Origin of the sequence: Pseudomonas asplenii (assembly GCF_001293465.1) — a bacterium.
GTDB classification, from domain to species: domain Bacteria; phylum Pseudomonadota; class Gammaproteobacteria; order Pseudomonadales; family Pseudomonadaceae; genus Aquipseudomonas; species Aquipseudomonas fuscovaginae_B.
This window is the reverse complement of sequence record NZ_JSYZ01000009.1, coordinates 245,764-301,326: the sequence shown is the minus strand read 5'-3', so window position 1 is coordinate 301,326 and position 55,563 is coordinate 245,764. Positions and strand designations below refer to the sequence as shown.

Annotated in this window: 55 protein-coding genes and 2 pseudogenes (2 of these 57 cut by a window edge); 37 read left to right on the top strand and 20 right to left on the bottom strand. The window is 61.7% G+C overall.

Annotated elements, in window-relative coordinates:
- Nucleotides 1-1,311, top strand: the 3' portion of a protein-coding gene (locus tag PF66_RS13085; RefSeq protein ID WP_054062925.1) for a DUF935 domain-containing protein. It extends 246 nt beyond the left edge of the window; 1,311 of the gene's 1,557 nt are visible here — the last part of the coding sequence; its start codon lies off the left edge, out of view; it ends in the stop codon at nt 1,309-1,311.
- On the opposite strand, the gene PF66_RS32710 is transcribed toward PF66_RS13085, so the two are convergent.
- Nucleotides 1,276-1,515, bottom strand: coding sequence for a hypothetical protein (locus tag PF66_RS32710; RefSeq protein WP_152973011.1), 240 nt, complete (start codon nt 1,513-1,515; stop codon nt 1,276-1,278). The two genes, PF66_RS13085 and PF66_RS32710, sit on opposite strands and share 36 nt — an antisense overlap.
- A 67-nt stretch (nt 1,516-1,582) precedes the next feature.
- On the opposite strand from PF66_RS32710, the gene PF66_RS13080 reads away from it, so the two are divergent.
- The 19 genes from PF66_RS13080 (at nt 1,583) to PF66_RS33435 (ending at nt 18,054) form a co-directional block, all read left to right on the top strand.
- On the top strand, nt 1,583-2,869 hold the full coding sequence (locus PF66_RS13080; protein ID WP_054062924.1) for a PBECR2 nuclease fold domain-containing protein: 1,287 nt from the start codon (nt 1,583-1,585) through the stop codon (nt 2,867-2,869).
- Nucleotides 2,870-2,980: 111 nt separating this feature from the next.
- Complete coding sequence (locus PF66_RS13075; RefSeq protein ID WP_241494345.1) at nt 2,981-3,529, top strand: phage virion morphogenesis protein; 549 nt, start codon at nt 2,981-2,983, stop codon at nt 3,527-3,529.
- A gap of 250 nt (nt 3,530-3,779) precedes the next feature.
- Complete coding sequence (locus tag PF66_RS13070; RefSeq protein WP_054062922.1) at nt 3,780-4,751, top strand: phage protease; 972 nt, start codon at nt 3,780-3,782, stop codon at nt 4,749-4,751.
- A gap of 30 nt (nt 4,752-4,781) precedes the next feature.
- Nucleotides 4,782-5,675 carry a Mu-like prophage major head subunit gpT family protein gene (locus tag PF66_RS13065; RefSeq protein ID WP_054062921.1) on the top strand — a complete coding sequence of 298 codons (894 nt, stop codon included), beginning with the start codon at nt 4,782-4,784 and terminating at the stop codon, nt 5,673-5,675.
- A gap of 10 nt (nt 5,676-5,685) precedes the next feature.
- Nucleotides 5,686-6,177 carry an HI1506-related protein gene (locus PF66_RS13060; RefSeq protein ID WP_054062920.1) on the top strand — a complete coding sequence of 164 codons (492 nt, stop codon included), beginning with the start codon at nt 5,686-5,688 and terminating at the stop codon, nt 6,175-6,177.
- Nucleotides 6,174-6,665 carry a phage protein Gp36 family protein gene (locus PF66_RS13055; protein ID WP_054062919.1) on the top strand — a complete coding sequence of 164 codons (492 nt, stop codon included), beginning with the start codon at nt 6,174-6,176 and terminating at the stop codon, nt 6,663-6,665. Before PF66_RS13060 ends, PF66_RS13055 begins: the two co-directional genes overlap by 4 nt.
- Nucleotides 6,665-7,231 carry a phage protein Gp37 gene (locus PF66_RS13050; protein ID WP_054062918.1) on the top strand — a complete coding sequence of 189 codons (567 nt, stop codon included), beginning with the start codon at nt 6,665-6,667 and terminating at the stop codon, nt 7,229-7,231. Before PF66_RS13055 ends, PF66_RS13050 begins: the two co-directional genes overlap by 1 nt.
- On the top strand, nt 7,231-7,413 hold the full coding sequence (locus PF66_RS13045; protein WP_054062917.1) for a DUF2635 domain-containing protein: 183 nt from the start codon (nt 7,231-7,233) through the stop codon (nt 7,411-7,413). Before PF66_RS13050 ends, PF66_RS13045 begins: the two co-directional genes overlap by 1 nt.
- Nucleotides 7,410-8,507: a phage tail sheath C-terminal domain-containing protein gene (locus tag PF66_RS13040; RefSeq protein WP_054062916.1), complete on the top strand. Its 1,098-nt coding sequence runs from the start codon at nt 7,410-7,412 to the stop codon at nt 8,505-8,507. Before PF66_RS13045 ends, PF66_RS13040 begins: the two co-directional genes overlap by 4 nt.
- Nucleotides 8,508-8,521: 14 nt before the next feature.
- Entirely contained in the window at nt 8,522-8,893 is a 372-nt protein-coding gene (locus PF66_RS13035) for a hypothetical protein (RefSeq protein WP_054062915.1), read from the top strand.
- 4 nt (nt 8,894-8,897) lie between these two features.
- The gene (locus PF66_RS13030; protein WP_054062914.1) at nt 8,898-9,263 is read left to right on the top strand and encodes a hypothetical protein; all 366 of its coding nucleotides are present in this window, start codon (nt 8,898-8,900) and stop codon (nt 9,261-9,263) included.
- A 201-nt stretch (nt 9,264-9,464) separates the two neighbouring features.
- Nucleotides 9,465-11,687, top strand: a complete 2,223-nt coding sequence (locus tag PF66_RS13025; RefSeq protein ID WP_054062913.1) for a phage tail tape measure protein — start codon at nt 9,465-9,467, stop codon at nt 11,685-11,687.
- Nucleotides 11,684-13,009: a DNA circularization protein gene (locus PF66_RS13020; protein ID WP_054062912.1), complete on the top strand. Its 1,326-nt coding sequence runs from the start codon at nt 11,684-11,686 to the stop codon at nt 13,007-13,009. Before PF66_RS13025 ends, PF66_RS13020 begins: the two co-directional genes overlap by 4 nt.
- Nucleotides 12,999-14,120: a phage baseplate assembly protein gene (locus PF66_RS13015; protein ID WP_054062911.1), complete on the top strand. Its 1,122-nt coding sequence runs from the start codon at nt 12,999-13,001 to the stop codon at nt 14,118-14,120. The genes PF66_RS13020 and PF66_RS13015 overlap by 11 nt, the downstream gene beginning before the upstream one ends.
- On the top strand, nt 14,120-14,683 hold the full coding sequence (locus PF66_RS13010) for a phage baseplate assembly protein domain-containing protein (protein WP_054062910.1): 564 nt from the start codon (nt 14,120-14,122) through the stop codon (nt 14,681-14,683). The genes PF66_RS13015 and PF66_RS13010 overlap by 1 nt, the downstream gene beginning before the upstream one ends.
- A 387-nt stretch (nt 14,684-15,070) precedes the next feature.
- On the top strand, nt 15,071-15,421 hold the full coding sequence (locus PF66_RS32010) for a phage GP46 family protein (protein WP_081009842.1): 351 nt from the start codon (nt 15,071-15,073) through the stop codon (nt 15,419-15,421).
- Between the two features lies 1 nt (nt 15,422).
- A complete protein-coding gene (locus PF66_RS13005; RefSeq protein WP_054062909.1) occupies nt 15,423-16,493 on the top strand; it encodes a baseplate J/gp47 family protein in 1,071 nt (356 codons plus the stop codon).
- The gene (locus PF66_RS13000; protein WP_054062908.1) at nt 16,490-17,065 is read left to right on the top strand and encodes a YmfQ family protein; all 576 of its coding nucleotides are present in this window, start codon (nt 16,490-16,492) and stop codon (nt 17,063-17,065) included. Before PF66_RS13005 ends, PF66_RS13000 begins: the two co-directional genes overlap by 4 nt.
- Nucleotides 17,065-18,054, top strand: coding sequence for a hypothetical protein (locus PF66_RS33435; RefSeq protein ID WP_054062907.1), 990 nt, complete (start codon nt 17,065-17,067; stop codon nt 18,052-18,054). Before PF66_RS13000 ends, PF66_RS33435 begins: the two co-directional genes overlap by 1 nt.
- A 304-nt stretch (nt 18,055-18,358) precedes the next feature.
- Here the strand turns inward: PF66_RS33435 and PF66_RS12985 are convergent.
- A pseudogene (locus PF66_RS12985) lies at nt 18,359-18,748 on the bottom strand (LysR family transcriptional regulator); the annotation flags it as partial.
- A gap of 95 nt (nt 18,749-18,843) precedes the next feature.
- Here PF66_RS12985 and PF66_RS12980 point away from each other — a divergent pair.
- Entirely contained in the window at nt 18,844-19,074 is a 231-nt protein-coding gene (locus PF66_RS12980) for a DUF1127 domain-containing protein (protein WP_081009841.1), read from the top strand.
- Between the two features lie 70 nt (nt 19,075-19,144).
- Nucleotides 19,145-20,356 carry a winged helix-turn-helix domain-containing protein gene (locus PF66_RS12975; RefSeq protein ID WP_054062905.1) on the top strand — a complete coding sequence of 404 codons (1,212 nt, stop codon included), beginning with the start codon at nt 19,145-19,147 and terminating at the stop codon, nt 20,354-20,356.
- Nucleotides 20,357-20,426: 70 nt separating this feature from the next.
- Here PF66_RS12975 and PF66_RS12970 read toward each other — a convergent pair whose 3' ends face one another.
- Nucleotides 20,427-21,773, bottom strand: coding sequence for a class II 3-deoxy-7-phosphoheptulonate synthase (locus PF66_RS12970; protein ID WP_054060770.1), 1,347 nt, complete (start codon nt 21,771-21,773; stop codon nt 20,427-20,429).
- A gap of 155 nt (nt 21,774-21,928) precedes the next feature.
- Between PF66_RS12970 and PF66_RS12965 the strand changes: the two genes are divergently transcribed.
- Both PF66_RS12965 and PF66_RS12960 read left to right on the top strand, forming a co-directional pair.
- A complete protein-coding gene (locus tag PF66_RS12965) occupies nt 21,929-22,684 on the top strand; it encodes a spermidine synthase (protein ID WP_054062904.1) in 756 nt (251 codons plus the stop codon).
- Nucleotides 22,685-23,027: 343 nt separating this feature from the next.
- Nucleotides 23,028-24,726: pseudogene (locus PF66_RS12960) on the top strand (DEAD/DEAH box helicase).
- 184 nt (nt 24,727-24,910) lie between these two features.
- On the opposite strand, the gene PF66_RS12955 reads toward PF66_RS12960, so the two are convergent.
- Complete coding sequence (locus PF66_RS12955; protein WP_054062903.1) at nt 24,911-25,678, bottom strand: DODA-type extradiol aromatic ring-opening family dioxygenase; 768 nt, start codon at nt 25,676-25,678, stop codon at nt 24,911-24,913.
- Between the two features lie 103 nt (nt 25,679-25,781).
- Between PF66_RS12955 and PF66_RS12950 the strand changes: the two genes are divergently transcribed.
- Nucleotides 25,782-26,447 carry a thiopurine S-methyltransferase gene (locus PF66_RS12950; protein WP_054058829.1) on the top strand — a complete coding sequence of 222 codons (666 nt, stop codon included), beginning with the start codon at nt 25,782-25,784 and terminating at the stop codon, nt 26,445-26,447.
- Between the two features lie 49 nt (nt 26,448-26,496).
- On the opposite strand, the gene htpX is transcribed toward PF66_RS12950, so the two are convergent.
- Both htpX and PF66_RS12940 read right to left on the bottom strand, forming a co-directional pair.
- The gene (htpX, locus tag PF66_RS12945; protein WP_054058828.1) at nt 26,497-27,384 is read right to left on the bottom strand and encodes a protease HtpX; all 888 of its coding nucleotides are present in this window, start codon (nt 27,382-27,384) and stop codon (nt 26,497-26,499) included.
- A gap of 318 nt (nt 27,385-27,702) precedes the next feature.
- Nucleotides 27,703-28,914 (bottom strand): pyridoxal phosphate-dependent aminotransferase, encoded by a 1,212-nt coding sequence (locus PF66_RS12940; RefSeq protein WP_017905666.1) that lies wholly within the window; start codon nt 28,912-28,914, stop codon nt 27,703-27,705.
- Between the two features lie 227 nt (nt 28,915-29,141).
- On the opposite strand from PF66_RS12940, the gene msrB reads away from it, so the two are divergent.
- The 3 genes from msrB (at nt 29,142) to PF66_RS12925 (ending at nt 30,628) form a co-directional block, all read left to right on the top strand.
- A complete protein-coding gene (gene msrB, locus PF66_RS12935; protein ID WP_054058831.1) occupies nt 29,142-29,543 on the top strand; it encodes a peptide-methionine (R)-S-oxide reductase MsrB in 402 nt (133 codons plus the stop codon).
- Between the two features lie 148 nt (nt 29,544-29,691).
- Nucleotides 29,692-30,183, top strand: a complete 492-nt coding sequence (locus PF66_RS12930) for a glutathione peroxidase (protein WP_054062902.1) — start codon at nt 29,692-29,694, stop codon at nt 30,181-30,183.
- Nucleotides 30,176-30,628, top strand: a complete 453-nt coding sequence (locus PF66_RS12925) for a MarR family winged helix-turn-helix transcriptional regulator (RefSeq protein WP_054058826.1) — start codon at nt 30,176-30,178, stop codon at nt 30,626-30,628. Before PF66_RS12930 ends, PF66_RS12925 begins: the two co-directional genes overlap by 8 nt.
- Here the strand turns inward: PF66_RS12925 and PF66_RS12920 are convergent.
- A complete protein-coding gene (locus tag PF66_RS12920) occupies nt 30,621-32,939 on the bottom strand; it encodes a response regulator (protein ID WP_054058825.1) in 2,319 nt (772 codons plus the stop codon). The genes PF66_RS12925 and PF66_RS12920 overlap by 8 nt on opposite strands.
- Before the next feature lie 178 nt (nt 32,940-33,117).
- Between PF66_RS12920 and PF66_RS12915 the strand changes: the two genes are divergently transcribed.
- Both PF66_RS12915 and PF66_RS12910 read left to right on the top strand, forming a co-directional pair.
- Entirely contained in the window at nt 33,118-34,008 is an 891-nt protein-coding gene (locus tag PF66_RS12915; protein ID WP_054058824.1) for an ATP-binding protein, read from the top strand.
- Nucleotides 34,005-34,487, top strand: coding sequence for a GAF domain-containing protein (locus tag PF66_RS12910; protein ID WP_054058823.1), 483 nt, complete (start codon nt 34,005-34,007; stop codon nt 34,485-34,487). Before PF66_RS12915 ends, PF66_RS12910 begins: the two co-directional genes overlap by 4 nt.
- 7 nt (nt 34,488-34,494) lie before the next feature.
- On the opposite strand, the gene PF66_RS12905 is transcribed toward PF66_RS12910, so the two are convergent.
- From PF66_RS12905 to PF66_RS12865, 9 genes are all read right to left on the bottom strand, one after another.
- On the bottom strand, nt 34,495-37,446 hold the full coding sequence (locus tag PF66_RS12905; protein ID WP_054058822.1) for an HD domain-containing phosphohydrolase: 2,952 nt from the start codon (nt 37,444-37,446) through the stop codon (nt 34,495-34,497).
- Between the two features lie 142 nt (nt 37,447-37,588).
- Nucleotides 37,589-41,272, bottom strand: coding sequence for a transporter substrate-binding domain-containing protein (locus tag PF66_RS12900; protein ID WP_054062901.1), 3,684 nt, complete (start codon nt 41,270-41,272; stop codon nt 37,589-37,591).
- A gap of 8 nt (nt 41,273-41,280) precedes the next feature.
- Nucleotides 41,281-41,910 carry a response regulator transcription factor gene (locus PF66_RS12895; RefSeq protein WP_054058820.1) on the bottom strand — a complete coding sequence of 210 codons (630 nt, stop codon included), beginning with the start codon at nt 41,908-41,910 and terminating at the stop codon, nt 41,281-41,283.
- A gap of 327 nt (nt 41,911-42,237) precedes the next feature.
- Nucleotides 42,238-42,633, bottom strand: a complete 396-nt coding sequence (locus PF66_RS12890; RefSeq protein WP_054062900.1) for a response regulator — start codon at nt 42,631-42,633, stop codon at nt 42,238-42,240.
- 256 nt (nt 42,634-42,889) lie between these two features.
- Complete coding sequence (locus PF66_RS12885; RefSeq protein ID WP_054058818.1) at nt 42,890-44,221, bottom strand: deoxyguanosinetriphosphate triphosphohydrolase; 1,332 nt, start codon at nt 44,219-44,221, stop codon at nt 42,890-42,892.
- Between the two features lie 144 nt (nt 44,222-44,365).
- Entirely contained in the window at nt 44,366-45,529 is a 1,164-nt protein-coding gene (locus PF66_RS12880) for an EAL domain-containing protein (RefSeq protein ID WP_054062899.1), read from the bottom strand.
- A 129-nt stretch (nt 45,530-45,658) separates the two neighbouring features.
- Complete coding sequence (locus tag PF66_RS12875; RefSeq protein ID WP_054062898.1) at nt 45,659-46,000, bottom strand: hypothetical protein; 342 nt, start codon at nt 45,998-46,000, stop codon at nt 45,659-45,661.
- On the bottom strand, nt 45,997-46,374 hold the full coding sequence (locus tag PF66_RS12870; protein WP_054058815.1) for a phage holin family protein: 378 nt from the start codon (nt 46,372-46,374) through the stop codon (nt 45,997-45,999). Before PF66_RS12870 ends, PF66_RS12875 begins: the two co-directional genes overlap by 4 nt.
- 2 nt (nt 46,375-46,376) lie before the next feature.
- On the bottom strand, nt 46,377-46,691 hold the full coding sequence (locus PF66_RS12865; RefSeq protein ID WP_054058814.1) for a DUF883 family protein: 315 nt from the start codon (nt 46,689-46,691) through the stop codon (nt 46,377-46,379).
- Between the two features lie 328 nt (nt 46,692-47,019).
- On the opposite strand from PF66_RS12865, the gene PF66_RS12860 reads away from it, so the two are divergent.
- Nucleotides 47,020-48,228 (top strand): ammonium transporter, encoded by a 1,209-nt coding sequence (locus tag PF66_RS12860; protein ID WP_054062897.1) that lies wholly within the window; start codon nt 47,020-47,022, stop codon nt 48,226-48,228.
- Nucleotides 48,229-48,231: 3 nt separating this feature from the next.
- Here the strand turns inward: PF66_RS12860 and PF66_RS12855 are convergent, their stop codons facing one another.
- On the bottom strand, nt 48,232-50,187 hold the full coding sequence (locus tag PF66_RS12855) for a monovalent cation:proton antiporter family protein (protein ID WP_054058812.1): 1,956 nt from the start codon (nt 50,185-50,187) through the stop codon (nt 48,232-48,234).
- 189 nt (nt 50,188-50,376) lie between these two features.
- Between PF66_RS12855 and PF66_RS12850 the strand changes: the two genes are divergently transcribed.
- From PF66_RS12850 to PF66_RS12825, 6 genes are all read left to right on the top strand, one after another.
- On the top strand, nt 50,377-51,483 hold the full coding sequence (locus PF66_RS12850) for an acyltransferase family protein (protein WP_054062896.1): 1,107 nt from the start codon (nt 50,377-50,379) through the stop codon (nt 51,481-51,483).
- A gap of 6 nt (nt 51,484-51,489) precedes the next feature.
- The gene (locus PF66_RS12845; RefSeq protein WP_054062895.1) at nt 51,490-52,461 is read left to right on the top strand and encodes an acyltransferase family protein; all 972 of its coding nucleotides are present in this window, start codon (nt 51,490-51,492) and stop codon (nt 52,459-52,461) included.
- Between the two features lie 67 nt (nt 52,462-52,528).
- A complete protein-coding gene (locus tag PF66_RS12840) occupies nt 52,529-52,765 on the top strand; it encodes a glutaredoxin family protein (RefSeq protein WP_054058810.1) in 237 nt (78 codons plus the stop codon).
- A gap of 135 nt (nt 52,766-52,900) precedes the next feature.
- Nucleotides 52,901-53,101 (top strand): hypothetical protein, encoded by a 201-nt coding sequence (locus tag PF66_RS12835; protein ID WP_026145429.1) that lies wholly within the window; start codon nt 52,901-52,903, stop codon nt 53,099-53,101.
- Nucleotides 53,102-53,247: 146 nt separating this feature from the next.
- Complete coding sequence (locus PF66_RS12830) at nt 53,248-53,583, top strand: hypothetical protein (protein WP_054058809.1); 336 nt, start codon at nt 53,248-53,250, stop codon at nt 53,581-53,583.
- Nucleotides 53,584-53,664: 81 nt separating this feature from the next.
- The gene (locus tag PF66_RS12825) at nt 53,665-54,555 is read left to right on the top strand and encodes a pseudouridine synthase (protein ID WP_054062894.1); all 891 of its coding nucleotides are present in this window, start codon (nt 53,665-53,667) and stop codon (nt 54,553-54,555) included.
- On the opposite strand, the gene PF66_RS12820 is transcribed toward PF66_RS12825, so the two are convergent.
- The 3 genes from PF66_RS12820 to mobA form a co-directional block, all read right to left on the bottom strand.
- On the bottom strand, nt 54,539-55,012 hold the full coding sequence (locus tag PF66_RS12820) for a type II 3-dehydroquinate dehydratase (protein ID WP_054058807.1): 474 nt from the start codon (nt 55,010-55,012) through the stop codon (nt 54,539-54,541). The genes PF66_RS12825 and PF66_RS12820 overlap by 17 nt on opposite strands.
- A 149-nt stretch (nt 55,013-55,161) precedes the next feature.
- On the bottom strand, nt 55,162-55,383 hold the full coding sequence (locus tag PF66_RS12815) for a YgdI/YgdR family lipoprotein (RefSeq protein ID WP_054058806.1): 222 nt from the start codon (nt 55,381-55,383) through the stop codon (nt 55,162-55,164).
- Nucleotides 55,384-55,429: 46 nt separating this feature from the next.
- A protein-coding gene (mobA, locus tag PF66_RS12810; protein WP_054062893.1) for a molybdenum cofactor guanylyltransferase MobA crosses the window boundary here: on the bottom strand, nt 55,430-55,563 show its 3' portion. The gene runs 484 nt beyond the window's last position; only the last 134 of its 618 coding nucleotides appear in the window; its start codon lies beyond the right edge, outside the window — the gene reads right to left on this strand; it ends in the stop codon at nt 55,430-55,432.

Here is a 55,563-nt window from a genome sequence, read left to right as displayed (position 1 = left end):
ACTCGCAAGCTGACGATAGCTGGCCTGAACGTCAGGGTTGAAGCGGCCAGCGATGACGCTGAAGACGTGCGCCGTGCTGATCAGCTCAAGGAGCTTGTCGATTCGCCGGAGTTCGGTGAGCTTCAAGCCGACCTGACCGATGCTATGGGCAAGGGCTATGCCGTCTCCGAAATCATTTGGGACCGGAGCGGTAAGACCTGGAATCCTTCACGCTATGAGGCTCGCGACCAGCGCTTCTTCCAGTTCGACCGTGAAACCGGCCGGGAGCTACGACTGCTCGATGAGTCGGATGTGGTCAACGGTGTGGCTCTGGCTCCTTACAAATTCATTGTGCACCTGCCGCGTATCCGTTCTGGCCTGCCGATCCGAGGTGGTCTGGCCCGCCTGGCCGCTGTGGGCTACATGTGCAAGTCGTGGGCGTGGAAAGACTGGATGGCCCTGGCAGATATCTACGGCCTGCCAATGCGGGTCGGTCGGTATGGCCCTGGTGCGAGCAAAGAGGATATCAGCACACTGATGTCGGCGGTCGCCAACCTGGGCAGTGATGCTGCTGCTGTGATCCCCGATAGCATGCGCATCGACTTTACTGCCGCTGCGAATGTGGCGGGGGCCGGGGAGTTCTTCAAAGGCTTGGCCGAGTGGTGGGACAAACAAATCAGCAAGGGCGTAGTGGGCCAGACCATGTCGGCCGATGACGGCAGCAGCCAGGCGCAGGCAACCATTCACAACGAGGTGCGCCTCGATCTGCTTCAGGCTGACGCCAAAGCCCTGTCTAACACGCTGAATCGCTCTTTTGTGCGCCCCTGGTGCGATCTTAACTTCGCACCAGGTCGTGGTTATCCACGGCTGATCCTGGATGTGCCGCAGCCAGAAGATACAAAACTACTGATTCAAGCGATGAAAGACCTGGTGCCGCTGGGCCTGAAGGTCGAACAGTCGGTTATTCGTGACAGGCTCAATCTGCCAACCCCTAGCGTGGGTGCTGATTTATTGGGAGCCCCGGCGCCTACGCCAGATCAGCAACTTGCGCGTGCTGTGAACCGTGAGCAGGCGCCCGGCCTGCCAGCATCTATTCCAGATATCGTCGATAACCAGGTCAAGACACTGGAGGTGGCGGCAGCCTCTTACATGGACGATATGGTCGATGACATCAAAGGGTTGCTTGATGAAGTCAGTAGCCTGGAAGAGTTCCGGGATCGACTAATTGAGGTCTATCCAGCCATGAGCATCAGTCAGTTTTCTGATGCTATGGCTGATGCTCTTGTTGCTGCGAGTTTAGCTGGGAGAAACGATATCTTGAGGGGACTCTAACACCGATCTGAGTATTTCATCGGTCACGTTTCGGTCAGTGCCTATATCAGCTAGGTCAATCAGCCGCTGGATATCACGGTCGAATGATTCAATATCAAAGCCGGGTTGCTTCTTCAGGACGAGGATGATTGCAATAAATGCAGTTGCCAACTGGCCACTGATGATTCCTTGCGCGGCTGTAACTTCAGTAAGTTTATCTTTCATACCTATACATTCCCTTCAGGCATTGGTAGAGAAACTACTGTTTATCATACTTATAAGGTGAATGTTAATGGCGGTATCCCACGGCTCTCTCCCGTTCCAGGAGCAGATTGACTATTTCCGGGGCAAAACAGACCTCCCGACCCGTGCCTGGACCGATATCTACAACGTCGAGCATGACCAGGCGTTTGTCGTGGCGGGGACGACCAAGCGGGAATTGCTGGCTGATATGCGTGGGGCCGTAGAAAAGGCTATCAGCCAGGGGCTGACCCTGGAGCAGTTCCGAAAGGACTTCGACCAGGTCGTGGGTAAACATGGGTGGCAGTACAACGGCGGCCGTGGCTGGCGTTCCCGTGTGATCTACGAAACCAACCTGCGGCAGTCCTACAACGCAGGGCGGGAGGTCCAGATGGCCGACCCGGAACTACGCAAGCGCCGGCCGTTTGGGGTCTATCGCCACGGCGATAGCGCACATCCAAGGCCCGAACACCTGGCGTGGGACGGGACGGTGCTGCCGCTGGATGACCCATGGTGGGCAACGCACAGTCCGCAAAACGGGTGGGGCTGCAAGTGCAAAAAGTTCATGCTCAGTCAGCGAGATGTTGACCGGCAGGGACTGAGTGTCGGTCCTGCGCCTGTTATTGAGCACGAGAGGCAGACCATTGGCGTGAACAGCCCCAACGGCCCGCGTGTCGTTCAAGTGCCGAAAGGCATCGATCCGGGGTTTGAGTACGCACCAGGTCAATCCCGCCTCAATGCAGCAGTACCGCCATTGCGGGCATATGACCCATTGCCAGAGCCAGGCGCGCGGGCTAGCAGTGTTCAGGGGGCGGGGCTACCTAACCGTCGTGCACCTGGTGCTTTGCCGCCCGCTCGCGAGCTGCCAGCCAGCCGCCTGCTGCCGTCCGGCCTGACCGATGAAGAGTACGTCGGTCGATTCCTGGCCGAGTTCGGTGCGACCGAAGCAGCGCCGGTAGTGTTCAAGGATGTTACGGGCGATGCCGTGGTGATCGGCCGGGATCTGTTCACTAGTGCCAAAACTGGTGCTTTGAAAATCAGAAAGCGGGGGCACGCTCGCGAGCTGCCATTGTTGGCTGACGCGATCAAGGACCCGGATGAAGTGTGGGTACGCCTGGAGTGGCTGTATTCCAAGAACAAGGCTGTGGTGCGTCGGCGATATATCTCGCGGTTCATGGTCGACGGCGAGCCGGTGCCTGCGCTGTCTGTCTTCGAAGTGGGGGATGATGGGTGGGATGGGGTAACGACGTTCTCGCCTGATGCGAGCGATTCGGACTACCTGGAGCAACTGAGGATCGGCGTCCGCCTTTACCGGCGACCGCAGATCGAGAAGAAGTGAAACCGCGCGCCGCCACACGCGATTACCCCTGGATGTAGGCCTGGAGGTCCTGGCGGGGACTGCTCATCCAATGGGGAATCTAGATAGTAGGAGGTGAGAGTGGCAGGAGCAATGATTAATGTTGAGCTGGACGACAGCCGGCTGGGCGCTGCGCTGGGCGAGTTGGCTGATCGGATTGGTGATCTGCGGGTTCCGCTCCTGGACATCGCTGAATACCTGCACCAGTCGACTGACAACAGGTTCAGCCAGCAAGTAGCCCCGGACGGCTCGCCCTGGGCGCCGCTGGCAGCATCAACGCTCGCGAGGAAGCGCACGAACAGGATCTTGCGGGAAGATGGGAATCTGCAAGACACCATCCGCCACCGGGTTACAGGCAACGAGCTGGAGTTTGGATCTGACCGCCCGTATGCAGCGATCCATCAGCTTGGGGGTAAGATCGAGCACGCCGCCCGGTCGCAACAGGTCTACTTCCGTGAAAAGAATGGAGTGGTGGGTAATCGCTTTGTGAGTCGCAGCAGATCGAACTTCGCGCAGTGGGCAACTCGCGGTGCGCACTCGGCGGATATTGTTGCTCGCCCTTATCTGGGCCTGTCGTCTGATGATGACGCTGAGATCATCGCTATCATCTCTGACTACCTGTCGAGCCCGCTCCAGGGCTGATTTAAAAAAAACGCGCTGGAGGCGTTTTAGGGGGCTTGGCGGTACAACGATGGCGGGTAGTGTCTGAACACGGCGTTAGACCAGCGTTAGATTTTGCCGTAGGGCTACGACTGCATGATAGTCGCGCCGGAATTCATTCTATACGTATAGAATGACCGTCTTCCGTACCTAAGCCTCATCCCTTCCAGCGGTTGAAACCTTAAACCGCGCTGAAACTTCCCGCCTCACTCATGCCGCACATCATGGCGGCATGAAAAAGACACTTCTCGCACTCAATACTGACCTCTCCGCCACCGTCTCTGACGGCAAGGCTCCCGACTGGGTCGAACTGATTCCTTCCGGCCCGATGGTCTCTGGTCGAGATGGTCGACAGTGGCTGTTCGACGATCAGGCCGGAGTCCTGGTGCGTTCGAACTTCGACAGCCGTTCTATCGACCTGCCGATTGACTGGGAACATGCGACCCAACATCGCGCCGCCAAGGGCGAAGAGGCCCCGGCCTCCGGCTGGATCAAGCAATTGGATATCCGTGCTGGAGCGCTGTGGGGCCTCGTCGACTGGACGCCCCGTGGATCGGACCAGGTTGGAAGCCGCGAGTACCGCTTTCTCTCTCCCGTATTCGATTACGACCCCGACACCAGTCGGATCGTACGCCTGGTCAGCGCCGGCCTGACGAACACGCCGAACTTCTACCTGACCGCCCTCAACCAAGAAAACCAGGAGATCCAGCCAGTGACCTTACCAGCTGCGCTTTTGATCGCGCTCGGCTTGTCCGATGCGGCAACCGAAGAACAGGCCATCGCGGCCGCAACCCAACTCAAGACCACCGCCCAAGCCGCCAACTCCGAGCAGCCGAATCTGGCGCAGTTCGTCCCTCGCGGTGATTACGACGCCCTGCTGCTACGTGCAGCCAACGCCGAACAGGCCGTGGCGGAGCACAAACAGGCTGAACACAGCAAGGAAGTCGAAGCGGTACTCGCCGAGGCAACCAAGGCCGGAAAGATTGTCCCGGCAACCCTGGAGTACCACCGGGCGAGTTGTAAGGACGCAGACGGTCTGCAACGCCTCAAGGACTTCATCGCTGCCGCCCCGGCTGTGGGGAATCCGAGTGGCTTGGGTGAGCGCAAGCCTGACGGCACCGTCACCGCCCTCAATGCTGAAGAGCAAAAAGTCGCCAAGCTGCTGGGTATGAGCGAGGCCGATTTCATCAAGGGCAAGGCGTAAGCGCCTCGCCACAATCATAAGGTAGTAGTCATGATCATTACCCAAGGTGCCCTGACCGCGCTTTTCACTGCGTTCAAGGCTGAGTTTCAGAATGCACAGGCCGCAACTCCGAGTGACTGGCAGCGCATTGCTACGCTCGTTCCGTCCTCGTCGGCCAGCAACACTTACGGTTGGTTGGGACAATTCCCGACCTTCCGTGAGTGGATCGGTGACCGCGTGCTCAAGAGCATGGCTGCACACGGTTACACGATTACCAACAAGAAGTATGAAGCGTCTGTCGGTGTCCCTCGGGACGCTATCGAAGACGACGAGATCGGCGTTTACAAGCCGCTGTTCCAGGAAATGGGGCGAGCATCGACTGCGCATCCTGATGAGCTGGTTTTCGCTCTGCTGAAAGCCGGTCTGACCACGACCTGTTACGACGGGCAATACTTCTTCGACGTCGACCACCCGGTCTATCCATCCACTGACGGCACCGGTTCGGCCGTTTCGGTCAGCAACTTTCAGGACGGTGACGGCCCGGCCTGGTACCTGCTCGACACCAGTCGCGCGCTCAAGCCGATCATCTTTCAGAATCGTCGCAACTACGATCTGAAAGCCATGACGAACATGGATGACGAAAACGTCTTCATGCGCGATGAGTACCGCTATGGCGTTGATGCCCGTGTAAATGCCGGCTTCGGATTCTGGCAGTTCGCTTACTGCTCGAAAGCCCCGCTTACCCCTGAAAACTACGGGAAGGCCCGTGCGGCCATGAAGGCTTTCACCGCTGATGGTGGTCGTCCGCTCGGGATCAATCCGGGCCTCCTGGTCGTGCCGTCCAGCCTGGAAGGTGCAGCCCGCAAAATCGTCGTGAAAGACGCCAATGCGGGCAACGAGTGGGCTGGTACCGCCGAGGTTCTGTCGCCGAGCTGGCTCGGCTAAGGGGGGCGGTATGACGATTGTTATCACGTCCAAGCACAACGGGTTCCGGCGTTGCGGTGTTGCTCACCCGAGCAAACCAACCCGCTATGCCGATGACTTCTTCACCGAGGCCCAGTTGCGTGCTCTGGATAAAGAGCCGCAGTTGCTCCTCGCCTATGAGGAAGACGGTTTCGACCAGGTAGGGGACGAAAACAATGACAACGCCTCGCAAAGCGCTGTACCGCAAGCGCCCAACACCTCTGCGGATTCCCAGTCGCAAGCGAATGAAACAGTCGTTGCGCCTGTGGCTGCTCCAGTGGTCAGCCTTCCAGCTGTGACCCTGGAAGGTGATCAGTCGGGGCCTGTTGCTCAAGGGGCTCCGGTCGATCCGGTAGCGGCCGCTGACAAGCCAGTGGAGCTGCACCAGGACGAATCGGCGCAGACCCCAGCTGACCAGCCAGCGACGCCTGTTGAACAGCCCGCCAAGGGCAAGGGTCGGGCCAGCAAGGGCGGGAGCAAATGAAAATCTCGCTGCCGTCCGCCAGCCAGCTCCTGGTCCGTTTCGGGGCCCGCGATATTACGCAGGTCGCTGTCCCGGATGGGAAACGTGTCATTGAGCCGGAGCTGTTGGTAGCTGCGGCGGCTGGTGAGCCACTGGACGATTGGGACGCCGAAGACGTGTCTATCGCTGTCATGACGCTGGCAAGGATCGCCGACGCGGTGACTCGGGCGCGCAGCGAGATTTCGTTTTACCTGCGCTATCGGCCGGACGGTGAGGATGCTCCGTCCTGGGTTGCTGATGACCTGGCCGAGATCGCTCGCTATCACCTGTACGACGACGCCGGAAAAGAAGGCTCGACCGTGCGAGTGATCTACAAGGACGTATTAAAGCGCCTGGAAACGCTGGCCCAGGAAGACAAGGAGCGCGGCGCGGCAGAGGCGGGCCGGTCGGGTATGCAGATCACCAGTCAGCCCCGGCTGATGGATCGCCGCAGTTTGAGGGGGCTGTGATGCTCGGCGAACTGGAGGATCTGATTGAGGCGAGGCTCAAGGAACTGGCCGGCCCGCTTCGTAACCTCACCGTTGAAAGCTACGGCGGCGAGTTGAGTGACCCGGATCTGTTGTCCGGCCTGCTCAAGCGCTGTCCGGCAGTGCTGGTAATGGTGCCAAAAGCGACGTTCAAGAAGCGGAGCCAGGAGCGCTACAACGTGCCGATCACCTTTCGCCTCGTGATCGCTACCCGACACCCTCGGGGCGAGCGGGAAACTCGCCGAGGGTATGGGCAGAAGGACATCGGGAGTTATGAACTGTGGGAGGCCTGCATGCACCAGCTTACCGACTGGCAGCCCTGGCCTGACCGCGCGGCAATCACTCCGACAGAACTATCCAACCTGGTCAACGGCAAGCTCTCGAGCGATCACCTGTCTGTTCTTGGGCAGTCGTTCGTGATCGAACTGGATTGGGTGAAGCCGAAGCAGGCGCTGCCGGACTTCCTGGGTATCGACATGGAATACCACGCGCCATCGGGCATTCCTGAGCCTGTGGCAACCGACACCATTGAATTGAGGGACGTGTGATGCAAGTCACCGCTGCGCTTGGGCTGACAGTGCCCATGGAAGCTGACCCACGTAAGCAGATCGGGCAAGAAGTGGTCGAGGTGCCGGATACCTCCTACTACCGCCGCCGGATCGCTTCGGGCGAATTGCTGCTCGCCCAGAGCAGTGCCAAAAGAACCGCTAGAAAAGGAGCGGATGAATGACGATTCCCTTTGACACCATCCCGGCGTCGATTCGCAAACCGGGCGTTTACATTGAGTTCAATACCAGCCTGGCGGTACGGACACTGCCGACCAATAAGCAACGCATCTGCCTGGTTGTGCCGCTCGGCCCGGAGGCAACTGTCGCTGCAAACACTCCAACTGAAGTCTACAGTGCTGCCGAGGCTGGTGCCCTGTTCGGTCCAGTGGCCGAAGAGATGGTCGGCGCGGCAATCAGCGCCTATCGTTATGTTTCCATCTCCGCTGTGGGTGTGGTTGCTGAGGGCGATGCAGAACCGAGCATTGCCGCTGCGTTGGATGCAACTGCGTTGGGTGGTTTCACGATCCTGGTTCCGGCATGGTTCAGTCAGACGGCCATGACAGCCTTGCGCACACATCTCAACACCTACACCGATTCCGTTGAGCAGCAAAGCATCATCGGCGTGGGGGCTCTGACCAGTACGCTGTCGGCTGCAACCACGCTGGCAGCATCGCTCAACTCTGGTTTGATCAGCCTGGCCGTTTTGCCGGGCACTACGTCGACGGCCCGACAAGTCGCCGCTGCCTACGCTGCAATGATCGCTTCCGAAGAAGATCCGGCTCGCCCGTTGAACACGCTGGTCCTCAGTGGCATCCAGGTTCCGGTCATCACCAAGCGTCTCGGTCGTACCGAACAGGAAACCGCCCTGGCGAATGGTGTGACGCCTCTGGAGGTGGCGGCGGGTGACGTGATTCAGATCGTCCGTGCAGTCACTACTTATACGAAGTCGGCGGCCGGAGCCACTGATGTCTCCCTGCTCGATCTGACCACGATTCGAACGCTGCAATATGTTCGTGGCGCCTGTCGTGACCGTATCCGCCTGCGCTTCCCGCGCTCCAAGCTCTCGGCGAAGACTCCGGCTGCCGTCCGTGGCGAGTTGCTGGACGTCCTTACCAAGCTGGAGGAACTGGAAATCATCGAGGCGGTTGAGGAAAACGCAGACGGCCTGGTCGTCGAGCGCTCGGCCCAGGACGTGAACCGGGTCAATGCCACCATTCCAACCGATGTCGTCAACGGCCTGCACGTGTTCGCCGGACGCATTGACCTGCTCTTGTAAGGAGGGAGCATCCAATGGCTGATAACTATGTGGGACAGATTGTCCTGGAGATCAACGGCACCGACTACGAAGTCACCAGCGTTGAGCCGAGCCTCAAGACCGGCCGAAAGATCGTCAAGACGATGAACCGAACTGGGCGGCCGACAGGAACTGCCAAGGGCATCGAAGAGCATGAGCTGAAGATTGCTGTGCCGATCCCCAAGAGCGGCGAGCCGGACTGGCGTGCCTTAATGGACGCGAAGTTGACCATCTATCCGCAGGATGGGGGCAGCAAGCGCCAGACATGGACCGGCTGCTCGCTGATGGAAATGGGTAGCAAGTATCAGGTTGAGGGTGAAGCAACCCGCGACCTGACCATTGCAGCTCTCAACTACTACACCGAGTAAGGCCATGGACGATCAATCGAACAAGCAGTGGGACGGTCTGACCATCTCCGGGGAACTGCGAATCGGCGTGTATTACGCCGGTAGTCTCCACAAGCGCTTCACGCTGAGGATGCCCGTCACTGGTGACCTGATCGCGGCTCAAGAGCTGCATCCGAACGGTCCGCTTCAGTTGGTGACAGTAGAGGTCTACCGTCGCCAATTGCTCGCCCTGGGCGATATCCCGCCTGAGCATCTGACGACGGACCTGCTCCGATCATCGCTGGCCGAGTTTGACCTCGGCGTGATTGCTGATGCTGATGAGGAACTGGAAAAAAAGCTTATGCCGCCGAGCGCAGACTCGCCGACTGGCGGCGAATCGAGCACGGACTAGTCCAGCGCGGCTATCGACTGGATGAGGTCCGGCGTATGACCAAGCCTGAGATTGATGCCCGTATTGATCTGATCATCGGCAAGGTCAAGACAACGCGCTATGTCAGCCAGCGTAAGCGAATGCCTCTCCCCAAACCCAAATAACCAAAGGCTCGACATCGAGCCTTTCTTGTATCTGTAAGACGTTCGGGAGTACCCATCAATGAGTGATCTGCGAGTTGCGCTGCGCTTTCAGGCTCATGCCGGCAACAGTCGTCGTGAAATCGCGCAGGTTAATGCAGACCTGCGCAAAGCCGGGAAGGATGGTGCCAAAACCCTCGCTGATGAAAGCTGGAAGGCCGGAGCGGCGATCAACAAGGTCGGCCAGGCCGGGGCCACCAGTTACAAAGTCATCCGCAACGCAATGCGCGACACGGCGAAGGCTGGCACAGACACTCAGTTGGTGATCACCAAGACGTCAGCCGAGCTAAAGGAAATGGCGAACGCAGCGCGCAAGGCTGCCCGCGATGCGAAAGCAGAGCTGTCCAGCACTGATAAACAGGGAGTGCAGCCGCTGAGGCAAAGCGTCGAGAAGACCGAGTCGGCTTTCCGGCGACTCGCGCAGAACGGCGGCCGAAATCTGCGGGTGCTGAAGACTATCGCGGCGGGTGTTCGTCAGGAGTTCGACCGGATCAAGGGGCTTGGCAGCAGTGCGCAGGGCCAGCTTGCAGGGCTTGGCGTCGGTATCGGTGTCATGGCTGGGCTGACCGGAAACGCTCGCCTTGATCGGTCGTTGATCAGGACCAAGCAAACAGCGGACATGACGCCAGAGCAAAAGGACGAGTGGCGGGCCGAGGGCTGGCGGATCGCCAAGACCTACGGCATCAACCGCGAGGACGTCGACAGTGGTTTCAATACCCTGATCGCATCGGGTGTGAAGTACGAGCCGTCCAAGAAAACGGCCGACGCTATCGGTCAATCCACCGCTGTGACTGGCGCGGACTCGGCCGTCTTGGGCAAGGCTGTTGTAGCGGGTGCAAGTGCCTTTAACATCGATCTGAACAAGGAAGGCGCTGCCCTGGAGCTGCTGCAAAAAATGACTGTGGCTGGCCGGCTCGGCAACGCGGAGCTTGAGAACCTTGCCGATATCTTCCCGAAAATCGGTGGTGCGGCTGCGGCCGCAGGTATGTCGATTGCTCAGACGCTGGCGTTCACTGAAACCCTATCAACGGTGGAGATGCAGCCGGATCGCCTCGGGACCCTGGCCGAGTCCACGCTGCGTGTGTTCAGCACGAAGATGTATCGCGATCAGATCACGAAGAGCAGCGGTGTGAAGTTCTTCAATAAGGACGGTAGCTCACGGAACCCGCAAGAGGTGTTCGGCGACCTCAAGGCCAAGTACGACAAGATGAAGACCGACGAGCAACGCGGCAAGTTCATGGGCGTTGTCTTCAAGGGTATGGACCAGGACACCATCCGTGGTATGCGGATCATGTTGACCGGCGACCGCCTGAAGACCTTGTCGGAGCAGACAAAGGAGATCGGGGAGTCAGGGCCAGTCATCGGCCGTGACCTCAAGGAGAACACCGAGAGTGCCAGCGGCACTGCGGCTCGTATGAAAGCGACCCTGGGTGAGGCCATCGACCGGATGGCGACTCCGTTGAACAAGCAGTTTGCCGAGATGGGCAGGTACTTGCTCGATGACATGAACCTTTCTGGTGAACAGATGCTGCTTGGTGGCGCGGCACTGGGCGTCGGTGGTTACTACGCTGGGCGCGGCGCCAAAGCCGGCGCTGGTGCTCTACTCAACAAGGTCATGGGTGGCCCTGAGACGCTGAAGAACATCGCGGTGGGCAAGGTGTTGGAAGAGGCAACGGGTGTGACCTCAGTGTTCGTCACGAACTGGCCTGGCGGCGGGGTTGGCGGTGTGCTCGATCAAGCAGGCGGGGTGGGCCCTGATGCCAAAAAGAAACCTGGTGGCTTCATCGCGCCATGGCTTGCGCCGCTCGCTGTTGGCCTGGGAGCAACCCAGCTCGGCGGTGCGAGTGCCACGGCCGATGACCAAGGCCGCCTTGAGATGGCCCAGCGTAGCGTCCTGCTGGATGACGGCCAGCGGGCCTACCAGACCGCTTTCTACCGGAACCGGATAGACCTTGCTGATAAGAACCCAAAAGAGTCGTCCGATTGGCTCTCGGCGCAAGCTCAGCGCTTGGCTCAACAGCAAACCGGCATGACTGCGGCCGGCCTGCCCGTAGAGGGCGCGAATGCCTGGGCGGCAGGTATCGCGAATCGGGCTGTTACTGCCGGCGTTGAGACCCCTGCGGCCGAGGCGCGCTTGCGGGCGCTGCTTGAAAAGCCACTGGTTATTGAAGTGCGCACTGACTCTCACGCGATACAGGCGGAGGTCGAGCGTCGAACTGACATCCAAATGAGGCGTGGCGGATGAGTTGGTCAGAAACTTTGTTGGACGCCTCGTTTCGAGGCGTTCCGCTCCAGGTCGTAAAAGAGAACTTGCAAGGGCAACGTGCTCTCGCTGAACACGGCGTGCCGTTCAGAGATGGTGACAGCGTTCGTGACCTCGGCCGTGGTGCGCGCCGTTTCCCGATGCAGGTCATCGTGTTTGGCGTCAACTATGAGATCGAACTGCAGAACATCATAGGTGCGCTTGATACCTCTGGTCCTGGTGAGCTGATACACCCGATTTACGGCTCAGTCAGCGTTGTTACTCATACCTGGGACGTTGAGCACAACGCTGAGAGCCCAGACTCTGCGCAGGTCAGCCTCCTGTTTGTTGAGGACACGCCCGACCTACCGTTTTTCGCCCGACAGTTCGAGTATGTCGATATCGGTGTCCTGGAGGAGGAAAACCAGTATCGTTGGCAAGACGGGGTCTTTGACTTATTCGGTCGCATCGACTCCCTTGTCAGCGAGATTCAGTCGTGGATTGGCGGTGGCTGGACTGGCCTGATTGAGAAGGTTTTGGGGCTGCCGGGAATTTTCTTGCGCGTACAACAGTTGCGCTCACAGATTCTCGGTGTTGTGTCGGGGATCGCCGATATGGCAAGAAACCCTATGGCGGCGTTTGACCCGCTGACCGATCTGTTCCGTACCCCGACGCAGATCCGCAGTTCGATCCAGGAGAACACTCCCAGCACGTCGGCGGCGCTACTGGCCCGGTCCGGGGTGCCTGCTATCCTGCCTGGCGGTGACAGCTTGCCAAGTGACGCTGCCAAGGCGGCGAATGCCTTCCTGATCAGCGCCCGACAAGGTGTTGCGCCGGATGACGGGCTGCTGCCTGATGGGATGCCGGACGACCCTGTCGAGGCGAGCGCGTTTGCACTCGTTGTCTTGGTCATCACTGAGCTGGCCGCAGCACATGCCCAGGCCGTGGCAATCGTGATCGAGACCGAAAGCAAGGGCCCGACATTAAGCCCGGTTGAGCTGGAGGGGTTGGTCAACCTCGTGCGTTCGCTTGTGCAGTCATCAATCCTGCTTCAGCGCCGTCTGTTCGGGGTAGAGGCTGCTCGGCCTGTAATCGAGAGCCTGCGCAATACCGCCTCGATGATCCAGGCCCGTGCCCGCCAGGTGATCCTGCAAAGCCCGCCGATGCTTGAGCGCGTAGTTGAAGCGCCGGCAAGCCTGCGTCTTTTGGCACACCGCTGGTACGGCGATCACACCCGAGCCCTGGAGCTGATCCGGCTCAATCCCGACTTGAATACTCCACACAACATCCCGGCCGGGAAGGTGCTGCGTGCTTATGCTGAATGACCGTACTCCATCTATTCGCTTGTCCATCGGTGGCCTGGCACACGAAACGTGGGACGGCTGGTCGGTTGAGTCCGATCTGCTGACCCCGGCCGATGCGTTTGAACTGGAGCTGCATACCAGGAATGCAACGCGGCTGCCTGAGGTGATCAAGGAAGGTGCCGCGTGTTCGTTGACGCTCGATGGCGACCGAGTGTTGACCGGTCAGATTGATGAGTTCGAACACGATATCTCTCGCCAGGGCATTTCGATGCGGATCAATGGCCGGGATCGGGCGGCGCCGTTGGTCGACTGTTCTGCGCCGTTTGTGTCGATGCGCGAAGCGAGCCTGGCGCAGATCCTGGAACAGGTGGTGAAGCCCCTGGGGGCCTACCAGGTGGAAATCCGCGCCGATGAAGCGAAGACCCGGCGTCGTATACAGATCGAGCCTGGACAGACCGCATGGGAAGCACTGCTCCAGGTTGCCGAGGCGAATGGGCTCTGGCCGTGGGTGGAGCCTGACGGGCGCCTTATCATCGGTGGCCCAGATTACACCTCTACGCCTGTTGGGGCTTTGGTCCTGCGAGAGGATGGCGTAGGCAATAACGTCCAGCGCTTGAGCGTGCGACGGTCCATTGCCAATCGCTACAGCCAGATCACTGTCCTAGGACAGCACGGGCAATACGACAATGATGGCCTCGACACCAAGCGTTCGCACCTGCGCTCTGTGATCCAGGACGAAACGCTGCAAAAGCGCGGGATCTTCCGGCCGAAGGTGATTGTAGATAGCTCGTGTGAGAACCAGGACCTTGCGACAACGCGGGCGCGCAAGTTGCTCGCCGACAGTCGCCTGGAGGGGTTCGAGATCCGCGCCATTGTCAGAGGCCACCGTGCTGCTAATGGTCAGGTATGGAGTCCGGGCCAGCGTGTGATTGTTCGCAGTGAGCCGCATGGCCTCAATGACACCTATTTTCTGATGGCTCGCACTCTCCGCCTTACCAGGGGCGAAGGGGAAATCACCGAACTGCGTCTGCGCGAAGACAAGATGTGGGTCCTGGACGGTAACAAACTCAAGAAACATAAAGGCAAGACCAATAAAGATGCGGCCTTTATTCAAATGCTGAAGGGGTTGTAATGAGCCAGCATATGGCGCGCTTGGTGCGCGAGCAGTGTCAGCGGGTTATGGGCAACATTCGTCAGGCTTTCCGTGCAGTATCGGCGCGTAACACGCATGGGAAGTTGATTGGCGTTGAAATGCAGGGGCTGGCTGGAGAAACAGTCTCTGGTGAGCTGATGCAGCATTACGGCTTCAGCTCTGCGCCCCAGGCCGGGGCCGAGTACCTGGTCATTCCGGTTGGCGGGAACAGTAAGCATGCTGTTGTAGTGGCAAGTGAGGATGGCCGGTATAGGATCCAGCTCCAGGATGGTGAGGTTTCGCTCTATACCGACGAAGGTGATTATGTGCACATGAAGCGTGGCCGCGTTGTCGAGGTTTTGACCGACACGCTTGTGGTCAAGGCGGGGAAGAAAGTGCGCTTTGAAACGCCATTAGTTGAAATGACAGGCGACCAGCATATTGATGGAAGTATCAAGGCTGAAGGGGATGTAGCCGACCAGGTCCGGAGCATGCAAGCAGACAGGGATATCTACAACGGGCACAATCATGGAGGTGGTCCAGCCCCAGGGCAGCAACAGTAAATATGTCGGTCTACACTCATAGATCCTCAAAGCACTATGGGTGGTAATGGCTATGCCTGAGCAAAATCGGATTACACAGATTATTCCGTGTGAGGACTGGTTTTACATCGGTCCTGGCATGTATGGAGACGAGGTGTATTTGCGCCTAGCAGCCTGGGGGCTGCTAGGTAGTGGTGACGTAGTAGGCCTTGTTCCTGAAAGGAGTGATACGTTGCGATCTCCTCAATTTGCCAGGTTGATACCTGCTCCTAGGTCAACCGACCCAGGTGAATATATACACCTGAATAGTCTGACCACAGAGCAGCGGCTTAACTTGAGTCTAGCTGATCAGCTACCTTAAACACTCACGAAATAAACCTCGCGCGCGTATGCCTGCACCATGTGTATATGGACGCAGGCATAAACCCAACTACTGGCGATTTGACGGGCCAGCGTATTAGTACGCTGGCTAACGCCGTCTACATCCGCCTAATGACTCCCCTCGGCACATGGTGGCGTGATCCATCAGTAGGTTCCCGCCTGCATGAACTTCGCCGAGAGAAAGACCTGCCACGGGTTGGCATCCTTGCGAAGCAATACGCCGAGCAGGCTCTAAAGCCTCTGCTCGATGACGGTCGCGCCAAGGAAATTACCGTCGCTACGGACCAGCCCCATAACGGCTGGCTCACCTTTCTTATCAGCATCATCGACGCAACAGGCAATCCACAAGTTTTTCGTTTACCTGTAAGAGTAATTTGACATGGCCTTCTCGGCGCCTTCCCTGGACGACATTCTGGCGGCAATTCTGCGAGACATTCGCGACCTCGACTCTGAGGCTGATATCGGCACTGATAGCGACAACTATGTGCGTTCGGCAGCGGTGTCGGCTGCTATTGAGGGGCTATATCAGAAAATTGCTTGGGTATATCGACAGATATTCCCGGATACCGCTGATGAAGAAGAACTTGTGCATGCAGCGGCGATTCGTGGTGTTCCTCGTAAACAGCCCGTTGCGGCAACCGGTACTGTTTTATTGAGCGGTGTTGCTGGTGTTGAGCTTCTGCAAGGGGCTGCGTTGACTCATGTTGCAACCGGCGAGCAGTTCACTGCTCTGGCCGGTGCTGTAATTGGCTCCAGTGGTTCGGTGTCAGTTGTAGTTAGGGCTGCGACTGTCGGTATCGCCCTCAATAAGCTGACCGGCGCCCTGGTGCTGACCAGTCCGCCCCTGGGCATGGACTCAAATGCCGTCTTCGTCGGAGATACGACCGGCGGCGAGGACCAGGAGAAGGCCGAGTCGTTGCTCGCCCGCCTGCTCGACGTGATGCAGTCGCCTCCTGCGGGTGGCACGGTCTACGACTTCAAGCGGTGGGCCAAGAGCGTCGATGGGGTTGCAGATGCTCTGGTCATTCCTGGTCGTCGCGGTGCCGGGACAGTCGATGTGATCATTACTGCCAGTACCGGCAACCCCTCGGCCGAGGTGATCGCCCGTTGCCTCGACTACGTCTTGAGCCAGTGCTCCGTCATCGCAGATGTATGGGTCTACGCGCCGACGGAGCGGGTTGTTGATGCGGCGGCGTTGGTCGAGCTTGAGGACGGTTACACCTTGGCAGAGGTTCAAGCGGCAGCAGATGTCGCCTACAGCGCACTGCTCGGTGCAATCCAGCCCCGTGTCACGCTCAAGCGCTCTCAGATTGAGGCAATGATTAACAACCTTGCCGGTGTTGTTGACCGTTCCGTTACCGCACCAGCGGGCAACGTAAAGGCTTCGGATGACCCCGATCTGATCGGGTGGATTCGTCCCGGCAGGATCATTCTGGGGCTGCTGGAGTGACGACGCTCGCGGACCAGCTCCGCCTGCTGCTACCGCCAGTGTCATACGATGGTACTGCCCCGAGGCTGTCAGCCACCATTGAGGCTGAGGCGAACGCGCTCACGCTTACCGACGACCAGGCCGAGGCGACCTATGCGGCGATCTTTGCCGATTCAGGCATGGGGGTGGCCGACTGGGAGCGCGTACTTGCTTTGCCGGACCCCTGTTTGATCGGTGCCCAGCAGACGACACGGCAGCGTATCCAAGCCGTCGTTAGCAAGTTGAGTGGTCGAGGGGGGCAGAGCAAGGCGTTTTTCATCACCCTGGCCAAGTCCCTCGGCTACGACGTCACGATCACGACATTTCGGCCTGCAAGAGCGGGTGTTGCCCGTGCTGGCGATGCGCTCTATGGCGGCGACTGGAACTTTGCATGGCGAGTCAACGCCCCTGCTGTGACGGTAAGTCAAGCCGTGGCCGGCTTGGCTGCTGCCGGCGATCCGCTGGCGGCTTGGGGCAACAAATCACTTGAATGTCGACTCAGTCAGATGAAGCCGGCCGAGTCTATTTTGCTTTTTGGCTATGGAGACAATTGATGCAGAGAATTGGTGATAGCACCACAACAGCAAACGGGGCGAAAGAGTTCACGCAGGGCCAGCCAGGATCTGGAATAGATTCGACGGTCATTACCCCTGAATGGCTTAATGCTATTCAGCGGGAGCTTGTGAACCTTGTGTTAGGAGCAGGGCTCACCATCACGCCGGGCGATGACTCTCAGGTGTTGAAGGCGGTTCAAGCTCTCCAGGCGCTTGCTAATACTTGGGCGAAGCTAACTGGTAAGCCCTCGACAATCGCGGGCTACGGCATCACGGATACATTCACCAAAACAGAGACATCAGCCGCCATTCAAAGCGCGATTTCAGCCTTGGTTGGTTCCTCGCCTGCGGCTCTGGATACGTTGAATGAGCTTGCGGCAGCCCTCGGCAACGACCCGAATTTTGCAACAACCATGACAAATGCTCTGGCGGGCAAAGCGGCGAAGGCAACGACTCTTGCTGGATATGGCATCAATGATGCGTACCCAAAGGCTTCGACCTACTCTCAGGCTGAGATTACCGCTCTGCTGGCGGCTATTACAGACCGTTTGGCTCAGGCGACTGAGTCGGTCCCTGGCCTTGCTCGGGTGGCTTCACAGGCGCAGGTAGACGCCGGTAGCGACGATACGGCGGTGCTGACATCCAAGAAGCTCCGGTCGGCTAGGGCCACTTGTTCGGCCTGGGTGTCATGGAACGGCACCGGAACGGTCGCAGTGCGGGACAGCTTCAATGTTTCGAGCATCACCGATAACGGTGTAGGGGATTTTACGATCAACTTTGCCGCTCCGCTTGCAAACCCAAACTACAGCTTTTGCTACTCCGTGGGTGGAATCTCAAACTCAATCAACATCTCCAGTGGCGGGTCGGCGGCGCCCACGGTCTCCGCACTGCGAGTAACAAGCGTCAGCGCTGCTGGTATGGGCACTGGAGCAAATTTCGTTATGACGGATTTTCCCTACAACAGCGTTCAGATTTTTGGAGGTAAGTGATGGCTATGCGTATTGTGTATCAGCGCCCAGGTGAGCCGGTCGCCGTTATGACCCCGTGTGACTGTGGGCTGACCATCGAAGATATCGCCCGCAAGGATGTGCCCAAGGGGGTGGCTTTCTGGATCGTACAAGAGTCGGTAGTCCCTGTTGATCCTGAAGAACGCCTGAGTTGGTCGCTCAGTGTCGAGCAGTTGGGGAGCCCCTCAGGCGTGGGAGGCAACTAAATTCAGCTGTGCGCGCCCGCTGCGGTCGGTGCTGGTGCCAAATCCGGCGCTGCTCAGTGCCAAATCCGGCGCGCGCTTACATTCACTTCGATCTGCACCAGCGGGTAGGACTGGGCGAAGCGCGACAGGATGCCCGGCAGGAAACGCATGACATAGTCATCGGGCACGCCGATCCGCACCAGCCCGACCATGTGCGGTTCGCGCAGGGTATTGAACACCTCGCTCTGCAGTTTCAGGATCCGCCGGGCGTAGCCGAGCAGGACCTGGCCTTCGGCGGTCAGGCGCATCTGCCGGCCGTCGCGTTCGAACAGCTGACGCTGCAGCACATCTTCCTCCAGCCGTTTCATCTGCATGCTCACGGCCGATTGCGTGCGATTGACCATCTCCCCGGCCTTGGTGAAACCGCCGTGTTCGGCAATCGCGACGAAGGTGCGCAGGACGTCGATATCGATACTGGGATAGCTGGACAACTCATCAATCTCCGAGATGTGTTGCATAAGAAACATTCGTTGGATTGATCTTAGCCCCAGGCACAGACTTCAGTCATCCCCTACTGGAGGGCAGGATGATGAAAGGTCAGAAAGGTTATCTGCTGGTTGGCGCAAGTGCGCGTACGGGGCTGTCGCTGTCGGGTATGTGGCAGCGGTTGGCGCGCTGGTACGAGTTGTCCCGCGAGCGCCAGATGCTGGCGTCGTTGAGCGACGATGCACTCAAGGATATCGGGCTCAGTCGTGCCGATATCGATGGGGAAACCCATCAGCACTTCTGGAACGATCCGTTGGGCAAGGGCCGCTGATGGCGAGCGGGCCGGTGCTACCCAAACAGGGGGCGACTGGAGTAGTTTGCGGGTTCACAAGGAGGCGTACATGCCCGCAGACCTGTCGTTTTCGTTGAAGCAAGCCCGTCGCCTGGCGCTGGCGGCCCAGGGATTCCAGAGCCGCCAGCGCCAGGTGACGATCCAGCCGCGGCAGGTCAATCGCCTGATCGAGCGCCTGGGTGTGGTGCAGATCGATTCGGTCAATGCACTGGTGCGTTCCCATTACCTGCCGCTGTTTTCCCGCCTGGGCAACTACCCCGCCGATCTGCTCGACCAGGCCGCCTGGAGCCGGGGGCGACGACGTACGTTGTTCGAGTACTGGGGGCATGAGGCTTCGTTGCTGCCGATGGCGTTGTATCCGTTGATGCGCTGGCGCATGGTGCGGGCTTCCCGGGGCGAGGGCATCTATAGACAGATGGCGCAGTTCGGTCGCGAACAGCAGGCCACCATTCGCCGGGTGCTGGCGCAGGTCGAGGCGCGTGGGGCGCTGGGGGCTGGCAGCCTGTCGAACCGTGAGGAAAAGGCTGGGCCCTGGTGGGACTGGAGCGCCGAGAAACACGCGCTGGAATGGCTGTTCGCCGCCGGTGAGGTCACCGTGGCCGGGCGCCGCGGTTTCGAACGGCTCTACGACCTGCCGGAGCGGGTGATCCCCAGGGCGGTGCTCGGGCAGGCACCGGTCGATGAGGCCGAGGCCCAGCGCGGGCTGCTGCGTCAGGCGGCATTGGCCCTCGGGGTGGCGACCGAAAAGGATTTGCGCGACTACTACCGGCTTGACCCGGCCGACAGCCGGGCGCGTCTGGCGGAACTGGTGGAGGCGGGCGAAGTGCAACTCTGCCAGGTACAGGGCTGGCGTCAGCCGGCGTACTGTCCGGCAGCGGTCAAGGTGCCGCGCAAGGTCGAGGCCAGCGCCTTGCTGTCGCCGTTCGACTCATTGATCTGGGAGCGCAGCCGAACCGAGCGATTGTTCGATTTCCGCTATCGGCTGGAGATCTACACGCCGCAGCACAAGCGGGTCTATGGCTATTATGTGTTGCCGTTCCTGCATGGCGAGCGGATTGCCGCGCGGGTCGATCTGCGCGCCGAACGGGCGCAGGGCCGGTTGGCCGTGCATGCGGTGCATGAAGAGGAACACGGATTGGACGACGCGGGTATGGTGGCGCTGGCGGCCAACCTGCGGCAGTTGGCGGACTGGTTGGGCTTGGCGGATATCCAGCTCAATTGTCCGCGCGAGAGTGCACGGCGGTTGAGTGGGCTGCTCTGAAAGATGTGCAGTCAGGTAGATCGCATTCGCCGCGAATGCGATCTACCTGACTGCAAGACAACTCATTGGCTCAACGCCGCACCTGCTTGAGCGTCTCGGCAATCAGGAACGCCAGTTCCAGCGACTGGTCGGCATTCATCCGCGGGTCGCAGTGGGTGTGGTACCGATCCGACAATCCATCCTCGGTAATCGGCCGTGCACCACCGATGCACTCGGTGACATTCTGCCCGGTCATCTCGATGTGGATGCCGCCGGCATAGCTGCCTTCGGCCTGGTGTACCTGGAAGAACTGCTTCACTTCGCTGAGGATCTGCGCGAAGTCGCGGGTCTTGTAGCCGCTGCTGGCCTTGATGGTGTTGCCGTGCATCGGGTCGGAACTCCACAGCACGCGCTTGCCTTCGCTTTCCACCGCACGAATCAACGATGGCAGGTGCTCGCCCACCTTGTTCGCACCCATGCGCACGATCAGGTTGAGGCGCCCGGGGTCGTTGTCCGGGTTGAGGATGTCGATCAGGCGGATCAGTTCGTCGGTGTTCATGCTCGGACCGACCTTGACCCCGATCGGGTTGTTCACCCCGCGCAGGAATTCGACGTGGGCACCGTCGAGCTGGCGGGTGCGGTCGCCGATCCAGAGCATGTGCGCCGAGCAGTCGTAGTAGTCGTTGGTCAGGCTGTCACGGCGGACGAAGGCCTCCTCATAGTTCAGCAGCAGTGCTTCGTGGGCGGTGAAGAAGCTGGTTTCGCGTAGTTGCGGTGCAGTGTCCAGGCCGCAGGCGCGCATGAAGGCCAGGGTTTCATCGATACGGTCGGCCAACTGGCTGTACTTCTCGGCCAGGGCCGAGTTGGCGATGAAGTCCAGGTTCCACTTGTGCACCTGGTGCAGGTCGGCAAAGCCGCCCTGGGCGAAGGCCCGCAGCAGGTTCAGGGTGGCCGTCGACTGGTGGTAGGACTGCAGCAGGCGTTCGGGGTCCGGCGCACGGCTCTGGGCGTCGAAGCCGATGCCATTGACGATATCGCCACGGTAGGCCGGCAGGGTCACGCCATCGAGGGTTTCGTCATTGGCCGAGCGCGGCTTGGCGAACTGGCCGGCCATGCGCCCGACCTTGACCACCGGGCAGCCGGCGGCGAAGGTCATGACCACCGCCATCTGCAACAGCACCTTGAACGTGTCGCGAATCTTCGCCGCGGAGAACTCCGCGAAGCTCTCCGCACAGTCGCCGCCCTGGAGCAGGAAGGCACGGCCTTCGGTGACCTCGGCGAACTGGCGACGCAGTTCGCGGGCTTCGCCGGCAAACACCAGCGGTGGGTAACTGGCCAGGGTCTGTTCGACGCGCAGCAGATGAGCGGCGTCCGGGTATTGCGGTTGTTGCTGGATCGGCAGGGGGCGCCAGCTGTCAGGGCTCCAGGGTTGGCTCATCATGCACTCTAGTCGTTGACGGTAAGGCACCCATGGTAGCAGCAAATTAGTACGTGACCTGCTGCCGTGGCATGGCTGACAATCGCGCTTTGCCGCTCGTGGCCGAGCGGCTGATTCATCGCGCCGGCAGTGGCCGGTTGCGCCAAGGAGTTGAAATGAGTGAGGAGCGCGTCGAGCGTCTGCTGGCTGAAGTGCACGACGCCTTCGGCATGATTCGCGTGCTGGAAGTGGAGGACTACCGCTTTCTCGAATTTGGCGATGCGATCGAGCAGAGCTGCGTGTTTACCGCCGATCCCAGCTGGCTGGAGTATGACTATACCCGGGCGATGCTGATCGGTGCCCTGTGCCATGAGCAGCCGGAAAGTGCGCTGTTCCTCGGGCTGGGCGCCGGGACGCTGACCCAGGCCTGCCTGAAGTTCCTGCCGCTGGAGGATGTCGAGGCCATCGAGCTGCGCCCCGACGTGCCGCGACTGGCCATCGAGTACCTGGGGCTGGATGACGATCCGCGCCTCTACATTCGAGTCGGCGATGCCCTGGAACTGCTGGACACGGCGGAGCCGGCGGACCTGATCTTCGTCGACCTGTATACCGATGTCGGCCCGGGGGCGGGGCACCTGGCCTGGGGCTTCCTGGAAAACTGCCAGAAGAAGCTCAACCCCGGTGGCTGGCTGGTGATCAACCAGTGGGCCACCGATGATGGCAAACCGCTCGGCGCGGCCCTGTTGCGCGGCCTTTATCACCGGCATTACTGGGAACTGCCGGTGAAGGAGGGCAATGTCATCCTGATCATCCCGGCGGACCTGGACCAGGCGTTGGACATGGACGCGCTGATTGCCCGTGCTGACGGCCTGGCACCGCGCCTCGGCTATTCGTTGCGGCCGTTGATCAAGGACATCCGTCCGGCGAGTTGAACCCTGTCGCCATCGAACCGACGAGTGAATCGTTTAAGCCGCCAGGCACGCGGACAGTCGGCAACCCGTTGGTCGGTTATCCGCAAAGCCCGGTGCAGAGGGCCGTCAACTGGTGTTTTCCGATAAAAAAAACTCCCTTTTTTTGTCAGTTCCGGTATAGTGCGCGCCGGCCTTTAGCCGGGCCGCGTTTAGGAATGCAATTGCCCGAAGACAACTTCGGGTGCTGTTCGCCCCAGCGGACGATCCTCGACGATCCTTTCATTCAATCGTTTTCGCAAATCCCCGCCGACAAAGCTGCCAGGGTGACTCTCAGAGTCTTACACGGCATGCGCAGCTTTGGAGCATGGGTCTTTGCGGATGCACTTAGAGGCAGACCCATGACCCAGGAAATCGGCGGCTTCGCCGCTCTTGAACTTCATCCCAGTATTGTCGCTGCAGTAGTCGCCACCGGCTACGAAGAGCCTTCGGCCATTCAGCAGCAGTCGATCCCGATCATCCTTGCCGGTCATGACATGATTGGTCAGGCACAAACCGGTACCGGTAAGACGGCCGCTTTCGCCCTGCCCATCCTGCACCGCATCGATCCGTCCAAGCGCGAGCCGCAAGCTCTGATCCTGGCCCCAACCCGTGAGTTGGCGCTGCAAGTTGCAACCGCTTTCGAAACCTACGCCAAGCAGATGCCTGGCGTGACTGTCGTGGCCGTCTATGGCGGTGCGCCGATGGGCCCGCAGTTGAAAGCAATCCGTAATGGCGCACAGATCGTTGTCGCCACCCCAGGCCGTCTGTGCGACCACCTGCGTCGCGACGAAAAAGTCCTGGCAACCGTGAACCACCTGGTTCTCGACGAAGCGGACGAGATGCTCAAGCTCGGCTTCATGGATGACCTGGAAGTCATCTTCAAGGCCATGCCTGAAAGCCGTCAGACCGTTCTGTTCTCGGCCACCCTGCCGCAGTCGATCCGCGCGATCGCCGAGCGTCACCTCAAGGACCCGAAACACGTCAAGATCCAGAGCAAGACCCAGACCGTCACCGCGATCGAGCAGGCTCACCTGCTGGTTCACGCCGACCAGAAGACCTCGGCCGTGCTGAGCCTGCTGGAAGTCGAGGACTTCGACGCGCTGATCATGTTCGTGCGTACCAAGCAGGCCACCCTGGACCTGGCCAGCGCCCTGGAAGCCAAGGGCTACAAGGCTGCTGCCCTGAACGGCGACATTGCCCAGAACCAGCGTGAGCGCGTGATCGACTCGCTCAAGGACGGTCGCCTGGACATCGTCGTCGCCACCGACGTGGCCGCCCGTGGCCTGGACGTACCGCGCATCACCCACGTGTTCAACGTCGATATGCCGTACGATCCGGAGTCCTACGTGCACCGTATCGGCCGTACCGGCCGTGCCGGTCGCGAAGGTCGTGCGCTGCTGCTGGTGACGCCACGTGAGCGCCGCATGCTGCAGGTGATCGAGCGTGTGACCGGGCAGAAAGTGGCTGAAGTGCGTCTGCCGGACGCCCAGGCGATTCTCGACTCGCGCATCAAGAAACTGACCAACAGCCTGGCTCCGCTGGTGACCGAGGCCGAAGCGACTCACGGCGATCTGCTCGACCGCCTGACCGCCGACATCGGTTGCAGCCCGCGCGCTCTGGCCGCGGCCCTGCTGCGCAAGGCCACCAATGGTCAGGCGCTGAACCTGGCGGCGATCGAGAAAGAGCGTCCGCTGGTGCCGAACAGCACCCCGCGTGGCGAGCGTCCGGAGCGTTCCGGCGATCGTCCCGAGCGCGAACGTCGTGCGCCGATGCCACTGGCCGAAGGCCGTGCCCGTTGCCGTACCGCGCTGGGCGCGCGTGACGGTATCGCGGCGAAGAACCTGCTGGGCGCCATCCTCAATGAAGGTGGCCTGGCACGTGAAGCCATCGGTCGCATCCAGGTGCGTGACAGCTTCAGCCTGGTGGAACTGCCTGAAGAAGGCCTGGACCGCCTGCTGACCAAGCTGAAGGACACCCGGGTTGCCGGCAAGCAGCTGAAACTGCGTCGCTACCGCGAGGATTGATCGGCCCTGGGTTGATTGATCGATAAAAAAATCCCCGACCGGTTCGGGGATTTTTTTTGCCTGGTGCCAGGCGGTGCGCCTGGCTCGAGGCCTGCGGGAGCGGGGCTTGCCCGTGAACAGGATTTCAAGACTTGCTCATGGCCATGAAACCGCCCCCCTGCGCGGGCAGCGTCATGATACCTGCTCAGTCGAAGCGGTAGATGTCCATGCCCAGCGCGCCCAGGGTGAAGCCCTGGTGAACGATCCCCATCCGCTCGCCGGCGCCGCGGGCGAAGTACAGCGGCAGCAGATGTTCGTCGCTGGGGTGGTTGCGCACGGCATGGGGGGCCTGGCGGCGATAGTCGTTCAGGGCGGCGTCGTCATCGGCGGCGAGCTTTTCCACCATCCAGTCGCGGAAGGCCTTGGCCCAGGGTTCGATGACCTCCGGGCCGGCGCGCCAGTTCAGCTCGCCGAGGTTATGGGTGATGCTGCCGGAGCCCACCAGCAGAATGCCCTGCTCGCGCAGGCCGCGCAGGGCCTGCCCGATGCGGGTCTGCAAGGCCGGGCCCATGTGGCTGGGCAGCGAGACCTGGACGATGGGGATATCGGCTTCGGGATACATCAGTTTCATCGGCACCCAGACGCCATGGTCGAAGGGGCGGGTGGCGTCCAGCCGCGCCGGCAGGCCCGCCTGCGTCAGCAGCCCGGCCACCTCGGCAGCCAGCTCCGGCTGGCCCGGTGCCGGGTACTGCACGGCGAACAGTTCGCGGGGGAATCCGCCGAAGTCATGCCAGGTTTCCGGGTGCGGGCTGCTGCCGACCAGCAGTCCCTGGCTTTCCCAGTGCGCCGAGACGATCACGATGGCCCTGGGTCGTGGCAGTTCGGCGGCCAGCCTGGCCAGGGCCGGGCCGCTGGCGCCGGGTTCGAGGGCCAGCATGGGCGAGCCGTGGGAGATGAACAGGCTGGGGAACATGGGCAAGGTCCTGAGCGTTAAGATGGCACCATCTTCATTCAAAACATTGATCTAAATCTAATATAAGTTTTAGTGGATTCTGATCGAATTATTGGGGTTAAACATGCAGCCTGAGTTTTGGCACAAACGCTGGGAGCTCGGCCAGATCGGCTTTCATCTGGATCAGGTCAATCCCTATCTGCAGCGCTACTGGCCGGACCTGCCGTTGGAGCCGGGTGGGCGGGTGCTGGTGCCATTGTGTGGCAAGAGTCTCGATCTGGCCTGGCTGGCGGCGCAGGGATTGCGGGTGCTGGGCGTCGAGCTGTCGAGGAAGGCGGTCGAGGACTTTTTCCTGGAGCGTCAGTTGCAGCCGCGGGTGCGCGAGCAGGGCGGCTTCCGGATCTACGAGGCCGGGTCGCTGCAGCTCTGGTGCGGGGATTTCTTCGCTCTGAGCGCCGAGGACGTCGCCGACTGTGCGGCGCTCTATGACCGGGCTGCGATGATCGCCTTGCCAGCCGAGATGCGCCAACGTTATGCGAGCCACCTGACGCGGATTCTGCCCGGCGGCTGCCAGGGCCTGCTGATTACGCTGGACTACGACCAGTCGCTGCTGAACGGGCCGCCCTTCGCCGTCCTCGACGGTGAGGTGCGCAGTCTGCTGGAGCCGGCGTGGGAGGTTCAGGTGGAAGAGCAGAAGGATGTGCTCGGTGAGAGCTGGAAGTTCCTCAAGGCGGGGGTGACTCGCCTTGAGGAACGGGTGTATCGGTTGGAGAGGAACCGGATCGGCTGAGGGTACTGTGCCCTGTGGGAGCCAGCAGGCAGGCTCCCGCAAGTGGCGGTCAGCCGCGGCGACGCAGGGCGTCGATACGCTCTTCCAGCGGCGGGTGGCTCATGAACATCTTGGCCAGGCCCTGCTTCAGGCCGCCGTTGATACCGAAGGCGTTCAGCGTGTCGGGCATGTGCACCGGCAGGCCCTGTTCGGCGCGCAGGCGCTGCAGGGCGCCAATCATTGCGGCGGTACCGGCCAGGCTGGCACCGGCTTCGTCGGCACGGAATTCGCGCTTGCGCGAGAACCACATGACGATGGCGCTGGCGAGGAAGCCCAGGACCAGTTCGGCGAAGATGGTCGCCACGTAGTAGGCGATACCCTGGCCTTCTTCGTTCTTGAAGATGACCTTGTCGACGAAGTTGCCGATGATCCGCGCGAAGAACATGACGAAGGTGTTCACCACGCCCTGGACCAGTGCCAGGGTGACCATGTCGCCGTTGGCCACGTGACCGATCTCGTGGGCCAGCACGGCCTTCACTTCATCGGGCGAGAAGCGCTCCAGCAGACCCTGGCTGACCGCGACCAGCGCGTCGTTCTTGTTCCAGCCGGTGGCGAAGGCGTTCGCCTCGTAGGCCGGGAAGATGCCGACCTCCGGCATCTTGATCCCGGCTTCACGGGACAGTTGCTCGACGGTTTGCAGCAGCCATTGCTCGTGGCGGGTGCGTGGCTGGGTAATGATCTGGGTACTGGTGCTCATCTTCGCCATCCATTTGGATATGAACAGCGAGAACAGCGAACCGGCAAAACCAAAGACCGCACAGAAGATCAGCAGCTGATTGAGGTTGAGATCAACCCCATTGGCCGCCATGAACCCGTTGAAGCCGAAAAGGCTCAGGGTGATGCTGGCAATCAGCACGACCGCCAGGTTGGTAGCCAAGAACAGCAGGATGCGCATCATGGTTGAAAGTATCTCCTCATCTAAAGATGTCGCTTTATGCGGGGTATATAAGGTGCCGCTACCGCCTATTCAACCGGGTGACTATTTCAAACTGTGTCCTACAGCTCGATTGTAGAATCCTGCCGGCCATTTCCGAATCACAAAGGTCGGTGTTTTTCTTCCCGCAGCCGGTCGTAGCCCGCGGAAACTGCGTTGCAGAGCCTTTGACAGCATTGCACGGAACAGTTCGGCGAACGACGTATGTGCATACAAAAAACAGCTGATGAGAGAGGGGCCGCACGGCGACGCCACTCGGGAGTCGCCGTGGGTTGTAGGATATTACTGGCGGTAGGATTTCAGGAAGTGGCCGATGCGGCCAATGGCCTGCTCCAGGTCGTCGACCCGTGGCAGGGTGACCACCCGGAAGTGATCCGGCCATGGCCAGTTGAAGGCCGTACCCTGTACCACCAGCAGTTTTTCCGAGAGCAGCAGGTCGAGGACGAACTTCTCGTCGTTGTGGATCGGGCAGACCTTGGGGTCGATCCGCGGGAAGGCATACAGTGCGCCCATGGGCTTGACGCAGCTGACGCCGGGGATGTCGTTGAGCAGTTCCCAGGTGCGGTTGCGCTGCTCCAGCAGGCGGCCGGGTGGCAGCACCAGGTCGTTGATGCTCTGGTAGCCGCCGAGAGCGGTCTGGATCGCATGCTGGCTCGGCACGTTGGCGCACAGGCGCATGTTGGCCAGAATGTCGAGGCCTTCGATATAGCTCTGGGCATTGTGCTTGGGACCGGAGATGGCGATCCAGCCGGAGCGGAAGCCGGCGACCCGGTAGGACTTGGACAGGCCGTTGAAGGTCAGGCACAGCAGGTCCGGTGCCAGCGAGGCGGTGCAGACGTGCACGGCGTCGTCGTAGAGGATCTTGTCGTAGATCTCGTCGGAAAACACCACGAGGTTGTGCTGGCGGGCCAGTTCGAGCATGCCCAGCAGGACTTCCTTCGAATACACCGCGCCGGTCGGGTTGTTCGGGTTGATGATCACCATGGCCCTGGTGTTGGGGGTGATCTTGGCCTTGATGTCGGCCAGGTCAGGCCACCAGTTGGCCTGCTCGTCGCACAGGTAATGCACCGCCTTGCCGCCGGACAGGCTGACCGCGGCGGTCCACAGTGGATAGTCCGGTGCCGGGACCAGCACTTCGTCGCCGTTGTTGAGCAGGGCCTGCATCGACATCACGATCAGCTCGGAAACGCCGTTGCCCAGGTAGATGTCCTCGATACCGACACCTTCGACCTGCTTCTGCTGGTAGTACTGCATCACCGCCTTGCGCGCGCTGAAAAGACCCTTGGAATCGCTGTAGCCCTGGGCGGTCGGCAGGTTGCGGATCACATCCTGGAGGATTTCGTCCGGCGCTTCGAAACCAAAGGGCGCCGGGTTGCCGATGTTCAGCTTGAGGATGCGATGGCCTTCCTCTTCCAGGCGTTTGGCGTGCTTGAGCACCGGGCCGCGAATGTCATAGCAGACGTTGGCGAGCTTGTTCGATTTGCTGACCTGCATGGTGATGTGATCCCGATAATGGACGATCCAGGCGACCCGCTGGGGTCGCTGTGGCAATACTGCGTTTGCGGCGCGTCCCGTGGCCCCTTGCCGCCGCTGCGGAAAATCCGATTTGAATGCGGTTCAAGCGGGTGCCAGACTGGCGTTCAACGAGGCGCAATCATACGTGCCACCCGATCCGTGGAAAAGGTACAGATCGGGGTTTTATCTGCCGCCGAGGTGCAATGATGGAAAAGCTGGAGAAAACCCTGGACGAATGGCGCGCCATGCTCGATCCGGAGCAGTACAACGTCTGTCGCCTGAAAGGCACGGAGCGGCCGTTTTCGGGGAAATACAATGGCACCAAGACCGATGGTGTCTATCATTGCATCTGCTGCAATGAGCCGCTGTTCGATTCGAAGGCCAAGTTCGATTCCGGTTGTGGCTGGCCGAGCTTCTACGAGCCGATCGCCGACAGTGCGATGATCGAGATCCGTGACACCAGTCACGGCATGATCCGTACCGAAGTGGTCTGTGCGCGCTGCGATGCGCATCTGGGGCATGTGTTCCCCGATGGCCCGCCGCCGACCGGCCTGCGTTACTGCATCAACTCGGTGTGCCTGGACCTGGTGCCACGGGTTCAGGGCTGAAGGTGAGGACGGTCCCGGGCCTGGTGGGGGAGTTGCCGCAGGCCTGGTGCTATCCGGCAAGAATATGACCCTATATAAACTTGAGCAATTGAATTGTGTGCAATTAAATTGCTCGCTATCTTGATCGGCATTCAATGGAGGAACCGTCATGAGCGCAAACCTGCTGAACATCCCGTGCACCACTATCAAGGGCGAGCAGAAGACTCTCGCCGACTTCGCCGGCAAGGCCCTGTTGGTGGTCAACACCGCCAGCAAGTGCGGTTTCACCCCGCAGTACAAGGGGCTCGAAGCGCTCTGGCAGCACTACAAGGACCAGGGGCTGGTGGTCCTCGGTTTTCCCTGCAACCAGTTCGGCAAGCAGGAGCCGGGCAACGAAGCGGCGATTTCCGAATTCTGCGAGCTGAACTATGGCGTCAGCTTCCCGCTGTTCAAGAAGATCGAGGTCAATGGTTCCGGGGCACACCCGCTGTTCGTGCAACTGAAGAAGGACGCTCCCGGGTTGCTGGGCTCCGAGCGCATCAAGTGGAACTTCACCAAGTTCCTGATCAGCCGCGATGGCAAGGTGGTCAAGCGTTTTGCCCCGCTGACCAAGCCCGATGACATGGTCCGCGAGATCGAAGACCTGCTCGAGCATGAATGATCTGCCCGCCGATTCGCTGCGGCTCGACCGCCAACTGTGCTTCAAGCTCTATGCGGCGTCGCGGGCGGTGATCCGTGGCTACAAGCCGATGCTCGACCGCTTGGGACTGACTTATCCACAGTACCTGGCGATGCTGGTGCTGTGGGAGTGGCACGACAGTGCGCCGCAGCAGCCCACGGTCAAGGCGCTGGGCGAAAGGCTGCTGCTCGATTCGGGGACGCTGACGCCGTTGCTCAAGCGCCTGGAGCAGATGGAACTGGTACAGCGCCGGCGCTCGCCCGATGACGAGCGCGAGGTGCACCTGAGCCTGACCCCGGCCGGTTGGGCACTGCGCGAGCAGGTTGCGCCGCTCAAGGCGCAACTGCTCTGTGACAGCGGTATCGATCTGGCTCGGCTCGATCAGTTGCGCGACGGTCTGGACCAGTTGCTGGCGTACGTCAGGTGATCTGCGGCGCGACCCAGAGTTCGAGCAACGCCATCAGTTCCTCGCGGCGGAACGGCTTGGCCAGGTAGTCGTTCATGCCCGCTGCCCGGCAGCGTTCGCGCTCCTCGGGCATGGCGTTGGCGGTCAGGGCCACGATCGGCAGGTTCGGCCAGCGTCCGCTGCGGCGGATCTGCCGACTGGCCTCGTAGCCATCCATGACCGGCATGTTGCAATCCATCAGCACCATGTCGAAATCCTGCTGCTCCAGCTGGCTCAGCGCTTCGCCACCATGGGCCGCCACGGTCACCTCGCAGCCCAGCTTGCCGAGCATGCCCTTGGCGACCAGTTGGTTGACCGGGTTGTCCTCGACCAACAGGATCCGGCCGCGCCGCTGGGGCGGGCTGTCCTGGGCCTGGACCGATTGAGCCTCGGGGTCATCCACTTGCAGGGTGCGCTGCAGGATCTGGTACAGCGCATTCCGCGCCAGGGGGCGTGCCTGTTGTTGCAGGGGAGCCAGGGCGCTGGCCTCCTCGGTGGGCATGAAGTTGCCGTAGGCGGTCACCAGCAGGATCGGTGCGGTGATGGCCGGTCGCAGGCCGAACAGGCATTCGGGGCAGTCGGTGATCAGCAGGTCGATCTGCAGGCCGGCCAGGCTGTCGTCGATCCCGTAGCGCTTGTATTGCAGGCCCCAGGCCGGCAACTGGTTGTCGAGCATTTCGCTCAGGCCGCTGCCTGCGGAACTGACCGCGATGATCCGGCCGTTGAGCGGCTTCGGCGGGGCGGCGGGGGTGTGGCAGGGCAGCGGCAGTTCGGCGCAGAACTGGCTGCCGAAGCCGACTTCGGAACTGATGGTCAGGCGGCCCTTCATCGCTTCGCAAAGGTTGTAGGTCAGGGCCAGGCCGAGCCCGGTACCGCCGTACTGGCGAGTGATGCCGGCGCCGGCCTGGGTGAATGGCTGGAAGATCTTCGCCTGGGCTTCCTGGGCGATGCCGATACCGGTGTCGCAGACTTCGATCCGCACGCCGTCGTCGCGGGCCGTCAGGCGTACGTCGACGCGACCGAAGCGGGTGAACTTCAGGGCGTTGGACAGCAGGTTGCTGACGATCTGCCGAACCCGGGTCGGGTCGCCCAGCACCAGGGCGGGGAACTGCGGCTCGATCAGGCAGGCCAGCTCGACGCTGGGGGCGGCATTCTGCGAGAGCAGGTTGGCGGTATCCTCGATCAGTGCGCCGAGATCGAAGGGGATCCGTTCCAGCTCCAGTTGCCCGGCGTCGAACTTCGACAGGTCGAGGATATCGTTGAGCAGTTCCACCAGGACCTTTCCCGAGTCGTGGGCAATCGACAGTTGCTGGCGTTGCTCGGCATTCAGTGAGCTGTCGAGCGACAGCGCGATCATGCCGAGCAGGCCGTTCAACGGCGTACGGATTTCATGGCTCATGTTGGCCAGGAAGGCCGAGCGTGCCTGGGCCATGTTCAGCGCCGTACTGCGGGCCACTTCCAGCTCCTGGTTGGACTGGCTCAGGCGGGCGTTGATCGCCTTGAGTTCGGTGGTCCGGGCCGAGACGATGTTTTCCAGTTGCCCGAGGTAGTCGGTCAGGCGGTTTTCGGCGTTGCGCCGCTGCTGGATCTCGGTGGCCATGATGTCGAACTGCTGGTTGGCAACCTTGACCAGTACACCGATCTCGTCCTTTTCATGGCCGGGTGGAAACTCCAGTCGCGCTTGCCGGGGGGCTCCCGGCTGGGTGCTGGCCAGCGCATCGATGACCCTGACCAGGGGCTTGGTCAGCATCACGTAGAACAGTGCCAGGAGGATGCCGGTCAGGATCAGGCCATGGATCAACCCGTTGAGCAGGCTGATTTCGGCGCGTTTGAGGAAACGGATGCCGAAGGTGTAGGTGTCGACATCCAGGTGCAGGACGCCGAGGGATTCGTTCGGCAGGTGGTCGAGGAACAGGCGGTCCTCGAACTGCCGGTCGGCGCCGAAGAGAAAGTCGCTGATCGCCCGGTAGCGGCCATCCTGGCGGGGCCGCTCGACGCTGGCCAGCACCGCATTGTTGTTGTCGGTCAGTTTTGCCCGCAGCACCGCTGGCGAGTGCAGCAGCCCCAGCGCCAGTTCCTGGGCCAGTTCGGCATCGATGTTGTAGGCGATCCGTGAGGCGGGATTGTGGCTGATTTCCAGCAGCGAAAGGATTTCACGATTGATGGAGGCGTTTTCGCTGGCATAATCGAGACCGATCTGCAGCAGGCTGAGCAGCGTCCCCAGAATGAACCCGACCACCACGGTCGATCGGGCTTGCTTGTAGGACAAGCGCTGGGTGAATTTTATATCCATGGGATGATGTACCACATTCGTTTCCCTTCGCCGGGCAAGCATAGCTGATCCTTCGATAGCACCGGCAGACAAGTGGTGGCGCCCTGATCGGGTGTTTGCCGAGACAGCCTGCTTGATTTTCAAGCGCCCTGTGGCGCCGACGCGACATCATGAGTGTGAACTTGCCCGAGGAAAAGTCGTGGATGCTCGATTGAATGCCTTTCTGGAGCGCGCCGACGCGTTCCTTTCCCGTCTGGAACCGCTGTTGCCCGCCACCCGCCAGGTGATCGACTGGGATCGTTGCCTGGCGGCCCGCTGGCAGCGCGAAGGTCGCACGGGGTTCCTGTTGCCGCTCGAGGTCAGCCTGGACATGCGCCTGTCCGACCTGATCGGCGTCGACAAGCAGCGTGAACAACTGGCCCGCAATACCCGGCAGTTCATCGACGGCCTGCCGGCCAACCATGCCCTGCTCTGGGGTTCGCGTGGCACCGGCAAGTCGTCGCTGGTGCGGGCCCTGCTGGCCGAACATGCCGGTGCCGGCCTGCGCCTGATCGAGATCGAGCGCGACCACCTGGCGGATCTGCCGCGGGTGGTGGAACAACTGACCAGGCTGCCGCAGCGTTTCGTACTGTTCTGCGACGATCTTTCGTTCGAGTCCGGCGAGGGTGACTACCGGGTGCTCAAGAGCGTGCTCGATGGTTCGCTGGAGCAGGCACCGGACAACGTGTTGCTGTACGCCACGTCGAACCGCCGGCACCTGGTGCCGGAGAAGGAGAGTGACAACGAGAACTGGAAACGCGTCGATGGCGAGCTGCACCCGAGCGAAGCGGTGGAGGACAAGATCGCCCTTTCCGATCGGTTCGGCTTGTGGCTGTCGTTCTATCCGTTCACCCAGGAGCACTACCTCAGCGTGGTCGAGCACTGGATCGGCGAGTTGGCGCGCAAGGCCGGCCTTGCGTGGCAGCGTGATGACGAACTGGATGTTCTGGCGGTACGCTGGGCCACCGGGCGGGGTAACCGCAACGGTCGCTGCGCCTATCAGTTTGCGCGGTATTGGGTTGGATTGAAGTTGTTGGAGCAGGCACCATGATTGATTTGCAAAAGGCTGGCGCAGGGTTGGACGGCTACGGGCTGCTCTGTGCGCAGTTGGAGTCGCTGTTGGCGGACGAGCGCGATTTCATCGCCAACTCGGCGCAGTTCTCGGCGTTTCTGTTCAACCAGTTGGAGGATCTGAACTGGGCCGGTTTCTACCTCAACCGCGACGGCGAGCTGGTGCTCGGCCCGTTCCAGGGACAGATCGCCTGTGTTCGCATTCCCTTCGGGCGTGGGGTCTGCGGTGCGGCGGCGGCCAGCCGGCAGACCCAGCGGGTGGAGGACGTGCATGCGTTCCCCGGGCATATCGCCTGTGACAGCGCCTCGAACAGTGAACTGGTGGTGCCACTGGTCAAGGAGGGCCGTCTGATCGGCGTGCTCGATCTCGACAGTCCACGCCTGGCCCGCTTCACCGTCGAAGACCAGGCGGGCATCGAGCAACTGGCGGCGATCTTCCTCCGCCTGACCGACTGCTGACGCGGCCTCAGGCCTTCAGACCGGCCTTGGCCAGCAGCCCCGGTACGTCGATCGCATCGATCTGCTGGGGCTGCAGATAGCTGTTGGCATATTGCAGGTAGATCTCCTCCTGCATGAACAGCTCGAACAATTGTGGGTCGATATGGGCATCGCGGCACATCGCGGCCATGATGTTCAGCGCCTCGCTCAGCGACTTGGCCTTCTTGTAGGGCCGGTCGGCGGCGGTCAGTGCCTCGAAGATATCGGCGATCGCCATCATCCGCGCCGGCAGGCTCATCTGCTCGCGCCTCAGGCGTTTCGGGTAACCGGTCCCGTCCATCTTCTCGTGATGACCGCCGGCGATTTCCGCGACCATCGACAGATGGCCGGGGAAGGGCAGGCGGCTGAGCATGATGATGGTCTGCACCATGTGATCGTTGATGATGTAGCGCTCTTCGCGGGTCAGGGTGCCGCGGGTGATGCTCAGGTTGTACAGCTCGCCGCGGTTGAACTTGCAGGGCGGGACATCGAGCTGGAAGCCCCAGGGATTGTCGGCCGGCATCCGTTCGCTGTCGCTGCGTTCGAACAGGTGCTCGGGCTTGTCGGCCAGCAGGTACTCGGTGACGGGCAGGGTGGGTGCCGGGGTGCGTTCCTGGCGCCGGTGTTCTTCCCAGGACACGCCGAGACGATCATCCAGGGTGCGGCTCCAGGTGCGCTGGGCAATCTTGCGCAGCCGCTCCAGGTCGGCCTCGGCCATGGCCTCGCTGCCCAGGTTGCACTGGGCGACAAAGGCGAAATCGTCGTCCAGTGCGCTCAGGCGGGCGTCCCGTGAAACGGCAAGCGCCTGCTCCTCGGCAGCGGTGGTGGCGCGGGTCTGCCAATAGTCGATCCAGACATCACGCTTGAGCACTTCGAAACGCGTACGTACTTCGTGGATGCGATCGTGGAGGGTCTCCAGCTTGGTCGCCTTGTCGACCACATATTCCGGCGTCGTGACCTTGCCGCAATCATGCAGCCAGGCCGCCACATGCAGGGCCTCCCACTCGTCCTCCGAAGGGTTGTAGTCACGGAACGCCGGCTGCTCGCTGGCGGCCGCGGCCCTGGCCAGCATCTGGGTGAGCACCGGTACGCGCTGGCAATGGCCGCCGGTATAGGGGCTCTTGGCGTCGATGGCGCCTGCCAGCAGCTGGATGAACGCATCGAGCAGTTGCTTCTGCCTGACCTGCAGGTGCTGGCTCTCGATGCACGCCGCTGCCGTGCCGGACACCGCGCTGATGAAGGCGATGCGGTCGGGCTTGAGGTTTTCCAGGTCGGCTTCGGTGCCGCTGTCGGGCAGCAGCAGCGCCAGGACCCCCACGGTTTCGCCATGGCGGTTGTGCAGGCGGATGCCGATCAGGTGAATGCGCGGCGTTTCCAGGGCGATCATCACCCGTTGCAAGTCATCGGCCTGCTCGAAACCGAGGGTGCTGACCGTGCTGTTGTGGCTGTCGAGCCGGCTCAGCCAGTCCGCGCGTCGGCTGTCCGTGGCGGCGTCGCTGCGGATGTCGAACTGCTGCGGGGCGTGCTGGATACCGTCGATGATCAGCGCCTGGGGCTCCAGTCGGCGGTTCTCGCCGTTGACCAGATAGAGCAGGCCCGCCCGGGCCTGGCCGATCTTTATGGTTTCGTTGAGTACCAGTTGCAGCAACTGCTCGAAGCGGGTTTCCGCCGACAGGCTGGCGGATATCTCGAAGAAGCTGGCCAGGGTCCCTTTCATGCGGCTCATCGATACGGTCAACTGGTCGACTTCCAGTACCGGCGAGTTCGGGGTGGCCGGGTAGTTGAAGTTGAAGCTGCGGATCGCATCGGCTTCGCGCACCAGCGCATGCAGCGGCTTGACCAGGATCCTGGAGGTCAGCCAGCCCAGCGGCAGGCAGAGCAGCAGCGTCGCCAGGGTCAGCAGCGCGCCTTGCCAGCGCAGCCGGTAGGCATCGGCCAGCAATTGATCCTCCGGTACCAGCAGGGCCAGGTGCAGCCCGGTCGGGCCGCCTTCGGCGAGATTGCTGCGGGCGACGATCCACTGCCGATCGCGGGTGCGCATGTGGCGGCCGGACGGGTTGGCCGGGTCCATGAACTGTTGCAGTGCCGGGCTCAACTCGCGGACCGGCGTCAGTCGATCGCCGCCCTGGGCGGTCAGCTTGCCGTAGTCGGGGTAGGCCACCGCATTGCCCTGGTCGTCGAACAGGACGATCTCGGTATCGGGGGTGACCTTGTGTTTGCCCAGGGTGGCCGACAGGTCCTCCAGGGTCAGGTCGGCGGCCACCACCACCGTCGGGGAACTGCGTCGGGCCAGTGTGGTACCGACATTGTGGGTCGAGAAGAATACATAGGGTTCGGTGGTGATCTGGCCAGTGCCGCCCAGGGCGGTGTCGAACCAGGCGCGGCTGCGTGGGTCGTAGATCTCCTCGGGGTTTTCCTGGCGGCTGATCAGGTTCAGGTTGGCATCGTAGAACAGCGATTGCGACTGCAGGCTGCCCTTGCCGGCATTGCGCTCGATGCTCCAGACCTGGAAGGCCGCGTTCTCCGGCCCCTTGACGTAGGCCCGCAGCGCCGGGTCGCGCAGCGGTCGGACCATGAAGAAGTCACCGTCGGTATAGCCCAGGTACAGCGAGGCGAGGTTGGGGTTGTCGTTGAGTGCCTGGGTAAAGGGCCGCAGCAGGGCCAGGCGTTCTGCCAGGGTGGTGGCCGAGTTGCAGGGGTCGATGGCCAGCAGGCTTAGCAGGTGCCGAATCGGCTGGTAGGTGTGCTGCAGGTCCAGCTGGACATCTTCCTGGATCTTGCCGAAGAGTTTTTCGCTGCTGGAGAGGATGATGCGGGTGGTGTGCTGGTAATTGAAGATCCCCAACAGGGTGCCGGTCAGCAACAGCAGGCAGGTGAACAGGATGCTGATGTGGATGTGCAGGGGGAACCGGCGCTGCTGGACGGGCATCGAACTGGGCATCGCAGCTATCTCCTTGGTGATGCGGTGCACTGCTCAGCAGCCAGGGGCAGTCAATGGTTCGCCGAAAAGGCTGGCGGTCGCATTTTCCGTATGGCCCTGCCTGAGGTGGGGCTGCGCAGGGAAGTGCCCAGCCCAGGCTGTTTTACTCCATTTCGGGGGGATTTGTCTGGTGGCCGGCGTCATCCTGCGTGGATTTTTTTTTATCCAGTTCGCCAAGGTACTTCCGGAGGGCCTCTTCCAGTGTCGCCAGGGTCCGGACGACTGCCTCGCGGGCACTTTCGATCGTGCTCGCCGGGGCGTTCCGTTCGCCGGCGGCTTCCAGGCTTTCGCACTGCTCGACCAGCGTGGCGGCCTGAATGATGCGGGCCGCGCCCTTGATCTTGTGCGCCAGGTCGATGAAGGCCGTCATGCCGTGCCCCAATGGCAATCCCTGCAATTCCTGCCGGTCGGCCTGGCAACTGCTGAGCAATTCGTCCAGCAGCCGGCGTATCAGTTGCGGCTCGCCACCGGTCAGGGCGTTCAGGCCTTCGATGCTGAACGGTGGGTTGAAGGGCACGGCACGCAGGTCGGCCAGTTTCCTGCTCAGCGCGGTCAGGCTGATCGGCTTGAACAGACAGTCGTCCATTTCGGCCTGCAGGCAGCGGCTGCGTTCTTCCGGCTGGGCATTGGCGGTGAAACCGAACACCGTGCAACGCGGGCGCGCCAGTGCCGTTTCATGGTCGCGCAGTTGGCGGGTCAGGTCATAGCCGTTCATGACCGGCATGTTGCAATCGACGATCACCAGGTCGAAGTGTCCGTCCTTCCAGATCTGCAGGCCGCTAGCGCCGTTCTGCGCGGTGCTGTAGCGATGACCGAGGTAACCCAGTTGCTGGCACATCAGCAGGCGGTTGGCGGGATGGTCGTCGACCACCAGTACATTCAGTTCATGCAGGGCCGGGGGCAGCTCCGTCTCGCGCTCGATAGGCCCTTGCAGCGGTTCCAGGCTGTCCAGTTCAAGGGTCACGGTCACCTGGGTGCCCTGGCCGGGAACGCTGGCAAGGGTCAGTGTTCCTCCCATCATTTCGCAGAGGCTGCGGCAGATCACCAGCCCCAGCCCGGCACCACTGCGGGCCAGTTGGCCGGAGTTGTCGGCCTGGGCGAAGGGTTGGAACAGGCGTTCCTGGTCGGCCTGGCTGATGCCGATACCGGTGTCTTCGACCCGCAGTCGCACCGTTACCCGTTGCGCCACTTCGGTGGGCTGGATGGCCAGGTCGATGCTGATCCGGCCCTGCTCGGTGAACTTGATGGCGTTGCTGACCAGGTTGGACAGAATCTGTCTGAAGCGCAGCGGGTCGACCAGCACATCGCAGGGCTGCTCCCGGAGCGTTTCCTTCATGACCAGGCTCAGGCTTTTCTGGCGCGCCAGGCCATCGAAGACGCGGACCACCGATTCCGCCAGCTCCTCCAGGTTGACCCGTTCGGGGGACAGGCTGAGGCGGCCGGACTCGATGCGGGCGATGTCGAGAATATCGCCGATCAGTTCCAGCAGGTCCTTGGCCGAGTTGTACGCGACCTCGATGGCCGGGCGATCCAGATGCCCCTGGTCGGCGCGCTTCAGGGTCAGTTCCAGCATGCCGATCACGGCGTTCATCGGCGTGCGGATCTCATGGCTCATGGTCGCCAGGAAGGTGCTCTTGGCCCGGTTGGCGTCATCGGCCTGTTCCTTGGCACTGCGCAGGTCCTCGAGCAGTTGGCGTCGTTCGCTGACGTCGATCCAGCCGCCGATGATGCCCTGCACCTCACCCAGTGAGTTCCGGTAGGGCAGTATCCAGTGATAGATGGTCAGCTCACGGCCCCTGATATGCAGTGTGCGGTCGCAGATCAGCGGCGTGCCGTCCTCGATCACCCGCAGGTAGTCGGCCTGGTATTCGCTGGCCTCCTGTTCGTTGCCGAGGGCGCGTGCACCTTCCAGCGCGCTTTTGCCGACCAGGTCTTCCAGCTTCGCCGAGAAGGCTTCCAGGTAGCTGTCGTTGCAGGTCTGCAGCAGGCCCTGGCGGTCGCGCACGTAGATCGGGTGAGGAGTGCCGTTGACCAGCGCACGCATGAATTCGAACTGGTCGCTCAATGCCCGTTCCGCCAACTGGCGCTGCCTGATCTGCCTTCGCATGTAGGCATTCCAGGTCAGCGATAGCAGCAACAGCACACTGGCACCGACGATGATCTGGATGATCAGGCGGTGATAGTTGCGCCAGTAGCTGTCGGAGGCCGGGGTGTAGCCGCGCCAGCGGCTGTTGACGATACCCAGTTCGTCCGGGGCGATGCTCAGCAGGGCCTTGTCGAGGATCGAACCGAGTTCGGTGGCGCCGCGGGCGGTGGCCAGGGCGAAGACCGCCTGCTGGGTACCGATGGTGGCGCTGATCTGCAGACGGTCGTCGAATATCTGCGAGGCGATCAGGTAGTTGGCGATCACCAGCGAGCCGACCGCACCCTCCACCTGGCCCTGGGCGAGCAGTTCGGCGGCCTTGAGGCCGTCGTCGGTCTCCACCAGGCGGATCCCCGGGAATTCGCGGCGCAGGTAGTCGATCAGCGCATTGCCGCGGGTGATTGCCAGGCGCTTGTTCTCCATCTGCTCGAGATTGATCGGGCTGTCCTTGCCTTTCGCGGTGAGCAGGACGAAGGAGTTCTCCATGTAGGGACGACTGAAATGCAGCAGCTCTTCCCGGGCATTGGTCGGGCTGATGGCCGCGATCACATCGGCCTTGCCGCTGCCGATTCGGCCGATCATGTCATCCACGCTGCGTGCCCGCTGGATTTCGAAACGCAGGCCGGTACGCAGGCGGATCAGTTCCAGCAGGTCGGCCGTCACCCCGCGAAAGTTGCCGTCGGCGTCGAAGAAGGTGATCGGCGCCAGGGCCTCGTTGACTACCACGCGCACCAGCGGATTGGCCTTGAGCCACTGCTCTTCGCGAGGGCTCAGTTGCAGCTTGTGATCGGTCAGCAGGATATCGCTGCCGGCACTCCAGCGTTGCGCGATGCTCTCGCGCTCACCGGTGGGGATGGCCCTGAGAATGCTGTTGACGATACCCAACAGCAACGGTTCGTCGCCGCGCACGGCAAAACTGAAACCGTAGGCTTCATGTTTGCCGAAATTGGCCATTTTCACGTTGCGCAGGTAGCCCTTGTTGATCAGGTAGTGGGTCGAGATGGTGTCGCCCAGGAACACATCGGCCTGGTCGAAGGCGACGGCGTTGATGGCATTGAGGTAGGAGGGATAGAACTGGATGATCGCCTCGGGATACTGCGCCTTTATCTCGTCCAGTGGCAGGTAGTGATAGACCATGCTCAGGCGCATGCCGGCCAGACCGTCGGTGAGCGAGCGGGTTTCGCCCTCGCGGGTGACCAGTACCGGCTGGTCGACGGCATAGGGAATCGATAGCGCGATGTTCTTGTTGACGGCCTCGAAGCCGTTGGCGCTCCCCAGCAGATCGATCTGTCCGTTCTCGAGGGCCTGGATGGCTTGCTCCCGGCTGGCGAAGCTGTGCACCTTGACCGGCAGGCCAAGTGCGCCGGAAAGAATCCCCGCGTAGTCCGCCGTGATGCCTTCGTAGTCACGCCCGCTGGCGGTGATGTCGAACGGTGGATAGTCCGGGGAGGAGGTGCCCAGTACCAGCACGCGCCTGTCCTGTATCCAGCGGCGCTGTTCCTTGTCGAGCTGCACCTCCATGTGTCCAGCATTCGAACGGCTGAGCAGGGCGAAGTGGGTCACATCGCCGGGTATTGCATGCGCTGACAGACACAGGAGCATTCCCGTGATGATTGTCAGATAATCCTTCAAGCGCGTGGGCATCCGTCTTCTCACACTACCGCGTTGCGTTTGGCCATTTCGATCAGTTCGACGAGGGTCTTGGCTTTCAGTTTCTGCATCAGGCGTTTCTTGTAAGTGCTGACGGTCTTGTTGCTGAGGAACATGCCCTTGGCGATTTCCTTGTTTGTCCTGCCCTGGGCGAACAGTTGCAATACCATCAGTTCCCGGTCGTTGACCAGTTTGAAGAGTTCCATTTCCGGATTGATCGCTTCATCTTTTCGGCCGCTGATCAATGCCTGGCTGGGAAAGTAATTGTAGCCGGATAATACCGCTTTCACCGCACTCATCAGTTCGCCCAGATCTTCGGTCTTGCAAACATAGCCTGCAGCGCCCGATTGCATGCAGCGAATGGCGAACAGCGAGGGAGACTGCCCGGTCAGTACCAGGGTTTTCAGCGACAGGTTCATGCCGTCCAGGCGGGCCAGAACTTCCAGGCCGTCCAGCTTGGGGATGCTGACGTCGAGAATGACGAGGTCCGGCATGCATTCGCGGACCATCTGCATGGCGTCGACACCATTATCCGTCTCACCGACTATTTCATAACAATCTTCCTGCTCCAGCAATATCCGAATGGCAAGACGGACAACGGGGTGGTCGTCGACGATAAAAACCGAATTCATAATAAATCCCATACGAGCTGCGTAGAAAGCGCGCACATTAGCTCACTTGTCTCCCGGGACGCATGAATAGAGATGCCTACAGAAGCTGTATAGGAATATTCCTACTTTAATTGAGCTGTCGACTTACATTCTGAGGATACATGGAGGGGTGTGTTTCCTGCTTTTATAGTTTTTTGTTATTAAAAGGGCTTGGCTGTTTGTGGGTGTTTAATGGTATTTCGGATAATTCCTACGTATGGATAGGCTTGATTCTGCAGTTCTGTTGGCTGGCAATCACGATATTAGTGACAGTTGCCAAGACATTCGTCTGACAAAAGATGCTGTTTTCTATCGGACGCAGCGTGAGCCCAATATGTTTTTCAGCGCCAGGCCGTTGAGCGGCTTGCTCAGGCAGCCCAGCAGAGGGAGATGGCGCAGCAACGCGCTCTGGTTGAGTGCCCACAGTTCGTCGAGGCTGAGACTGCTGAGCAGGATAGCCTGCCTGATCTTGCCGCGCTGATTGGCGGTGTGGATCAGTTCGAGCCCCGGTATATCGGGCAGGCACTGGTCGCAGAGCATCAGGTCGAAGGGCGTTGGCACGGCTTCCATCGCCCGCAGGGCTTCGGTTGCGTTGGCGGCCGGGGTGAGGTGGTGGAAGCCGTAGCTGTTGAGCAGGCTCTGCGTAGCGACCAGTTGAAAGGGGTGATCCTCCACCAGCAATACGCGCAGATTTTCTTTGGGCATGTAATTTTCCAGGCGGGCTACCTGTTTCGAACAAGGCCTCAGGTGCAGGCGGTGAGGTGTCGATCCTGAAGAGGGGCCTGTTGAGCGAGGGGATGGATTGAGTCCAGGCGGCAGACTAAGAGGGTAATGGATTATTTCAGTGGGTCGAACGAAAGCTCCATCAGCGGATTCCGCGGCCAATGTAGGCTTTCTCCGCGCGACGTAGGGGGGCCTTCGGCAAGGGCTGCAGTCCTTGCCGAAGGCGAGCGGGGCAAGGTTACTGGGGACTGGAGCGTCCGGTCATTTCCCTGGCCATTTCACTGGCGTAGCTGTCGGTCATGCCGGCGATGAAGTCGATCATGCGCAGGAACGAGGCGTGCAGCGGCCAGTCGGGATTGGGCGCGTTGTTGCCGAGCAGATCGAGAATCCGCCGGTTCTTGAACGACGGCGTACGCCCGCCGTGCTGCTCCAGGGCGGCACCGCAGAAGGCATTCAGGAGAATCTCCAGGGTGGTGTAGGCGCCGATTTCGTGCAGCGTCTTGCGTTTGTCCTGGAAGATCTTTTTGCGGGCGATGTCCTTGGCGTTGAGCACGCAACGCTTGGCCGGACCGTGCATGTGTTCGACCAGGTCGCCCGGCAGGGTTCCCGCCAGCAGGGCGTCCTGCTGCTCGACGAAGGCCCTGGCGGCGGCATTGGTCAGGTGTTCGATGGCCTTGCCACGCAGAATCGCCAGTTTGCGTCGACGCGAGTCCTGCGGGCCCAGCAGTCGATAGGTTTCCGGCAGATCGTCACCGACCAGGTCGAGCAGCAGCGATTCGACCTGTTCATAGTCGAGCAGGTCCATCTCCAGGCCGTCTTCCAGGTCGATCAGCGCGTAGCAGATGTCGTCGGCAGCCTCCATCAGGTACACCAGCGGGTGCCGGGCCCAGCGTTGTTCCTCCAGTTGCGGCAGGCCGAGCTTGTGGGCGATCTGCTCGAGGATCGGCAGCTCGCTCTGGTAGCAGCCGAACTTGTGCTTCTTGTAGCCCAGCGAGTCGGCGTGACGGGCGCTCCAGGGGTATTTGAGGTAGGTGCCGAGGGTGGCGTAGGTCAGCCGGGTGCCGCCGTCGAACTGGTGGTACTCAAGCTGAGTCAGCACCCGGAAGCCCTGGGCATTGCCCTCGAAGTTGAGGAAGTCGGCCCGCTCGGCGATGCTCATGTCGTCCAGCCAACCGCGGCCGGCGGCCTGCTGGAACCAGTGGCGGATCGCATCCTCGCCGGAGTGGCCGAAAGGCGGATTGCCGATGTCATGGGCCAGGCAGGCCGACTGCACGACCATCCCCAGGTCGCTCGGTTCGCACCAGTCGGGCAGCGCGCTGCGCAGGGTCTCGCCGACCCGCATGCCCAGGGAGCGGCCGACGCAACTGACTTCCAGCGAGTGGGTCAGGCGGGTGTGGATATGATCGTTGCTCGAAACCGGATGTACCTGGGTCTTGCGGCCCAGGCGGCGGAATGCCCCGGAGAAGATGATACGGTCGTGGTCCTTGTGGAAAGGGCTGCGGCCCAGCTCTTGCGGGCTGTGCAGGGGCTTGCCCAGGCGTTCGCGGTTAAGCAGGGTTTGCCAGTCCAAGGCGGGTTCCCTCCGTCGAATGATCGAACCGCCAGCTTCCCGGTTAGCTGGCGCGCCTGCAAGCAAAAACTGGCGAGGTGTGGCAAAACCAGGTGGTCTTTGCGGTCAATGCGATTCAACCGGGCGAATCAGCCACGCAGCCCTCTAAAGGATGGCGGCATCGATATCGATAAGCAGCAGGCGCCGGCCATCGTCGAAGAATTGCCCGGCGGTCAGGCAGTACTGGTTGGTGGTGGCGTCGCGATAGGTGCCGGACAGCGTCAGGCGCCGCCCATCCCAGCCTTCGGCGAGCAGGTGATAGAAGTACGGGCGCCATGACCAGTTGTGGCCCACATAGCTGTTGTCAGCCTGCCAGGCCTGGTTGCGCCATTCCACGTTGGGTGTGAGTTGCGTGCCGTGGCGGTCGCACTGGTAGAAACGCAGCAGCCAGGGGTAGCTGTCCAGCCGTGGCAGTTGGCTGAGGGGCGCCTGCGCCTGGGCCCAGGCCTGGAGGATGCCCATCAGTTCACCCAGTTGCTGGCGCAGCTTCATCAACTGCGCGCGCTCGGCGAGCTTGCGCTGGACATAGCGTTCGCGCAGTTCGGCGAATTGCCTGACGAACCTGTCGCTGGGGAAAAACGCCTGTTCGGCCTTGGCGAACAGATAACCCTGAACATAGCGTGAACCGCATTCGAGGGCGAAGTTCAACTCTTCCTCGGTTTCGACCCCTTCGGCAATGATCCAGCAGCCGGTCTTTTCCGCCATCTGCGCGAGCGCCTTGACCACCTCGCTGCTCGGCCCGCCACGGGCCGCCGCCTGGAACAGGCGCATGTCGAGCTTGAGAATATCCGGCTGCAGGGCCAGTACCCGATCCAGTTGCGAGTAGCCGGCACCGAAGTCGTCGATGGCGATCCGGGCGCCGGCCTGGCGATAGCGCTCGACCACCTGGGACAGTTGCTGGCTGTCGCCATCCAGTTCGGTGATCTCGAAGACGATGCGGGCCGGGTCCACGCCGTGCCGTTGCAATTGTTGCAGGCTCGGCAGGGCCTGGCCCGGTGTCAACAGGCTGATCCAGCGAGGCGATATGTTGAGGCTCAGAAACCACTCTGGCGGGGCTTCGTGCAGCCGGCTCAGGGCGTCATCGCGCAGTTGCCGGTCGAGGTCCAGCAGGTCTGCTGCGGGTGTCAGCGGGTCGCTGAACAGGGGGCCGACGGAGACCCGTTGCCCGTTCGCCTGGCGCAGGCGGCCCAGGACCTCGACGCCGGCTATGCGCCCCGTCGCGGTATCGATGAATGGCTGAAAGCAAGCGAGCGGTTGCCCGTCGATCACGGAGCCTCCTGAGGCGGTTTGTCGGCTGGTGGCTCGTGGGCAGGCAGCGGGGTCGCCAACCGCCGAAAACAACCGGCGGTTATTGTTCGATCAGTTATCTTTGCAAGAATGCAGCCAGCTCCACTGCCGTCAACGTTTTCCGGATGAGCCCTGCATGACCAGCCTGATCAGCGGCAGCAGGCTGGTGCCCAGGCGCACCAGGCGGGACAGGCCGCCCACCCCGGAACCCTTGGCGCCCTTGCCGCCAAGGAAGCCCAGCAGTGTGACCACGGCGATACCCCACAGGGGGGCATGCTTGATGCCGAGGTTTTCCTGCCAGTTGCGGCCCATCCCGCGCACCCGCTGCAACGGTTCCAGCAGTTGCCGGGATTCGTGGCGGATTTCCTGTCGATGCATTTCCATGCGCAGGCGGATCAGTGCCTTGCGCATCTCCCGGCGGGAGTTGCCTTGTGGCAGTTCTGGCAGGCTCATGGCAGCAGTCGCTTGCGGTCGTTGGCCAGCTCTTCGAGCGTGGCGTGGAAGGGAGAGGACTCATCGAAGACGGCCGCCTTCAGGCGCAGGCCACAGAACAGGGCGGCCAGGCTGTAGAAGACGCACAAGCCGATGATGCCGGCCAGGCGGTAGGTGTCCCAGACCAGGATCAGCACCAGTGCCGACAGGCCGATCAGCAGCAGCAGGGCGAAGACCAGCGCCAGCCCGGCGAACAGCAGCAGGCTGACGGTGCGGGCCTTCTGTTCCTGCAGCTCGATGCCGAACAGCTCGATATGGCTGTGCAGCAGGCCGAGGACGGCGGCACCCAGGCGCCGGCTGGAGGAGCCGGTGTTTTGCGCTTCGTCGATAGCCATGATCAGCGCCGTGTCACCAGCAGGCCGACGATAAAACCGAGGCCGGCGGCGATGCCCACCGATTGCCAGGGGTTGGCCTGGACATAGTCTTCGGCCGCGACCACGGCTTCCTTGCTCCGCTCACGCAGAGTCGCCTCGGTCAACTGCAGGGTCTCCCGGGCTTTCGACAGGCTGTCGTGAATCTGCGCGCGCAGCTCGTCAGCCTGTTCGCCGGCCAGGCCCGCGGTGTGTTCCAGCAAACGCTCGGCGTCGCTGACCAGGGTCTGAAAATCCGCCATCAATATTTCCTGAGCAGTCTTTGCCGGATTGCGGGCCATAGGGGCATATCTCCTTGAGAGGCGTGTGAAAGGTTCGAGTGCGGGCCTTGTCCGAAGGTTCACTGCAATCGACTGGTACAGCTTTTGCTGTGTGCTGGTGCGTGGTCGCGGGCCCGTGCGCCGTATCCGGGCGTTTATGGGCGCGCACCACGAAAACCTTACCTCAAATAATCGAAACACGCGGAAAAAACCGAAGCGGCCACCGAGCCTGTTTTTCGTGCTGCGCCAAAGCGGTTCGCTGCCTGCCCGGCGTGCGCCAATAGAGTGCGAAAAAACCGGTGTCCCGAACAGCCGCGGTGCCTTTCCCTGACTTCAGGTCTGCCGTCCCATGGAAAATTTGCAAAGTGCCGTGGATAGTCTGGTCCATGGTTCCAACACCCTGTTCATCCTGCTCGGCGCGATCATGGTGCTGTTCATGCACGCCGGCTTCGCCTTTCTTGAAGTCGGTACCGTACGCCAGAAGAACCAGGTGAACGCGCTGTCGAAAATCCTCAGCGATTTCGCCATCTCGACCCTGGTGTATTTCTTCGTCGGCTACTGGATCGCCTATGGCGTGAGCTTTCTGCAGCCGGCGGCACAGATCAGCGGCGATCACGGCTACGGGCTGGTGAAGTTCTTCTTCCTGCTGACTTTCGCCGCGGCCATTCCCGCGATCATTTCCGGCGGGATCGCCGAGCGGGCGAAGTTTGCCCCGCAGTTGTGCGCCACGGCGCTGATCGTCGCGTTCGTCTATCCGTTTTTCGAAGGCCTGGTCTGGAATGGCAATTTCGGCCTGCAAGCCTGGCTGCTGGCGCGCTTTGGCGCAAGCTTCCATGACTTCGCCGGCTCCGTGGTGGTGCACGCCATGGGCGGCTGGCTGGCGCTGGCGGCGGTGTTGCTGCTGGGGCCGCGCCAGGGGCGCTACCGTGAAGGGCGGCTGGTGGCGTTCGCGCCGTCAAGCATCCCGTTCCTGGCGCTGGGCTCGTGGATCCTGATCGTCGGCTGGTTCGGCTTCAACGTGATGAGCGCCCAGACCTTGCAGGGCGTCAGTGGCCTGGTGGCGGTGAACTCGCTGATGGCGATGGTTGGCGGCACGGTGGCGGCGCTGATCATCGGCCGCAATGACCCGGGCTTCCTGCACAACGGCCCGTTGGCCGGGTTGGTGGCGATCTGTGCCGGTTCCGACCTGATGCATCCGGTGGGGGCGCTGGTGACCGGGGTGGTGGCGGGCGGCCTGTTCGTCTGGTGCTTCATTGCCGTGCAGAGCAAATGGAAGATCGACGATGTGCTGGGTGTCTGGCCACTGCACGGGCTGTGCGGCGTATGGGGCGGGATTGCCTGCGGGATCTTCGGCCAGCAGGCGCTGGGGGGCCTGGGTGGCGTCAGCCTGGCCAGCCAATTGATCGGCACGGCGCTGGGTGTGGTCGTGGCACTGGTCGGCGGGTTTGCGGTGTATGGGCTGATCAGGGCCGTACACGGCCTGCGGCTGAGTCAGGAAGAAGAGTATTACGGCGCCGACCTGTCGATTCACAAGATCGGCGCCGTGAGCCAGGACTGAATTCTACCCACCCAGCAATCGGGCCTCGCAGGCCTCGATGGCTGCCAGCGGCCCGGACACCCGCACGGTGTCGCCGGCCTGCAGCGTGGTATCGGCATCGACTGCCAGTTCGCTGCCGCCGCGCTGCAATCCCTGAATCTCGACCCCCAGCTGTTCAAGGGCCAGGTCATTGACCGAGCGGCCGCAAGCATGGGCGTCGGCCCCGAGGTTCACCGCATGCATCAGCACCCTGGGCTGGCCCTGGCTGCCCAGCAGGTTGGTCTGCGCCCCGTGGTAGAAACCGCGCAGCAGCTTGTAGCGACTGTGCCGTACTTCGTTGATTCCGGCCCGTACCCGCTGCTCCTCGACCCCGAGCATCACCAGTGCATGGGAGGCGAGCATCAGGCTCGACTCCAGCAACTCCGGCACCACCTCGCTGGCGCCCGCCTCTTTCAACTCGGTGAGCTGGCTGTCATCGCGGGTCCGGACCAGGATCGGGACCGTGGCGCTGAGCCGGCGGGCCTCCCTGAGCACCTGCATGGCGATATCGGTCTTGTCCACCGCGACCACCAGCAGGCGTGCCCGCTCCAGGCCCACGGCGCTCAGCAGGTCGCCACGGCGTGAGTCGCCGTAGTGCACGCAGCTTTCGCCGGCGGCGGCTTCGCTCACCCGTACCGGATCGTCGTCGAGCGCGACGAAGGGCTGCTGCTCGCGGCGCAGGAAGCGGCCGATGGACTGGCCGACACGGCCGTAGCCGCAGATCACCACATGCCCGTGCAATTCGGCGTTCAGCGCACTGATTTCCTCCAGGCGGGCTTCCTGGTTCGGCTTGCGGTGCAGCGTGGCGGCGATCCGTGGCGCGGCGCGCAGCAGCAAGGGGGTCATGACCATGGAGCAGAAGGTTGCCGCCAGCAACGGACCGCTGATATCGGCGGGCATCAACCGGTTCTGTTGCATCTGGGCCATCAGGGCGAAACAGAACTCGCCGCCCTGGGCCAGGGCCAGGCCGCTGCGCCAGGCGGTTTCCGCATCGCTGCCGCGACCCCTGACCAGCAGCGCCACCACCGAGCCCTTGATCAGCAGCAGGGCCAGGGTCAGGCCGAGGATCAGCAGGCCATGATGGGCGAACAGTTGCAGATCGATCAGCATGCCGATACTGACGAAGAACAGGCCGAGCAGGATGTCGCGAAACGGGCGGATATCGGCCTCGATCTGATGGCGATAGTGGCTTTCCCCCAGCAGCATGCCGGCGAGAAACGCGCCCAGGGCGGGCGACAGGCCCAGCAGGTGGGTCAGCCAGGCGGTCAGCAGCACGATCACCAGGGCCAGCAGTACGAACAGTTCCGCCGAGTGCGAGGCGGCGACCTCATGGAACAACCGTGGCAACAGCCAGCGGCTGGCCAGCAGCAGGCCGACGAACAGCACCAGGGTCTTGCCCAGGGTGAGTGGCAGCGCCCAGTACCAGGCCTGGTCGCTGCTGCCGGCGAACACCGGGACCAGGGTCAGCAGCAGGACCGCGATGACATCCTGGAACAGCAGCACGCCAATCGCGTTCTGGCCATGGCTGCTGAAGATCTCCCCGAGGCTGGTCAACTCCTTGCTGACGATGGCGGTCGAGGACAGGGCCAGCCCCGTCCCGAGCATCAGCGCCGCCGCCAGCGGCATGCCGAAGAATGCCAGCAGCGCGCCCAGCACCGCCCCGGTGCAGACCACCTGCAGGCTGCCCAGGCCGAAGACCACACGCCGCAGGGCGAGCATCTTCGACAGGGAAAACTCCAGGCCCAGGGAGAACAGCAGGAACACCACGCCCAGCTCGGCCAGGTCCGGCAGCGCTTCGTTGTCGTTGACCCAGTCGAAGGCGGTCGGCCCCACCAGCAGCCCGACGCACAGGTAACCCAGCACCGGTGGCAACTGCAGGCGCCGGAACAGCGCAATCACCACCAGTGACGAGGCGAGAATGATCAACAGATTGGCAAACACAAGCATCTCCGCAACGGTTCGGAAAAATGGCCCGGAAAAAGTAACCGGAAAAAAGCCGTCAGTTTCTCGCAGATGATCGAAACCAGGGTTGATGGAAATCATCCGCCAGTGGCAATGTCTCATATCCGGCACGGTTCGCTATGCTCAATCTCGGAATGCCGGGGCACAGGCGTGACAACGGAGAGAAGCATGGAGCGGCTGTATTCGCTGCAGGGCCTTAGAGGGGCGGCAGTGGTTGGGGTAGTGCTGTTTCACATGGCGGCGGTGGAGCTCAAGTACTCTGGCGGCGATACCCTGCTGCCGGCGCTGGTGGATTTCTTCCAGCTGGGCGTCGACCTGTTCTTCGTCATCAGCGGTTTCGTCATGGTGATCGTCACCCGTGGCCGCTTCCAGGACAAGGCGCAGTTCCAGCGCTTCCTGTTCAACCGCGTGTCGCGGATCTACCCCAACTACTGGCTGTATTTCTTCATCACCCTGGCGGTGTATCTGGCCTCGCCGACGCTGGTCAACAGCTCCCACGGCGGTTCCAACCTGCTGATGTCATTCCTGCTGCTGCCCAACGAGCGCGTGCTGCTGGTGATGGTGGCCTGGTCACTGGTGTTCGAGCTGTGGTTCTACCTGGTGTTCAGCGGGCTGCTGGCCTTTCGCGAGCGCTGGTTGCCAGCTCTGCTGCTGGCCTGGGCGCTGGCACTGCTGGTGTTCAACCTGCTCGGTTCCTGGCAGGCCCATGGACCGGCCCTGAAAATCATCCTGCACCCCTATGCCCTGGAGTTCATCGTCGGCAGCGCCCTGGCACTGTTCTTCTACGGGCCGCACAGCGCAAGGGTGCCGACGCCGGCGGTCTGGCTGCTGTTCGCGGCCAGCCTGCTGCTGGGCTTTCCGCTGATCTATCACTACCAGTTGTTCCAGCAGGAAGGGCTGTTGCGGATGCTCTCGGTGGGCCTGGTGTTCGGTGCCCTGACCCTGTCGCTGGTGCTGCTAGAACGGCGTCAGCTGATCCGTATCCCGACGCCGCTGGTGTTCACCGGTGACATGTCCTACACGATTTATCTGTCGCATCTGCTGGTACTGGGCGTGGTCGGTCGGACCTGGCTGGTGATCGGCAACTGGCCAGGCAGCCTGCTGGACAACCTGCTGTTCCTGCTGCTGATGCTGGCGGCGGTGTTGTGCTACGGCTGGGTCGGCTACTCGTTTTTCGAGAAACCGGTGCTCGATCGGGCGACCCGCTACTGCAACCGCCGGTTTCGCCGCGCCTCGTCGCGCAAGCCGTCCGATTCCTTGCCGGAAAGCAGGTGAGTGCCGATGTCCAAAGTCCTCAACGGTAACCTGGATGCGCTGAAGGTTGTGCTGGCGGTGTTCGTGGTGGTGTTGCACTGTCATTTCATGGGCGGCAACTACACGGCGGTGGGCTACCTGCTGTGCAACGGGCTGTTCCGGGTCGCGGTGCCGACCTTCTTCGTGATCAACGGCTACTACCTGTGGAAAACCCTGGATTCCGGCCACTCGTTCGCCGTCTGGTTCAGGCGCGGGCTGCTGCTGTATCTCTTCTGGATGCTGGTCTACAGCCCGACCTATGTCAGTCTCCAGGCACTGGGCAGCGTCGGTGGGGTGCTGTGGATCGTCAAGCAGTTCGTGATCGGCTACTTCCACCTCTGGTACCTGCTCGGCATGCTCGGCGGCGGCCTGATCCTGTACCTGCTGCGCGGACGCCCGACCGGGCTGCTGGTGGTCCTGGCGCTGGGTGCCTTCACGATCGGCCTGGTGCTGCAATATGCCCGGGTCTATTTCGAGCTGCCCAACGCCTTTCTCCAGCACTTCAACCAGAACGACTACACCGCGCGCAATTTCCTGTTCATGGGCTTCCCGTTCATGGCGCTGGGCTTTCTATTGGCCCGGCACCAGGTGCCGGAGCGGGTTACCCGGGCGCAGGTGTGCACGGCGCTGGTGATCAGCCTGCTGCTGGTGTTCGGCGAAGCCTGGCTGAACTATTCGCACCAGGCCGATGCCCGGCAGAACTTCGACTTCCTGCTGTCATTGCCGCTGATCACGCCGGCGCTGTTCCTGCTGCCCTTCGTGTTTTTCCGCCCCTCCACCAGCAGCCGCAACGCCAAGCTGTCCTCGGCGCTCTACTACGTGCATCCGCTGTTTCTCTATGGGGCATTGGCGCTGGGCATCCCCTACGGAAACGGGATGACCGCCATCGTGCTGCTGCTGGCGCTTGCCGCCGCGCCGCTGCTGATCCTGCTCAGCCGCCGGCTGCGCTTCGTGCTCTGAGCGTCGGCTCGACGCAGGCGGGGGGGCGGCCTAGAATGAGGTTTTCCCCTGCCCAGGACCCCTCGCCATGCTGCCTGAATGCCAACTCTTCGGCACCTTGGGTTGCCACCTCTGCGAAGTCGCCGAAGCGGTGCTGATGCCGCTGGTGGAGCACGGCCTGCTGGTGGAACTGGTGGATATCGCCGACGACGAGTCCCTGTTCGAGCGCTACGGCCTGCGGATTCCGGTATTGCGCCGGGTGGATACCGGTGCCGAACTCGGCTGGCCCTTCGATGCCGAACAGGTCGTGGCCTTCGTGCGCTGAGCGCGCCTGCCAGAGCCTTTCCCGGCCCTTCTGTTTCATCAGATTACCCTGGCTTGCACCTGGAAAACGGCTGTGCTTACGTCCAGGCATGACGTTTTGACGCAGCACGCATGCGTGGTGCAGGGAGGAAGTGAAATGAAAGGGAGACAAGTGTTGCTGGTCAACCAACTGGGGGGACGCAAGTTTCTCGCGATGTTGGTGGTTGGTATGAGCACCGCGACCCTGACATGGTATGGAAAGATTGATGGCGCAACCTATGCCATGGTGATCCTCGGTACGGTGGGCTCGTTCATCGGCGGCAACGTCTATGGCAAGGTCCACCCCAGGGAGTCATGACCGCTCGTGCGGCAGGAATCCGTTGGCGAATTGCGTAAAATTAAGTTACTGTATATTCATACAGTTTTGTCCCGGTGTTGGTGACAGGATGTCCACCACGACATGCGCACCCGGGGATGAAACCAGGAAGATCAAGAGGGTAAAGCATGGTCAATGTCGAACAATTGAAATCCAGCGTCAATCGCATGTCCGCCGATGTGGTGCGCGAGGCGGTGCTGGAGTTGCGACTCGATGGGCTGGTGACGGAAGGCAAGACACCGTTCAACAAGCTGCATTTCAACACCTGTTTCGCGGAAATCGAGGCACTGTTCCAGCGCGCGGGTTATCACCGCCAGCTGGATGTGGTGGGCTACCAGGGGCTGCTCTACGCGCTCTACGACCCGGGGCGCTGGGAAGCGGTGGATGTACTGCGCTGGCTGAAGGACTACACCGAGGCGGCCAGTGGCTCGCCACTGCTCAAGAGCCAGGTGGCGGCCGGTTGAGGCCAACCGGCACGATCGATTGACGGGGCGGCGGGGTCTTGCCGGATAATGTCGGCCCAGCCCGCCGTTCGAGCCCCCGTCATGTCCGCTTCACCGTTCAATGCCGCCGAAAACCAGGCCAGCACCCTGTATTTGCCACCGGGTAGCTGGCCTACCGTGCTGGACTGCCTGTGCGGGCATTTCCCGGCCATCGGTCGCGAGCAGTGGCTCGACCGGATCGCCCGCGGGCGGGTGCTCGATGCCCAGGGTGTGCCGATCACGGCACAACTGGCCTATCGCGAAGGGCTGAAGATCTACTACTTTCGCGAGGTGCCGAACGAGGCAGCGATTCCGGTCACGGAGGCGATTCTGTATGCCGACGAGCACCTGGTGGTGGCGGACAAGCCACATTTCCTGCCGGTGACCCCGGCCGGCGGGTACGTCGAGCAGACCTTGCTGCGCCGGTTGATCCGCCGTCTGGACAACCCGCACCTGGTGCCCCTTCACCGCATCGATCGGCATACCGCCGGGCTGGTGCTGTTTTCGGCGAACCCCGCGACACGCTCGGCCTATCAGTCGCTGTTTCCGACCCGGCAGATCGACAAGTTCTACGAGGCGATCGCCCCGGCCCTGCCTGGGCTGGACTTCCCGCGGGTGCACAAGAGCCGGCTGGTCGATGGCGAGCCGTTCTTCCGCATGTGCGAAGGCGAGGGCGCCAGCAATACCGAGACGCTGATCGAGGTCGCCGAAAAGAACGGTGACCTGTGGCGCTACGCCCTGTCCCCGGTGACCGGCAAGAAGCATCAGTTGCGCGTGCACATGGCCGCCCTGGGCGCGGCGATCTGCAATGACCCGTTTTATCCACAGGTGCTCAAGGACGTCGAGGACGACTACGCCAACCCGCTCAAGCTGCTGGCCAAGGGGCTGCGTTTCGTCGATCCGGTGACGGGGCAGGTGCGTCGGTTCCAGAGCGAAATCACCCTGCACTGGTAGCCCTGAACATCCGGCTCGTCATGGCGTGGGCCGCGTTGACCACCGCCCGCAGGCCGAGCAGGTAGCTGTCGACCCCGAAGCCGCAGATCTGCCCCATGCTCACGTCGGCCAGCACCGAGGGCTGGTGCAGGGTCTCGCGTCCATGGATGTTCGACATGTGCAGTTCCACCACCGGCACCCTCAGGTCGGCCAGGGCATCGCGAATATCGTAGCTGCTGTGGGTCCAGGCCCCGGGGTTGATCAGCACCGCGTCCACATGGTCGCGGGCAGCCTGCTGGATCCGTGCGCACATCGCTCCTTCGTGGTTGGTCTGGTAGCTGGTGATGTCGACTTCCAGTTCCCTGGCCAGTTTCAGCAAACGGGCGTCGATCTGCCTGAGCGTGATACCGCCATGGCGGATCGGTGCGCGTTTGCCGAACAGGTCGTGATTGATGCCATGGAGCATGAGCACTTTCATGATTCGTCTTCCGCAAGCTGGCTGGCCCCGATAGGGGGGACACCTACAGAATAGGCTTGGGCGGCGGATCGTGCCGGGTGGCGGCTTTCTGGTCGTCGGAAACGACAAAGCCCGCACGCGGCGGGCTTTGCTGGTGATCGTGAAAGGGCTTACAGCTCCTTGACGGTACGCACCTGGTCCTTGTTGATACGGGTGTTCTTGCCGTCCAGTTGCTTGAACTCGTAGAAGCCCGAGTCGGAATCGTACTTGGGAGTGTCCACCGCCTGAATCTCACGCCCGTCGTTCAGGGTGATCACCGTCGGCGTCGAGCAACCGGCGAGGGTGGCCAGGCCCACAGTCAGCATGAGTGCGGCGAGGGTCCGTTGGGTCATGGTGCTTCTCCAGAAAAAATACGGATGGATTACTGCTAGGACGCCATTATTTTCGGCAAGTTCCTTGCGGCTGTCCATCGAGCCTGCTGTCGCAATGCTGAAGCAATTGCGGAGTGTTGAGGTTGGCCAGCCTGGCGTCGCCTGCCGGGCACTGCAGGGCCTGGGCCTGCAACGGCAGCA

Bases quoted from the DNA above. Each gene is read 5' to 3' on its own strand.
- PF66_RS32710 (WP_152973011.1), bottom strand. From the start codon at position 1,515: ATGAAAGATAAACTTACTGAAGTTACAGCCGCGCAAGGAATCATCAGT.
- PF66_RS13080 (WP_054062924.1), top strand. From the start codon at position 1,583: ATGGCGGTATCCCACGGCTCTCTCCCGTTCCAGGAGCAGATTGACTAT.
- PF66_RS13075 (WP_241494345.1), top strand. From the start codon at position 2,981: ATGATTAATGTTGAGCTGGACGACAGCCGGCTGGGCGCTGCGCTGGGC.
- PF66_RS13070 (WP_054062922.1), top strand. From the start codon at position 3,780: ATGAAAAAGACACTTCTCGCACTCAATACTGACCTCTCCGCCACCGTC.
- PF66_RS13065 (WP_054062921.1), top strand. From the start codon at position 4,782: ATGATCATTACCCAAGGTGCCCTGACCGCGCTTTTCACTGCGTTCAAG.
- PF66_RS13060 (WP_054062920.1), top strand. From the start codon at position 5,686: ATGACGATTGTTATCACGTCCAAGCACAACGGGTTCCGGCGTTGCGGT.
- PF66_RS13055 (WP_054062919.1), top strand. From the start codon at position 6,174: ATGAAAATCTCGCTGCCGTCCGCCAGCCAGCTCCTGGTCCGTTTCGGG.
- PF66_RS13050 (WP_054062918.1), top strand. From the start codon at position 6,665: ATGCTCGGCGAACTGGAGGATCTGATTGAGGCGAGGCTCAAGGAACTG.
- PF66_RS13045 (WP_054062917.1), top strand. From the start codon at position 7,231: ATGCAAGTCACCGCTGCGCTTGGGCTGACAGTGCCCATGGAAGCTGAC.
- PF66_RS13040 (WP_054062916.1), top strand. From the start codon at position 7,410: ATGACGATTCCCTTTGACACCATCCCGGCGTCGATTCGCAAACCGGGC.
- PF66_RS13035 (WP_054062915.1), top strand. From the start codon at position 8,522: ATGGCTGATAACTATGTGGGACAGATTGTCCTGGAGATCAACGGCACC.
- PF66_RS13030 (WP_054062914.1), top strand. From the start codon at position 8,898: ATGGACGATCAATCGAACAAGCAGTGGGACGGTCTGACCATCTCCGGG.
- PF66_RS13025 (WP_054062913.1), top strand. From the start codon at position 9,465: ATGAGTGATCTGCGAGTTGCGCTGCGCTTTCAGGCTCATGCCGGCAAC.
- PF66_RS13020 (WP_054062912.1), top strand. From the start codon at position 11,684: ATGAGTTGGTCAGAAACTTTGTTGGACGCCTCGTTTCGAGGCGTTCCG.
- PF66_RS13015 (WP_054062911.1), top strand. From the start codon at position 12,999: ATGCTGAATGACCGTACTCCATCTATTCGCTTGTCCATCGGTGGCCTG.
- PF66_RS13010 (WP_054062910.1), top strand. From the start codon at position 14,120: ATGAGCCAGCATATGGCGCGCTTGGTGCGCGAGCAGTGTCAGCGGGTT.
- PF66_RS32010 (WP_081009842.1), top strand. From the start codon at position 15,071: ATGGACGCAGGCATAAACCCAACTACTGGCGATTTGACGGGCCAGCGT.
- PF66_RS13005 (WP_054062909.1), top strand. From the start codon at position 15,423: ATGGCCTTCTCGGCGCCTTCCCTGGACGACATTCTGGCGGCAATTCTG.
- PF66_RS33435 (WP_054062907.1), top strand. From the start codon at position 17,065: ATGCAGAGAATTGGTGATAGCACCACAACAGCAAACGGGGCGAAAGAG.
- PF66_RS12980 (WP_081009841.1), top strand. From the start codon at position 18,844: ATGATGAAAGGTCAGAAAGGTTATCTGCTGGTTGGCGCAAGTGCGCGT.
- PF66_RS12975 (WP_054062905.1), top strand. From the start codon at position 19,145: ATGCCCGCAGACCTGTCGTTTTCGTTGAAGCAAGCCCGTCGCCTGGCG.
- PF66_RS12970 (WP_054060770.1), bottom strand. From the start codon at position 21,773: ATGAGCCAACCCTGGAGCCCTGACAGCTGGCGCCCCCTGCCGATCCAG.
- PF66_RS12965 (WP_054062904.1), top strand. From the start codon at position 21,929: ATGAGTGAGGAGCGCGTCGAGCGTCTGCTGGCTGAAGTGCACGACGCC.
- PF66_RS12955 (WP_054062903.1), bottom strand. From the start codon at position 25,678: ATGTTCCCCAGCCTGTTCATCTCCCACGGCTCGCCCATGCTGGCCCTC.
- PF66_RS12950 (WP_054058829.1), top strand. From the start codon at position 25,782: ATGCAGCCTGAGTTTTGGCACAAACGCTGGGAGCTCGGCCAGATCGGC.
- htpX (WP_054058828.1), bottom strand. From the start codon at position 27,384: ATGATGCGCATCCTGCTGTTCTTGGCTACCAACCTGGCGGTCGTGCTG.
- PF66_RS12940 (WP_017905666.1), bottom strand. From the start codon at position 28,914: ATGCAGGTCAGCAAATCGAACAAGCTCGCCAACGTCTGCTATGACATT.
- msrB (WP_054058831.1), top strand. From the start codon at position 29,142: ATGGAAAAGCTGGAGAAAACCCTGGACGAATGGCGCGCCATGCTCGAT.
- PF66_RS12930 (WP_054062902.1), top strand. From the start codon at position 29,692: ATGAGCGCAAACCTGCTGAACATCCCGTGCACCACTATCAAGGGCGAG.
- PF66_RS12925 (WP_054058826.1), top strand. From the start codon at position 30,176: ATGAATGATCTGCCCGCCGATTCGCTGCGGCTCGACCGCCAACTGTGC.
- PF66_RS12920 (WP_054058825.1), bottom strand. From the start codon at position 32,939: ATGGATATAAAATTCACCCAGCGCTTGTCCTACAAGCAAGCCCGATCG.
- PF66_RS12910 (WP_054058823.1), top strand. From the start codon at position 34,005: ATGATTGATTTGCAAAAGGCTGGCGCAGGGTTGGACGGCTACGGGCTG.
- PF66_RS12905 (WP_054058822.1), bottom strand. From the start codon at position 37,446: ATGCCCAGTTCGATGCCCGTCCAGCAGCGCCGGTTCCCCCTGCACATC.
- PF66_RS12900 (WP_054062901.1), bottom strand. From the start codon at position 41,272: ATGCCCACGCGCTTGAAGGATTATCTGACAATCATCACGGGAATGCTC.
- PF66_RS12895 (WP_054058820.1), bottom strand. From the start codon at position 41,910: ATGAATTCGGTTTTTATCGTCGACGACCACCCCGTTGTCCGTCTTGCC.
- PF66_RS12890 (WP_054062900.1), bottom strand. From the start codon at position 42,633: ATGCCCAAAGAAAATCTGCGCGTATTGCTGGTGGAGGATCACCCCTTT.
- PF66_RS12875 (WP_054062898.1), bottom strand. From the start codon at position 46,000: ATGAGCCTGCCAGAACTGCCACAAGGCAACTCCCGCCGGGAGATGCGC.
- PF66_RS12870 (WP_054058815.1), bottom strand. From the start codon at position 46,374: ATGGCTATCGACGAAGCGCAAAACACCGGCTCCTCCAGCCGGCGCCTG.
- PF66_RS12865 (WP_054058814.1), bottom strand. From the start codon at position 46,691: ATGGCCCGCAATCCGGCAAAGACTGCTCAGGAAATATTGATGGCGGAT.
- PF66_RS12860 (WP_054062897.1), top strand. From the start codon at position 47,020: ATGGAAAATTTGCAAAGTGCCGTGGATAGTCTGGTCCATGGTTCCAAC.
- PF66_RS12850 (WP_054062896.1), top strand. From the start codon at position 50,377: ATGGAGCGGCTGTATTCGCTGCAGGGCCTTAGAGGGGCGGCAGTGGTT.
- PF66_RS12845 (WP_054062895.1), top strand. From the start codon at position 51,490: ATGTCCAAAGTCCTCAACGGTAACCTGGATGCGCTGAAGGTTGTGCTG.
- PF66_RS12840 (WP_054058810.1), top strand. From the start codon at position 52,529: ATGCTGCCTGAATGCCAACTCTTCGGCACCTTGGGTTGCCACCTCTGC.
- PF66_RS12835 (WP_026145429.1), top strand. From the start codon at position 52,901: ATGAAAGGGAGACAAGTGTTGCTGGTCAACCAACTGGGGGGACGCAAG.
- PF66_RS12830 (WP_054058809.1), top strand. From the start codon at position 53,248: ATGGTCAATGTCGAACAATTGAAATCCAGCGTCAATCGCATGTCCGCC.
- PF66_RS12825 (WP_054062894.1), top strand. From the start codon at position 53,665: ATGTCCGCTTCACCGTTCAATGCCGCCGAAAACCAGGCCAGCACCCTG.
- PF66_RS12820 (WP_054058807.1), bottom strand. From the start codon at position 55,012: ATGAAAGTGCTCATGCTCCATGGCATCAATCACGACCTGTTCGGCAAA.
- PF66_RS12815 (WP_054058806.1), bottom strand. From the start codon at position 55,383: ATGACCCAACGGACCCTCGCCGCACTCATGCTGACTGTGGGCCTGGCC.